This window comes from Streptomyces durhamensis, assembly GCF_000725475.1.
Taxonomy (GTDB): domain Bacteria; phylum Actinomycetota; class Actinomycetes; order Streptomycetales; family Streptomycetaceae; genus Streptomyces; species Streptomyces filipinensis.
In genome coordinates, this window is sequence record NZ_JNXR01000006.1 from 111,465 (window position 1) to 168,738 (window position 57,274).

47 protein-coding genes (2 of these 47 only partly in view) are annotated in these 57,274 nt (G+C 72.7%); 17 read left to right on the forward strand and 30 right to left on the reverse strand.

What is annotated here, in order from left to right; all coding sequences use genetic code 11:
- On the forward strand, window positions 1–824 hold the 3' portion of the coding sequence (locus IO33_RS0109995) for an alpha/beta hydrolase (RefSeq protein ID WP_031162691.1). Its footprint begins 787 nt before the window's first position; only the last 824 of its 1,611 coding nucleotides appear in the window; the start codon falls outside the window, past its left edge; its stop codon occupies window positions 822–824.
- Between the two features lie 130 nt (window positions 825–954).
- The gene (locus IO33_RS0110000) at window positions 955–1,479 is read left to right on the forward strand and encodes a DUF4232 domain-containing protein (protein WP_031162693.1); all 525 of its coding nucleotides are present in this window, start codon (window positions 955–957) and stop codon (window positions 1,477–1,479) included.
- Here IO33_RS0110000 and asnB read toward each other — a convergent pair.
- Window positions 1,472–3,313 (reverse strand): asparagine synthase (glutamine-hydrolyzing), encoded by a 1,842-nt coding sequence (asnB, locus tag IO33_RS0110005; protein WP_031162696.1) that lies wholly within the window; start codon window positions 3,311–3,313, stop codon window positions 1,472–1,474. The two genes, IO33_RS0110000 and asnB, sit on opposite strands and share 8 nt — an antisense overlap.
- Window positions 3,314–3,594: 281 nt before the next feature.
- Window positions 3,595–4,374, reverse strand: coding sequence for an alpha/beta fold hydrolase (locus tag IO33_RS0110010; RefSeq protein ID WP_031162698.1), 780 nt, complete (start codon window positions 4,372–4,374; stop codon window positions 3,595–3,597).
- A 158-nt stretch (window positions 4,375–4,532) separates the two neighbouring features.
- On the opposite strand from IO33_RS0110010, the gene IO33_RS0110015 reads away from it, so the two are divergent.
- Entirely contained in the window at window positions 4,533–5,627 is a 1,095-nt protein-coding gene (locus IO33_RS0110015) for a baeRF3 domain-containing protein (RefSeq protein WP_031162700.1), read from the forward strand.
- 100 nt (window positions 5,628–5,727) lie between these two features.
- A complete protein-coding gene (locus IO33_RS0110020; protein WP_031162702.1) occupies window positions 5,728–6,753 on the forward strand; it encodes a Gfo/Idh/MocA family protein in 1,026 nt (341 codons plus the stop codon).
- Here the strand turns inward: IO33_RS0110020 and IO33_RS0110025 are convergent.
- Both IO33_RS0110025 and IO33_RS0110030 read right to left on the reverse strand, forming a co-directional pair.
- On the reverse strand, window positions 6,743–8,806 hold the full coding sequence (locus IO33_RS0110025) for a phosphocholine-specific phospholipase C (RefSeq protein ID WP_031162704.1): 2,064 nt from the start codon (window positions 8,804–8,806) through the stop codon (window positions 6,743–6,745). The genes IO33_RS0110020 and IO33_RS0110025 overlap by 11 nt on opposite strands.
- A 164-nt stretch (window positions 8,807–8,970) precedes the next feature.
- On the reverse strand, window positions 8,971–9,387 hold the full coding sequence (locus IO33_RS0110030; RefSeq protein WP_031162706.1) for an SsgA family sporulation/cell division regulator: 417 nt from the start codon (window positions 9,385–9,387) through the stop codon (window positions 8,971–8,973).
- A 347-nt stretch (window positions 9,388–9,734) separates the two neighbouring features.
- Here IO33_RS0110030 and IO33_RS0110035 point away from each other — a divergent pair, with 347 nt between their 5' ends.
- Complete coding sequence (locus IO33_RS0110035; RefSeq protein ID WP_031162707.1) at window positions 9,735–11,165, forward strand: PP2C family protein-serine/threonine phosphatase; 1,431 nt, start codon at window positions 9,735–9,737, stop codon at window positions 11,163–11,165.
- Between the two features lie 54 nt (window positions 11,166–11,219).
- Here IO33_RS0110035 and IO33_RS0110040 read toward each other — a convergent pair whose 3' ends face one another.
- The gene (locus tag IO33_RS0110040) at window positions 11,220–12,713 is read right to left on the reverse strand and encodes a DNA-binding protein NsdB (protein WP_031162710.1); all 1,494 of its coding nucleotides are present in this window, start codon (window positions 12,711–12,713) and stop codon (window positions 11,220–11,222) included.
- 335 nt (window positions 12,714–13,048) lie between these two features.
- On the opposite strand from IO33_RS0110040, the gene IO33_RS0110045 reads away from it, so the two are divergent.
- Window positions 13,049–14,194, forward strand: a complete 1,146-nt coding sequence (locus IO33_RS0110045; RefSeq protein WP_031162712.1) for an aminoglycoside phosphotransferase family protein — start codon at window positions 13,049–13,051, stop codon at window positions 14,192–14,194.
- 298 nt (window positions 14,195–14,492) lie between these two features.
- Window positions 14,493–16,460: an N-acetylmuramoyl-L-alanine amidase gene (locus IO33_RS0110050; protein ID WP_031162715.1), complete on the forward strand. Its 1,968-nt coding sequence runs from the start codon at window positions 14,493–14,495 to the stop codon at window positions 16,458–16,460.
- A gap of 16 nt (window positions 16,461–16,476) precedes the next feature.
- Here the strand turns inward: IO33_RS0110050 and IO33_RS0110055 are convergent, their stop codons facing one another.
- The 9 genes from IO33_RS0110055 to IO33_RS0110095 form a co-directional block, all read right to left on the reverse strand.
- On the reverse strand, window positions 16,477–16,974 hold the full coding sequence (locus tag IO33_RS0110055; protein WP_030339601.1) for a glycosyltransferase family protein: 498 nt from the start codon (window positions 16,972–16,974) through the stop codon (window positions 16,477–16,479).
- A 158-nt stretch (window positions 16,975–17,132) separates the two neighbouring features.
- The gene (locus IO33_RS0110060; protein WP_031162719.1) at window positions 17,133–18,560 is read right to left on the reverse strand and encodes a 3-hydroxybutyrate oligomer hydrolase family protein; all 1,428 of its coding nucleotides are present in this window, start codon (window positions 18,558–18,560) and stop codon (window positions 17,133–17,135) included.
- Window positions 18,561–18,694: 134 nt separating this feature from the next.
- Window positions 18,695–19,927 carry an extracellular catalytic domain type 1 short-chain-length polyhydroxyalkanoate depolymerase gene (locus tag IO33_RS0110065; RefSeq protein WP_031162721.1) on the reverse strand — a complete coding sequence of 411 codons (1,233 nt, stop codon included), beginning with the start codon at window positions 19,925–19,927 and terminating at the stop codon, window positions 18,695–18,697.
- 212 nt (window positions 19,928–20,139) lie between these two features.
- The gene (locus tag IO33_RS0110070) at window positions 20,140–21,042 is read right to left on the reverse strand and encodes a universal stress protein (RefSeq protein WP_031162724.1); all 903 of its coding nucleotides are present in this window, start codon (window positions 21,040–21,042) and stop codon (window positions 20,140–20,142) included.
- 139 nt (window positions 21,043–21,181) lie between these two features.
- Window positions 21,182–21,424: a DUF397 domain-containing protein gene (locus IO33_RS0110075; protein WP_031162726.1), complete on the reverse strand. Its 243-nt coding sequence runs from the start codon at window positions 21,422–21,424 to the stop codon at window positions 21,182–21,184.
- Between the two features lie 82 nt (window positions 21,425–21,506).
- On the reverse strand, window positions 21,507–22,673 hold the full coding sequence (locus IO33_RS0110080) for a thiolase domain-containing protein (RefSeq protein ID WP_031162729.1): 1,167 nt from the start codon (window positions 22,671–22,673) through the stop codon (window positions 21,507–21,509).
- A complete protein-coding gene (locus IO33_RS0110085) occupies window positions 22,670–23,719 on the reverse strand; it encodes a thiolase domain-containing protein (protein WP_031162731.1) in 1,050 nt (349 codons plus the stop codon). The genes IO33_RS0110080 and IO33_RS0110085 overlap by 4 nt, the downstream gene beginning before the upstream one ends.
- Window positions 23,716–24,657: a Zn-ribbon domain-containing OB-fold protein gene (locus IO33_RS0110090; protein ID WP_031162734.1), complete on the reverse strand. Its 942-nt coding sequence runs from the start codon at window positions 24,655–24,657 to the stop codon at window positions 23,716–23,718. The genes IO33_RS0110085 and IO33_RS0110090 overlap by 4 nt, the downstream gene beginning before the upstream one ends.
- Before the next feature lie 121 nt (window positions 24,658–24,778).
- On the reverse strand, window positions 24,779–25,579 hold the full coding sequence (locus IO33_RS0110095; RefSeq protein WP_031162736.1) for a crotonase/enoyl-CoA hydratase family protein: 801 nt from the start codon (window positions 25,577–25,579) through the stop codon (window positions 24,779–24,781).
- 199 nt (window positions 25,580–25,778) lie between these two features.
- Here IO33_RS0110095 and IO33_RS0110100 point away from each other — a divergent pair, with 199 nt between their 5' ends.
- Window positions 25,779–27,395: an acyl-CoA synthetase gene (locus IO33_RS0110100; RefSeq protein WP_031162739.1), complete on the forward strand. Its 1,617-nt coding sequence runs from the start codon at window positions 25,779–25,781 to the stop codon at window positions 27,393–27,395.
- A 154-nt stretch (window positions 27,396–27,549) separates the two neighbouring features.
- The gene (locus IO33_RS0110105) at window positions 27,550–29,250 is read left to right on the forward strand and encodes an alkaline phosphatase family protein (protein ID WP_342448265.1); all 1,701 of its coding nucleotides are present in this window, start codon (window positions 27,550–27,552) and stop codon (window positions 29,248–29,250) included.
- A gap of 17 nt (window positions 29,251–29,267) precedes the next feature.
- Here IO33_RS0110105 and IO33_RS53770 read toward each other — a convergent pair whose 3' ends face one another.
- The 3 genes from IO33_RS53770 to IO33_RS0110120 form a co-directional block, all read right to left on the reverse strand.
- Entirely contained in the window at window positions 29,268–29,606 is a 339-nt protein-coding gene (locus IO33_RS53770; RefSeq protein WP_342448266.1) for an alpha/beta fold hydrolase, read from the reverse strand.
- A gap of 402 nt (window positions 29,607–30,008) precedes the next feature.
- Window positions 30,009–30,875 (reverse strand): alpha/beta fold hydrolase, encoded by an 867-nt coding sequence (locus IO33_RS0110115; RefSeq protein WP_031162744.1) that lies wholly within the window; start codon window positions 30,873–30,875, stop codon window positions 30,009–30,011.
- 81 nt (window positions 30,876–30,956) lie between these two features.
- A complete protein-coding gene (locus IO33_RS0110120) occupies window positions 30,957–31,406 on the reverse strand; it encodes a hypothetical protein (protein ID WP_031162747.1) in 450 nt (149 codons plus the stop codon).
- Between the two features lie 142 nt (window positions 31,407–31,548).
- On the opposite strand from IO33_RS0110120, the gene paaK reads away from it, so the two are divergent.
- The 3 genes from paaK (at window position 31,549) to IO33_RS0110135 (ending at window position 34,304) form a co-directional block, all read left to right on the forward strand.
- On the forward strand, window positions 31,549–32,853 hold the full coding sequence (gene paaK, locus IO33_RS0110125; RefSeq protein ID WP_031162749.1) for a phenylacetate--CoA ligase PaaK: 1,305 nt from the start codon (window positions 31,549–31,551) through the stop codon (window positions 32,851–32,853).
- A 139-nt stretch (window positions 32,854–32,992) separates the two neighbouring features.
- Entirely contained in the window at window positions 32,993–33,325 is a 333-nt protein-coding gene (locus IO33_RS0110130; protein ID WP_031162751.1) for an ArsR/SmtB family transcription factor, read from the forward strand.
- 97 nt (window positions 33,326–33,422) lie between these two features.
- Window positions 33,423–34,304, forward strand: coding sequence for a TIGR03620 family F420-dependent LLM class oxidoreductase (locus tag IO33_RS0110135; protein WP_031162754.1), 882 nt, complete (start codon window positions 33,423–33,425; stop codon window positions 34,302–34,304).
- On the opposite strand, the gene IO33_RS0110140 is transcribed toward IO33_RS0110135, so the two are convergent.
- Window positions 34,294–35,790, reverse strand: coding sequence for an acyl-CoA synthetase (locus IO33_RS0110140; RefSeq protein ID WP_031162757.1), 1,497 nt, complete (start codon window positions 35,788–35,790; stop codon window positions 34,294–34,296). The genes IO33_RS0110135 and IO33_RS0110140 overlap by 11 nt on opposite strands.
- Before the next feature lie 209 nt (window positions 35,791–35,999).
- Here IO33_RS0110140 and IO33_RS0110145 point away from each other — a divergent pair, with 209 nt between their 5' ends.
- From IO33_RS0110145 to IO33_RS0110155, 3 genes are all read left to right on the forward strand, one after another.
- The gene (locus tag IO33_RS0110145) at window positions 36,000–37,463 is read left to right on the forward strand and encodes a cytochrome P450 (RefSeq protein WP_078963466.1); all 1,464 of its coding nucleotides are present in this window, start codon (window positions 36,000–36,002) and stop codon (window positions 37,461–37,463) included.
- Between the two features lie 28 nt (window positions 37,464–37,491).
- A complete protein-coding gene (locus tag IO33_RS0110150) occupies window positions 37,492–38,454 on the forward strand; it encodes a (-)-alpha-amorphene synthase (protein ID WP_051926581.1) in 963 nt (320 codons plus the stop codon).
- A 186-nt stretch (window positions 38,455–38,640) separates the two neighbouring features.
- Window positions 38,641–41,550 carry an ATP-binding protein gene (locus tag IO33_RS0110155; protein ID WP_037685179.1) on the forward strand — a complete coding sequence of 970 codons (2,910 nt, stop codon included), beginning with the start codon at window positions 38,641–38,643 and terminating at the stop codon, window positions 41,548–41,550.
- Window positions 41,551–41,583: 33 nt separating this feature from the next.
- Here the strand turns inward: IO33_RS0110155 and IO33_RS0110160 are convergent, their stop codons facing one another.
- From IO33_RS0110160 to IO33_RS0110190, 7 genes are all read right to left on the reverse strand, one after another.
- Window positions 41,584–43,134 (reverse strand): acyl-CoA synthetase, encoded by a 1,551-nt coding sequence (locus IO33_RS0110160; RefSeq protein WP_031162765.1) that lies wholly within the window; start codon window positions 43,132–43,134, stop codon window positions 41,584–41,586.
- Window positions 43,131–44,243 carry an NAD(P)H-dependent flavin oxidoreductase gene (locus IO33_RS0110165; RefSeq protein WP_031162767.1) on the reverse strand — a complete coding sequence of 371 codons (1,113 nt, stop codon included), beginning with the start codon at window positions 44,241–44,243 and terminating at the stop codon, window positions 43,131–43,133. Before IO33_RS0110165 ends, IO33_RS0110160 begins: the two co-directional genes overlap by 4 nt.
- Window positions 44,244–44,337: 94 nt before the next feature.
- Window positions 44,338–45,903: a phytoene desaturase family protein gene (locus IO33_RS0110170; protein ID WP_031162769.1), complete on the reverse strand. Its 1,566-nt coding sequence runs from the start codon at window positions 45,901–45,903 to the stop codon at window positions 44,338–44,340.
- Between the two features lie 239 nt (window positions 45,904–46,142).
- Window positions 46,143–48,395, reverse strand: coding sequence for a serine/threonine-protein kinase (locus IO33_RS53500; RefSeq protein WP_031162771.1), 2,253 nt, complete (start codon window positions 48,393–48,395; stop codon window positions 46,143–46,145).
- A gap of 116 nt (window positions 48,396–48,511) precedes the next feature.
- Window positions 48,512–49,354, reverse strand: a complete 843-nt coding sequence (locus IO33_RS0110180; protein WP_031162774.1) for an oxygenase MpaB family protein — start codon at window positions 49,352–49,354, stop codon at window positions 48,512–48,514.
- Window positions 49,355–49,363: 9 nt separating this feature from the next.
- Window positions 49,364–50,542: an acyl-CoA dehydrogenase family protein gene (locus IO33_RS0110185; protein WP_031162776.1), complete on the reverse strand. Its 1,179-nt coding sequence runs from the start codon at window positions 50,540–50,542 to the stop codon at window positions 49,364–49,366.
- A 125-nt stretch (window positions 50,543–50,667) separates the two neighbouring features.
- Window positions 50,668–51,039 (reverse strand): four-helix bundle copper-binding protein, encoded by a 372-nt coding sequence (locus IO33_RS0110190; protein ID WP_031162778.1) that lies wholly within the window; start codon window positions 51,037–51,039, stop codon window positions 50,668–50,670.
- 176 nt (window positions 51,040–51,215) lie between these two features.
- Here IO33_RS0110190 and IO33_RS0110195 point away from each other — a divergent pair, with 176 nt between their 5' ends.
- Window positions 51,216–51,581, forward strand: coding sequence for a DUF6479 family protein (locus IO33_RS0110195; protein ID WP_031162780.1), 366 nt, complete (start codon window positions 51,216–51,218; stop codon window positions 51,579–51,581).
- A 49-nt stretch (window positions 51,582–51,630) separates the two neighbouring features.
- On the opposite strand, the gene IO33_RS0110200 is transcribed toward IO33_RS0110195, so the two are convergent.
- The 5 genes from IO33_RS0110200 to IO33_RS0110220 form a co-directional block, all read right to left on the reverse strand.
- A complete protein-coding gene (locus IO33_RS0110200; protein WP_031162782.1) occupies window positions 51,631–52,086 on the reverse strand; it encodes an RpiB/LacA/LacB family sugar-phosphate isomerase in 456 nt (151 codons plus the stop codon).
- 554 nt (window positions 52,087–52,640) lie between these two features.
- Entirely contained in the window at window positions 52,641–54,188 is a 1,548-nt protein-coding gene (locus IO33_RS44015; protein WP_245235744.1) for an ANTAR domain-containing protein, read from the reverse strand.
- A 123-nt stretch (window positions 54,189–54,311) separates the two neighbouring features.
- The gene (locus tag IO33_RS0110210) at window positions 54,312–54,776 is read right to left on the reverse strand and encodes an STAS domain-containing protein (RefSeq protein WP_051926583.1); all 465 of its coding nucleotides are present in this window, start codon (window positions 54,774–54,776) and stop codon (window positions 54,312–54,314) included.
- A gap of 343 nt (window positions 54,777–55,119) precedes the next feature.
- Window positions 55,120–56,115, reverse strand: a complete 996-nt coding sequence (locus tag IO33_RS0110215) for a glycosyltransferase family 2 protein (protein WP_031162788.1) — start codon at window positions 56,113–56,115, stop codon at window positions 55,120–55,122.
- A complete protein-coding gene (locus IO33_RS0110220; RefSeq protein ID WP_031162790.1) occupies window positions 56,112–56,723 on the reverse strand; it encodes a carbamoyltransferase C-terminal domain-containing protein in 612 nt (203 codons plus the stop codon). Before IO33_RS0110220 ends, IO33_RS0110215 begins: the two co-directional genes overlap by 4 nt.
- A 479-nt stretch (window positions 56,724–57,202) precedes the next feature.
- Between IO33_RS0110220 and IO33_RS0110225 the strand changes: the two genes are divergently transcribed.
- Window positions 57,203–57,274, forward strand: the start of a protein-coding gene (locus IO33_RS0110225) for a hemerythrin domain-containing protein (protein ID WP_031162792.1). 492 nt of this gene lie beyond the right edge of the window; the window shows 72 of its 564 coding nt (coding positions 1–72); the start codon lies at window positions 57,203–57,205; its stop codon lies beyond the right edge, outside the window.

Below are 57,274 nucleotides of genomic sequence, written 5' to 3' on the forward strand. Positions count from 1 at the left end.
AGCAGACCGCCCTGGACGATTTCCTGGACTGGTGTACGACGGACGTCGCGTGTCCGTTCGGCCAGGACCGGCGGGCGGCCGAGGACCAGGTGGTCCGGCTGGTGCACTCGCTCGACAAGAACCCGGTACCGATGGACTTCGGCGGCACGTTCTCCGGGCAGGACCTGGTGGGCGCGATCGGCCAGGCGCTCTACAGCAAGCAGCTGTGGCCCGCCCTGGAGCGCGCCCTGGCCTCCCTGACGGAGGACGGTGACACGCGGGGCGTGCTGAACTTCGCCGACGGCGGCGCCGCGCCGCCCCATGGGGGACGTCCGCAGGACGGCGGTCTGGTCGATCCGCAGAACGTCCCGTCGGACAACCTGGCGTCCGCGCTGATGGCGATCAACTGCGCGGACGACCCCGACCGGCCCGACGCGGCCCAGATCACCAAGGACCTCAGGAGCCTTCGGTCCGCGTATGACGAGGCCTCGCCGGTCTTCGGCCGCTACCGGCTCACCCAGCTGCTCATGTGCTACGGCTGGCCCCAGGGCACCGACTTCATCCGCGACCGGGTGAAGGACGTCCACTCGGCGAAGATGCTGCTGGTGGGGACCCGCGGCGACCCGGCGACGCCGTACCGGTGGACCGTGGAGACGGCGGCACGGCTCGGCCCGTCGGCCGTGGTCCTCGACAACAAGGGCGACGGCCACACCGGGTACGGCTCGTCCAAGTGCGTCCACCGCAAGGTCGACGACTTCCTCCTCTACGGCACCCTGCCCCCGAGCGGCAGCTCCTGCCCGGCGGACGGTGGGCAATGGAGCAGCACCACGAACACCACCAACTGATGACAGTGGCGGCGCAACCGGGTCACAGGTGCGAATCCGGCACAACCTCCGGCGCATCCCGGCCGTCACACTGGGCAGGCGCGCTGAGGCCGCCGCATCCCGTACGTGACCACGACTGGGGGAGACCACCATGCGTATCCGCGCCGCCATCGCCGCGCCCGCCGCCTCGGCCGCCACGGCGGTCCTGCTGGTGACCGCACCGCAGAGCCAGGCCGCCACGGGCCACGCCCAGCCCGTCCGCTGTGCCGAGAAGTCGCTGACGGTCCGGGCCAGGGACGCGGCCGGCGACCCGACCGTGGTGCGCGTGAGCGTCACCCACCACGGGCTGCGCGCGTGCGTGGTGGACCGGGTGCCCACGGTGACCTTCGGGGAGCTGGACGGCGCCGCCCTGCCGACGCCGCGGGGCGGCACCGGTCGCTACCGGCTCGCGGCGGGCGGGACCGCCTACGCCGACGTCCGGACCCTCGGCGACCCGGCGGACCCCGAGGCCCGCCGGACGGACGGCATCACCGTGGCCGCCTCGGCCGCGCACCGGGGCCGCTCCTTCACCGCCGCACGGCTCGGCACCGGGAAGCAGGTCCTGGTGTGGGAGCCGGTGACGACGTGGTGGCAGCCCACGGCGGCGGCTGCGGACCGGGCCATCGGGCTCAGCTGAGCGTCACCTCGGGCGTGTAGACCTCCAGCCACCGGGCGAGGTCCAGGGCGCGCTCCAGGCCTCGCCGGGCCGCCTGGGTGCTGACCGGCGCCTCGCGTTCGGCGGCCTGGCGGAGCCGGTCGCGGTCGACCAGGTCGAAGACCCGGTGGGAGGGCCGGGAGAGCAGTTCCTTGGCCTGTTCCTGCAGGGCGCGGGCGTACCGCGGGTCCTGCGTGGACGGGTACGGGCTCTTGACCCGCTCGTACACCGAGCGCGGCAGGACGTCCGCGGCCGCCTCCCGGAGCAGGCTCTTCTCCCGGCCGTCGAAGGACTTCAGCGCCCAGGGGGCGTTGTAGACGTACTCGACCAGCCGGTGGTCGCAGAACGGGACCCGGACCTCCAGGCCGACGGCCATGCTCATCCGGTCCTTGCGGTCGAGCAGGGCCCGGACGAACCGGGTCAGGTGCAGATGGCTCATCCGCCGCATCCGGTACTCGAAGTCGCTCTCGCCGTCCAGCCGGTCGATGGCGGCGACGGCGGTGTGGTAGCCGTCGGCGACGTAACCGTCCAGGTCCAGGGCCTTGACGAGATCGGCGCGCAGCACGTCGGCGTCCTCGCCGAAGTGCCGGCCGAAGCTGGCCAGCCAGGGGAAGGTGTCGGCGTGGCGCGCCTCCTCGTCGAAGAACTGCAGGTAGCCGCCGAAGACCTCGTCGGCGGACTCACCGGACAGGGCCACCGTGGACTTCTCGCGGATGGCGCGGAAGAGCAGGAGCAGCGAGGCGTCCATGTCGCCGAACCCGGCCGGCAGGTCGCGGGCGCGGAGCACCTGTTCGCGCACGGCGGGGTCGGCGAGGGACTGCGCGTCGAGCACGATGTCCTGGTGGTCGGTGCCGGCGAGTTCGGCCACGTCGTGGACGAAGGGTGTGTCGGGGGTGCCGCGCAGTTCGTCGGCGACGAAGTTGTCGGTCTGGCCGACGAAGTCGACGGCGAAGCTGCGTACCTTCTCACCCTGTTCGCCGAGCTGCCGGGCGGCGATCGCGGTCATGGCCGAGGAGTCGAGGCCGCCGGAGAGCAGGGTGCAGCGCGGGACGTCGGCGACCAGCTGGCGGCGCACGATGTCGTCGAGCAGCGAGCGCACGGTGGCGATGGTGGTGTCGCGGTCGTCGGTGTGCGGACGCGTCTCCAGCCGCCAGTAGACACGGGTGGACAGGCCGGAGCGGTCGACGGTGACGACGGTGCCGGGTTCCACCTCGCGCATGCCGTCCCAGATCGCGTGTCCGGGCGTCTTGACCAGGACGAACAGTTCCCGCAGCCCGTTCAGCGCGACCCGTGGGCGGACCAGCGGGTTGGCGAGGATCGCCTTCGGCTCGGAGCCGAACAGGACGCCGTCGGGGGTCGGGTAGCAGTAGAACGGCTTGATGCCCATGCGGTCGCGGATCATCACGAGCTTGCCGTGACGGCCGTCCCAGACGGCGAACGCGTACATGCCGTTGAGCCGTTCGGCCACCGCGTCACCCCATTCGAGGTAACCGTGCAGGACGACCTCGGTGTCGGAGTCGGTGGTGAACCGGTGGCCGCGGGCCTGAAGTTCCCGGCGCAGTTCCGTGTAGTTGTACGCCTCCCCGGAGTACACCATGGCGACGGGCCCTTCGGGGGTGTCGACGGCCATCGGCTGCCGGCCGCCGGGGAGATCGATGATCGCGAGCCGGCGGTGCCCCAGGGCGGCCGGGCCCTGCACCCAGGTGCCGCGGTCGTCCGGGCCGCGGCAGGCCATCGTCTCGGTCATCGCATGCAAAGTGGTGGCCTCGGTGGTCAGATCGCGGTCGAAGGAGACCCATCCGGTGATGCCGCACATGCGCTACCTCCTGCCTCCGGCGCGAGACCGGCTCCCCCTCACCTCAGCCTTCCCAGGTGAACCAGGGACCGGCCCGCAAAACCAGATGTATCTAGCACCTATATGGTTCAGCCTCCGCCAGTTGCCCGAGGCAGTCAATGCGGCCGTAACACCGACAGCCACCCCCTCCCCCACGATTTCGGCCGTATTTTGCTCGCGTGAAATCCCGTGGAGCCCGTGCCACCGGGCCGGTGCCGCCAGGAACCGGCCACAGGCAAAAACTTCCCCAAACGCCGCGGGGGTCAGGCCTTTTCGGTCACGAATCCATCCAGTACGGCGGTCAGCTCGGCCGGCTTCTCCAGGGGCAGCTCATGGCCCGCGTCCAGGATGCGCACGACCGCGTCCGGGTAGGCCTTGGCCATCCGGAGCATCTGCCGCACCGGCAGCTGCACGTCGTGGTAGCCGTGCACCATCAGGGTGGGCGTCCGGATCTCGCCGGCCCGGTCGAGGACGTCGAAGGCGCGCATCGCGCCGTACAGGGTCATCACGACCTCGCGCGGGGTCGCGGCGGAGGCGCGGATGTGCGCGCGGATCTCCTCGCGCGGGTAGCCGGGCGCGAAGGCGCGCTGGATGTTGGCGGCGACGAACAGCCGGTACGGCACGAGCGTGGAGGCGGCCATGAGCAGACCCCGGCCGCGGCTGTACGTCATCCGGCCGATGGAGCCCACCAGCACCATCCGCCGCACCCGCTCGGGGTGGGCCAGGGCGATGGTCTGCGCGATCATGCCGCCCATCGAGTGGCCGACCAGCACGAACCGTTCGACCTCCAGGTGATCGAGCAGGGCGAGGACGTCCCGCGCCAGCTCCGCGATGGTGCGCACGCCGGATCCGGTGCTCTCGCCGTGCCCGCGCAGGTCCAGCCGGATCACCCGGCGTCCGGGCGAGAAGTGCGCGACCTGGTGGTCCCAGCGGTGCCGGTCGGCCGTCCAGCCGTGGACGAACACCAGCGGCACCTCCGGTGCGTCACGGGGACCCTCGTCGTCGTACGTCAGGGCCGCTCCGTCGAGTTCGAGCTGCGGCATGTCAGGCCTCCAGGGTGAGCCACGATCCGGTTACTGGCCGGTACGGTAACGGTCCGCGGGCCGCCGCGTCACCGTGGTCCGGCAGAGAGACCCGACGGTGACCTTCGGTCCGGATTACCCCGAATGCCGTACATGTGAATCGGACCTATCGTGCTGTCATGGAGCACGCACTGAGTCCCGCGACCCTCGCCGAACTCCGGCGCCCGCGCCCGTATCCGGCGGTGTCGGTACTGACCCCGACGCACCGCCGCGAACCCGAGAACGGCCAGGATCCCGTCCGGCTGCGCAATGTGGTCACCGAGGCCCGCAGGCGCCTGGAGTCCGACCCCTCCGTCACCCGTGAGCGGCGCAACGACGTCGTCGCGCAGCTCGACCGGGCGCTGGCGGAAGTGGACCTGACACATGCCGAGGACGGCCTGGTGATCTTCGCCGCTCCGGGCGAGCACCAGGTGTGGTCCCTGGCCCGCACCGTCCCCGAGCGGGTGGTGCTCTCGGACACCTTCCTCACCCGCAACCTGGTCGCCGCGCAGGCCGCCGAACGCCCCTTCTGGGTACTGTCGGTCTCCGCGGACCACGTCACCCTGTGGAGCGGCGGCGAAGACCGCGTGGTGCAGGACCACACGGGCGGCTTCCCGCTGGAGCGCAGACAGGAGAACTTCGACCCCGAGCGCCAGATGCGCACGGGCGGCCTGCCGAGCACGTTCAGCGACGAAGGCACCCGCCAGTTCCTGCGCGAGGCCGACACCGCCATGAGCACGGTCCTGCGCGACCAGCCCCGGCCCGTGTACGTCACCGGCGAGCAGGCGGCGCTGTCCCTGCTGGACGAGGTCGGCAGTGTCGCCAAGGCCGCCGTCCACGTCCCGCACGGCGGCCTCGCGCACGCCGGTCCCGAGGCCGTGTGGCAGGCGCTGCGGCCGGTACTGGAGGCGGAGGCCCGCAAGGACACCACGGGCATCGTCCGGGAACTGACCTCGGCCCGCGGTCACCGCACCTTCGCGGCCGGTCTCGACGAGCTGTGGCAGAGCGCCCGCGAGGGCCGGGTCCGGCTGCTCGCCGTGGAGGAGAACTTCCGGGCGGCCGTCAGCGACCTCGGCGCGCATCTGGTGCCGGCCGAAGCCGGCGACCTGGACGCCCGCGAGGACATCGTGGACGAGATCGTCGAGCAGTGTCTGGAGACCGGCGCCGACGTCCGCTTCGTGCCCGACGGCACGCTGGGCGACGCGAACGGGATCGCCGGAGTGCTGCGGTACTGACACTCCCCCACCGGGTGCGTTCCCCGGCAACGGCACCCCCGGCGGCGCTCCCTGCCCAGCGTACGCTACGGCGTGATCGTCGGCGTAAGGGAGCGCACGCATGGGTGACCTGCTGGGAGTGGCGGTACTGGGTGCCGGGCACATGGGCGCCGACCACATACGACGTCTTGACCGCGTGGTGAGCGGAGCCAGGGTCGCGGCCGTAGCCGACCCCGCGGCCGAGCGGGCCGAGGAAGCGGTGGCCGCCCTCGACGGAGTCACCGTGCACACCGACCCGGTGGCCGCGCTCGACGCACCCGGTGTCGACGCCGTCCTGATCGCTTCCCCCGGCCCCGCGCACGAGGAGGCCCTGCTCGCCGCCTTCGCCCGCGGCCTGCCGGTGCTGTGCGAGAAGCCCATGGTGCCCGACTCCACCGGCGCGCTGCGGGTCGTGGAGGCCGAGGCACGGCTGGGACGCCGGCTGGCCCAGGTCGGCTTCATGCGCCGCTACGACTCCGAGTACCGCCGGCTGAAGGCCCTGCTGGACGGCGGCGGCCTGGGCCGGCCCCTGATGCTGCACTGCACCCACCGCAATGTCTCGTCCCCCGGCCACTTCAGCAGCGCCATGCTGATCAACAGTTCCGTCTCACACGAGATCGACGCGGCGCGCTGGCTGCTCGGCCAGGAGCTGACGGCGGTGACCGTGCTGCGCCCCGGGCCCTCCGCGCACGCCCCCGAGGGCCTGCTCGACCCGCAGTTCGTGCTGTTCGAGACCGACGGGGGCGCGCTGGTCGACGTCGAGGTCTTCGTGAACTGCGGCTTCGGGTACCAGGTGCGCTGCGAGGCGGTGTGCGAGCAGGGCAGCGCGCGGATCGGTGACGAGCACACCATGGTGGTCACCACCGCGGGCGGCGCCCGGGAGGACGTGGCGCAGGACTACCTCGTCCGCTTCGCCGGCGCCTACGACCGCGAGGTGCAGGCCTGGGTCGACGCCACCCGGCGCGGCGAGGTCACCGGTCCGAGCGTCTGGGACGGGTACGCGGCGTCCGTCGTCGCCGAGGCGGGGGTCCGGGCGCTCGAGACCGGCGGCCGGGTGGCCGTCGGCCTCGCCCCGCGCCCGGACCTGTACGCCGGGGTCAGCCGCTGACGCTGGGCGCGCCCGTCTCCAGGTGCCCGGTGAACCGGCGCGACCAGGTCGCGTCGGAGTCGACCGTCACGGTGAAGTCGTACCAGCCGTTCTGGTACGCCACCGCATTGAAGAAGTCCTCCGTCGAGGCGCCCGGGGCGACGGTGTAGGTCCAGGGGCCGTCGCTGCGGTAGTGGTGGGAGGTGATGGTGAACCTCACGGACGCCGTGCCCGAGTTGGCCATCTTGAAATAGACGGCGAGCTTGCCCGTGCCCGGCTCGACCGCGTACCGGGTGCTCACCTCCGCCGACTTGCCGGCCTTGGTCGCGTCGCCCTGGAAGCGCCGCTGGAAGCGGTTGGGCCCGACCATCGTGAGGTCGTACGCGCCGTTGCCGTAGCCCGTTCCGATGCTGAACGAGTCGGTGGCGGTGCCGCCCGCGTCGACCGTGTACTGCCAGGGCGTGGTGTCGCGGTAGGCGTTGGGATGGATGGAGAAGTGGGCGGCGCGGGCGGCCGGGCCGCCCTGGTTGGTCATGGTGAACCAGGCCAGGATCTTGCCGGCGGCGCCGAACTCCAGGTGGTCCAGGTAGCCGTTCGGCTGGTAGGGCAGCGCGCGGGCCGGGCGCGTGCCGGGCTCCTGGGCGGGCAGGGCGTTGTCCGTCGGCACCGGGTTGGGCAGCGGGCCGCAGGTGCCCATGCCGATGACGCTGGTCGCGGGCAGGGAGACCGGGCCGTAGACCGGGTGGGCGAAGTCGAAGACGCCGGTGAGGTCGCCGCTGACCTTGCGCCGCCAGTCGCTGATGTTCGGGCACTTGGCGGGCTTGCCCAGGGCGGCGGTCCAGGTCTCCAGGAAACGCAGCACCGAGGTGTGCTCGAAGACCTCCGAGGAGACCCAGCCGCCGCGCGTCCAGGGCGAGACGACGATCATCGGGACCCGGAAGCCGAAGCCGTACGGCACCCCGGCCAGGAACTCGCCCGCCGTTCCGGCGGGGGGTACCGGCGGGGGCACGTGGTCGAAGTAGCCGTCGTTCTCGTCGTAGTTGAGGAAGAGGACGGTGGAGTCGAAGACGTCCTGGTCGGCGGCGAGGGCCTGGTAGACGAGGCTGATGAAGTGGGCGCCGTCGCCGGGCGGGGCGTAGGGGTGCTCGGAGAAGGCCTGGTTGGGGACGACCCAGGAGACCTGCGGGAGGGTGCCCGCGACGACGTCGGCCTTGATGGCCGCGGCGATGTCGTCGGGGGTCGAGCCGGTCGCCTTCGGTACCGAGGACATGCCGCGGTCGTACAGCGGGTCGCCCGCCTTGGCGTTCGCGAAGTTCTTGAAGTAGGCGCAGCCGTTGTCACCGTAGTTGTCGGCCGCGTTCTGGTAGACCTTCCAGCTCACCCCGGCGGCCTGCAGTGCCTCGGCGTAGTTCTGCCAGGTCAGACCGGACTCGTCGCCGCCGTCGTAGGAGGAGGAGTCGACCTTGCCGCTCCACAGGTAGGTGCGGTTGGGGCCGGTCGCGCTGAGCGCGGAGCAGAAGTAGGCGTCGCAGATGGTGTAGTTGTCGGCGAGCGCGTAGTGGAAGGGGATGTCGGAGCGGTCCAGGTAGCCGAGCGAGCGGACGTTACCGACACCCGCGACCCAGTTGTCCATGCGGCCCTTGTTCCAGGCGGAGTGCTGCGAGGACCAGGAGTGGGGCAGGTCGCCGTTGCACTGGGCCAGGGTCTCGCCGTCCTTGCCGCCGGCGGAGGGTGTCGCGCTGAGCTTCCACGGGTACTGGCGGCCCGTCCCGCTCGGCTGGGCGAAGACCGGGGAGCCACCGCTGAGGGTGATGCCGCTGCGGTCGTCGAAGCCGCGCACGCCCTTCAGACGGCCGAAGTAGTGGTCGAAACTGCGGTTCTCCTGCATGAGGATCACCACGTGCCGCACATCTTTGATCGTGCCGGTCGCCGTGGTCGCGGCGGCCGCCGTGATGGGGGTACCTCCCAGAGCGAGCGCATTCGAGCTCTGGGGGAGTGTGCCGGCGCCCAGCGCCACACCCGCCGTCACGGACGCGCCGAGCCCCACGAAGCCTCTTCGGCTGATCGGTGTCATTGGCCCCGTCCTCGTCACCGGAGTGCCCCTGCGGCACACCGCGCGCCAGGGTGCCCGTGGTGAGGGACAGGGTCCATACCGGTGCGATGAGGCGGAGGTGAACAGAAGTCGAAGTGGTGCGGGAATCCCCTCGCATCCCGCCGGAGCGCGGACCCCGCCGGTCCCTACACCCCGCCGAACAGGGCGCTCAGCCCCCGCTCCACCACTCCGGCCACGTCCTCCTGCCCGGCCGCCACCGCCGTGTAGGTGCGCAGCAGGAAGCGGCGCAGGGCGGACGCGGGGAACTGCAGGAGCGCCAGGCCGTGGGGCGAGTGGAACTCCAGAACGGTACGGGTGTGGCCGTACGGCCATATCTGCACGTCCCCATGGCCGGCCGGGGCCCGCAGTCCCTGGTCGAGCAGGGAGCGCGCGAAGATCCAGGTGACCTCCTCGCCCTCCAGGGCGGCTTCTGCGGGGAAGTCCACGCGGACGGCCAACGGGTCGTCCGCGGTGTAGCGCAGCGTGGCCGACACGGGGATCTCCACGTCGTCGGCGGTGATGAGCTGGGCCTGGGCAGGCTGTTCGACTGTGATGACGTCCATGCCTGTATGGAGTCCTCGAAGGTGCCTCGCATGCCGCCAAATCCGGTCAGAGTTCGACGGGTACAAGACGAAGGCGACCCCTGGGAACACAGGAGCGACGAACACACGAGTGAGCGTCCACGGAAAACCGTCCACACGGGAACAAGTCCCGTACATCTCCTACGACTTGAACCGCCGAGCGCGTACGTCATCTGTGCGCGGGGATCACTCCGGGAAGACTCTGGCATATGCCGGAAGCACCACCGTATCGTGTGGTGCCAAATCCCTTACGGGCCGTCGCGGGCTGTGCGAGAGTCGTAACGGTCCCCCTGTCCTCCCCGGCCGTCTCGTCCCCATCGGAGTGCGTCATGCCGTCCCCAGTCTCCGCGGACCACCCAGCCGCCCAGCCACCCGGACGCGGCTCGGTCGAGGCGTTGATCACGCAGACGCGGCGGCTCAAGGGCGATGTGGACGCGGTACGGCGGGACGCCCGGAGCGACGGTGCGGACCCGGAGGAACGCTGGCAGCGCGCCCTGTACGACCTCGCCCTGCACCAACTGGACGACCTGGACGCCCACTTGGCCCAGCTGCGGGACGGCCCCGAGATCGCGCCGGCCGGACCCGCCGAGGCTCCCGTGGTCCGGCCCGTGCCGACCGGCGGTCCGAGCGGCTCGCTGCTCAGCCGGGTGGGCAGCGCCGAGTGGAACCTGCTGACCGACGAGGCGACCTGGTCCGGGGAGCTGTACCAGATCCTCGGCCTCGACCCGGCCGCCCCCGCCCTCACGCTGGACGAACTGCCCTCGCTGGTCCTGGAGGACGACCGGCCGAAGCTGACCGCGATGGTCACGGACTGCCTGGTCGACGGCAAGCCGATCGACGGCGAGTTCCGCATCGTACGGCCCGACCGCGGTGTGCGGGCGGTGCACATGATGGGCGAACCCGTGCTCGGTGCCGACGGCGGCACCGCCTCGATGTGGGCCGTGCTCCGGGACGTCAGCGAACTGCGCCGCTGCCGCGGGACGCTGCGCGAGACCCGTGACTCGCTGCAGCGTCAACGCCGGCAGGAGCAGACCGAGCACCGGATGGCGGCCGAGTTGCAGGAAGCGGTGCTGCCGCCCTGGCGCGGCTCCCTGCGGCTCCCGCACCAGGGCCCCCGCACCCTCGACCTCGCGGCCCGCCGGCTGACCGCGACGACGGCCACGCCGCTCGGCGGCGACTGGTACGACGCGCTGGAGCTCTCCGACGGCGAGACCCTTCTCAGCGTCGGCGACCTCACCGGGCACGGGGTGGCCGTCGCCACCGGCATGGCGACACTGCTCGGCGCCGTACGCGGTATGGCCCTGGCCGGTTCCCGGCCCGGTGAACTGCTCGGCATGCTCAACCAGTTACTGGACGCGACCGTGCAGCCCGCCCTCGGCAGCGCCGTCTGCTGCCGCTACCGGCCCGACACCCGCACCCTGGTCTGGGCACAGGCAGGACACCCCGCCCCACTGCTGTACCGCGACGGGACGGGTCGCCTGCTGCACGCGCCGGACGGCGTTCTGCTCGGCGCCACCTCGGGCGCCGTCTACGGGCAGGCCGAGATGACCCTGGAACCCGGCGATCTCCTTCTGCTGCACACCGACGGAGTGGTGCCGGGGCAGAGCTCGGCCGACGCCGTGGACCGCCTGCTCGCCCTCGCCCCGCGGTTCGACGCGGCGCGCACCGCGCAGGACTGCGTACGCACGGTGGTCGAGGAGTTCGGCGGAACGGGACGTGAGGACGACGCCTGCGTACTCGTCGCCAGGGTCACCACATGAGCTGAACGGTGCGTGGGTGGGATGGTCCGGCGCACAGGCCCTGTGCCTGTGCGTTCACGCCTGTGCGCTGGTGTTGCCCTTGGCCCTCGGCTTGGGCAGGACGAGCCGGATCTCCTCCCGCAGTTCGTGGATCTTCGGATAGCCGGCGTACTCGGCGGTCAGCCGGTACATCTGGCGCAGCCGGTCCCAGGTGCGACGGGAGGAGTTCGAGCCCATCGACATCAGGGCCAGCCGTGCGTAGCGATCGGCCTGTTCGGGGTCGTCGGCGATGAAGCAGGCCGACGCCATGGACAGATGGTCGAAGATCTTCGAGCGTTCCCGCCCGTCGACGCGCAGGGCCAGCGCCTTCTCCGCGTAGTGCTGGGCGTGCACGGCCGCGTCCGGGTCGAACTCGGCCAGCGTGCGGTAGGCGAGGGCCTGCATGCCGTACAGGTCCTCGTCCTTGAAGGTCTGCATCCAGTCCGGTGTCCGCGCCTCCTGCCGGTCGGAGACGAAGAGGTCCTCCGCCTGGCCGAGGGTGCGGCGCATCGCCTGGCCCTTGCCCATCGACGCCTGCGCCCAGGCCTCGATGGTGTGGAACATCGCCTTCGTGCGCGGCTGCAGACCGTGGCCCGCGCCGGACTGGGCGAGCTTCATCAGGTCCAGTGCGTCGTCGGGCCGGCCGAGGTGCACCATCTGCCGGGCCGCCCGGGACAGGGCCTCGCCGGCGCGTGGTCGGTCTCCGCCCTCTCTGGCGGCATGGGCGGCGATGACGAAGTACTTCTGTGCCGTGGGTTCCAGGCCGACGTCGTGCGACATCCAGCCCGCGAGGACGGCCAGGTTGGCGGCGACGCCCCACAGGCGCCGCTGGAGATGGGGTGGATGATGGTAGGCGAGCATGCCGCCCACCTCGTTGAGCTGGCCCACGACCGCCTTGCGCTGAAGCCCGCCGCCGCGGGCCGCGTCCCAGGCGCGGAACACCTCGACCGAGCGCTCCAGTTCCTCGATCTCCTGCGACCCGATGGGGGCGGCCTCATAGCGGTCGAACCCAGCGGGGTCGGCGTGCAGGGGGTCGTCGAGAACGGGGGCGTCGGCCTTCAGGGCCGGGTCGGTGTGCAGCCAGTCGTACATGGCGCTGCTGAGTGCGGATCCCGCGGCGAGCGCGGCACCCGCGCCCACCAAGCCGCGTCGGTTGAGCATGAGGTCCATTCCCGTGAATTCGGTGAGGACCGCGGCGGTCCGTTCGGGCGCCCACGGCACGCCGTCGGGATGTTCCTCGATCCCGTCGCCCTGCCGTTTTCCCGTACGCCCGTGCCGCACCAGACCGAGGTCCTCGATGGTCACGACACGGCCGAGACGCTCGGTGAACAGAGCCGCCAGCACCCGCGGTACCGGATCGCGCGGGATCTCTCCCATGTCGATCCACCGACGGACCCGGGAGGTGTCGGTCGACAGCTGGGGGTGGCCCATGGCCGCCGCCTGCTTGTTGACCAGCCTCGCGAGTTCGCCCTTGGACCAGCCGGCCAGGCCGAACAGGTCCGCCAGACGGGTGTTGGGTTGTCCGCTCACGTCAAGCCCCCAGGTTCTCGGCTGAGTTGACAGTAGCCCGGTGGAGGTTGCCGGGCGACTATTCGCCAGGGTTCGCCAGGGTCCGCCAGATGGTGTGCCACTGGGCATCGGGTGTCGAGTAGGAACGCGCCACCCCGACCCGGTCGCAGCTCGGCCTCGTCGAGCTGTCGGGTGCATTCCCCAGGGTGCACCCCTACGGCCGGGCCGGGCAGGCGCACGCTCGCAGTGCATGCGATCGGAGTACGGGCTCCTCGAACGCCCGGGCCCCGCGCATGTGCGCCGAGCACGGAACCACAGGCAGGCACCGCAGGCACACGAAGGGATCTGTATCTCCCATGTACGCAGCATCGTCCTCCGTGTCCGCCCCGCCCCGGCCGCTGCGCTCCCGCCCGGCGGGCGGCGGACCGTATCTGGACCCGGTGGCGCGACCGGGCGGACCCGTGCCGGTCGCGGGCCGGCCCCGGCGGGTCCCCGGCCAGCCCGGCACCCAACCGCTCAGCGGGAGACTGGACTTGTCCGGCCCCCAGGGTGCGCAGCTGCGCACCGCGATCGCCTCGGTGCACCGGATCTGCCCGGAGTTCGCTCCGGTACAGGTACTGCGGCGCAGCGGACGGTCCGTCCTCCTCGTCGGGACGACAGGGCGCAGCACGGCCGTGGCCAAGTGTCTGCTGGACCACTCGCCCGCCTGGGCCGAGCGGTTCCGCCACGAGATAGCCGCATACCGCTCGTTCGTCCGGCACCGGCCCCCGGTCCGTGTGCCCCGGCTGATCGCGGCGGACCCGGACAACTGCACACTGGTGATCGAGCGTTCGCCGGGCCGGGTGGCGGCGCTCCAGCGGCATCCGGCGGAGGCGCCGCCCCGCGCGGACATCCGGGCCGCGCTCGGCGCGATCTGCCGGGTGAACGCCTGGCGGCCCCCGGCGGGCACGTTCGACATGCCGCTGGACTACGGCACCCGGATCTCCCGGTACCACGAGCTGGGCCTGCTCACCGACCGGGACCTCGGCGACCTGCGGAAGCTGCTGCACGGCATCGCCCACGAGGTGGGCCGCCACGGCATGCTGCAGTTCTGCCACGGCGACGCCCTGCTGTCGAACATCCTGCTGTCCCCGGCCGGTCCAGTGCTGGTGGACTGGGAGCACGCGGGCTGGTACCTGCCGGGGTACGACCTGGCGACGCTGTGGCTGGTGCTCGGGGACGCGCCGGCGGCCCGGCGCCAGATCAGCCAGATCGCCCAATCGGCGGGGCCGGCCTCACGGGACGCCTTCCTGGTGAACCTGATGCTGCTGCTGACCCGGGAGATCCGTACTTACGAGACGGCCCTGCAGCGTTCGATGCACGACGTGGCCCCGGCGGCACCGGGCCTGGCCCACCCGGGTGCCGTGCCGTCCGGCGAGGAACAGCGGCTGCTGCTCAGGCGGCTGCACGACGACTGCCAGATGGCCCGCAGGGCCGTCCGTGCGGCGGTCGGCACTCGCTGACGGGACCGAAGGTCCGCGGTGCGCCAGAGCGGCGGTGCACCGCGGGCCTTCGTATGTCCGGGCCGGGTACCGGGCCGGCGCCGCGGCCTTCGTACGCGCGTCCGGCCGTGGCCACTGGTGTACGCCAGTGACGCCCCGCAGGCCCGCGCGCCGCCGCCGCGAAACTCGCCGAAACCCCTCCGTGACAAGGTAAATCCCGGTCCTGACGGCATCATTGACGGATCGTCGGCAAGCCGGTACCACTGACCCAGCTCGGCGCCGCACGCCCCGCCACGCCCGTCCGTCCCAGGAGGCCGCATTGCGAGGTTCCGCCACCGACCCCACGTCCGCACCCGGCCACAGACACCTGCGGCGGGCCGTCGGCCCCCTGGCCTCGGCGGCCCTGCTGCTGCCGCTGCTCGGCGCGGCTCCCGCGCAGAGCGCCGCGGACTCCACCGACCATCTGCAGGAGGCGTTCGCCACCGCGGCGGCGGACTACCACGTGCCGCAGAGCGTCCTGCTGGCGGTCTCCTACCTGCAGTCCCGCTGGGACTGGCACGCGGGGGCACCGAGTGTGACCGGCGGCTACGGTCCGATGCACCTCACGGACGCCCGGACCGCGCTCGCCGTCACGGAGCACCTCGCCGAGGGCCCGGGGGACGCCCGCGGCGACACCGCCCGCGCCGCCGTACACCCCGACGTCCAGGTGCCGGCCGAGTCCGCGCTCCCGGCCCGCCTGAAGACGCTCCGGAAGGCGGCGCAGCTGACCGGCCTGCCGGCCGAGCGGCTGCGCACCGACCCCGCGGCGAACGTGGCCGGCGGCGCCGCCCTGCTCGCCGCCGCGCAGAAGGAGCTGGGCGAACCGCTGAGCGCCGACCCGGCCGACTGGTACGGCGCGGTGGCCCGCTTCTCCGGCGCCGACGACACGGCGACCGCGGCGGCGTACGCGAACGACGTGTACGACGTCCTGCGCACCGGCGAGGAGCGCACCACGGACGACGGCCAGCTGGTCGCGCTGGCGGCCCAGCCGCTGCTGACCGCGGACACCGCCCCGCTGCTGCGGGCCGGCCTGCGCACGCTTCCCCGGGACGGTGTCGAGTGCCCCAGCTCGGTGTCCTGCGAATCGGTCTGGGCGCCGTACGCGGAGTTCGGTGACGGCGACTACGGCAACCACGACCTCGGCGACCGTCCGGTGTCCCAGCGCATCAAGTACATCGTCATCCATGACACGGAAGGCACCTGGGACGGGGTCCTGAACCTGGTCCAGGACCCCACCTACGTGTCGTGGAACTACACCGTGCGTTCGACGGACGGTCTGATCGCCCAGCACGTCAAGGCGCAGGACGTGGCCTGGCACGCGGGCAACTGGGACGTCAACGCCCGGTCCGTCGGCATCGAGCACGAGGGTTTCCTCGCCGATCCGGACGCCTGGTACACGGAGGCGATGTACCGGTCCTCGGCCCGGCTGGTGAAGTACCTGAGCCAGAGGTACGGCATCCCGCTGGACCGGCAGCACATCCTGGGCCACGACAACGTGCCCGGTCCGACCGCGTCCGCCGTCCCCGGCATGCACACGGACCCGGGTCCGTACTGGGACTGGCGGCACTACTTCCAGCTGCTGGGCCACCCGTTCAGGCGCGGCCCGGGCAAGTCGTCCGGGCTGGTGACGATCCTGCCGGACTACGCGGCGAACCAGCCGACGTACACGGGCTGCGCCACGAGCGGTGTCGCGTGCGCGGCGCACGGCTCCAGCGAGGTGCGGCTGTACACGGACCACGACGTGAACGCGCCGCTGGTCAGGGACGTCGGTCTGAAGAAGGACCCGACCGTCGACGTGAACGACCTGTCCTCACGGGTGTCCACGGGCCAGCAGTACGCGGTGGCGGACCGCTGGGGCGACTGGACCGCGATCTGGTACCTGGGTCAGAAGGCCTGGTTCCAGAATCCGCGCAAGGCGGCGACGGCGGTGCCCGCCCAGGGGCTGGTGATCACGCCGAGGGACGGTCTGGCGAGCGTCCCGGTGTACGGCCGCGCGTACCCGGAGAAGGAGGCCTACCCGGCGGACGTCCCCGCCCAGGCGGTCGTCCCGCTGCCGTACACGATCCCGGCCGGACAGAAGTACGTGGTCGGTGACGTGGTGCCCGGCGAGTACTACTACGCGGTCACCTTCACCGCCGATTCGCACCGGGTCGTGGTGGGCAAGGACCTGTACTACGAGATCCAGTACGGCCATCGGGTCGGCTTCGTCCGCGCCACGGACGTGACCGTCGAGGGCTCGGCGGGCTAGCCGCGCGCCGCCTGCGTCAGCCCTGCTGGAAAAGCTCCGCCGGGAGCGGCTTCAGCAGGGCGTACAGGTCGTCGGTGATGGGGCGGTCCCACGCGGCGATGGTGACGAGGACGCCGTCGCTGCGGTCGAACTGGACGCAGGAGATCCGTGACTCGGACAGCTTCAGCCGTCGCACGATGAGGAGGTTGTCGCCCTGGAGGACCGGGGTGTCCTCGACACCGACGACGGTGACCTCCTCGTCGTTCTCCAGCGCCAGCAGCAGCTGGCCCACCTCGAAGGGGATCTCCCCCTCGGCGACCTCGCGGGCCGGGGAGCCCTCCGGCAGGTTGCCGATGATCATGGCGGGACCGCGGCCGCCGAAGAGGTCGTAGCGCAGGAAGACACCCTGGCAGGTGCCGTCCGGGGCGGGCAGCAGGCCCGCGCCGAGGTTGCCCGGCCAGTCGCCCGGGTCCATGGCCAGCACGTCGAAGTCGGGTCCGGCGGGAGTGGCGCTGCGGCGGCGGAGGAACGACATGCGGCCATGGTACGTGCCCGGGCACTGGTGGGTGACCTGGGCTCCGCCGGAAGCACCGTGACAGGCCGTCGATCAACGGCGGCCCGTCGTGGCCGGTCGGGCCCGCTCGGCGCGGCCGCCCGCCGAGCGCGGTCCCGCCCCCTCCCGTGCGGGTCCGCTCAGCTCAGGGGGCAGCTGGTGAGGAGCGTGGCGGGGGCCGCGTCGGGCGGGCGGGGGACCGTGCGGTCCGCGGGCGGGAGGGCGTTTGCGGTGATCCAGCGTTCCAGGGCCTCGAAGGCCGAGCGGTGGCAGGGCACCATCGGGCGCAGCCGGTCGGGGAAGGCGTCGACGAGCGCGTCGGTATGGGTGCCGTCCTCGATGCGGTAGTAGCGCAGCAGGGAGCCCCGTCCGGCCGAGTGGACCATGCGGGCGTAGACGTCGGAGTCCTGGCTGATCGGCAGCAGCACGTCGAGGGTGCCCTGAAGGGTGATCAGTGGCTTGCCGATGCGTCCGGTGAGGGCGATCCGGCCGACCGCGCGGCGGACGGCGTCGGGGCGGGCCGCGTAGTCGTAGTCGGCGTCGCAGGCGGGGGTGCCGGAGGCGCAGAACGGGGTGCCGGCCTCGGTGGCACCGTCGTAGCCGGGGTCGAGTTCCTCCCGGTAGATGCGCTGGGTCAGGTCCCAGTAGACCTGGTGGTGGTACGGCCACAGGAACTCGGAGCCCGCCGGGAAGCCCGCCTTGTGCAGGGCGTCCCGGGCGTCGGCCGCCGCGGGGCCGCCGGCGGCGTAGACGGGGTAGTGGCGCAGTGCGGGCGGCAGGAAGGTGAGCGGGTTGGGTCCGGCCGTGCGCCAGAGGGTGCCTTCCCAGTCGACTCCGCCGTCGTACAGCTCGGGGTGGTTCTCCAGTTGCCAGCGTACGAGGTAGCCGCCGTTGGACAGGCCGGTCGCGATCGTGCGGGCCGGGGGGCGGTGGTAGCGCTGGGTGACCACGGCGCGGGTGGCGCGGGTGAGCTGGGTGAGGCGGGTGTTCCACTCGGCGATGGCGTCGCCGGGGCTGTGGCCGTCCCGGTAGAAGGCCGTGCCGGTGTTGCCCTTGTCGGTGGCGGCGTAGGCGTAGCCGCGGGCGAGCACCCAGTCGGCGACGGCCTTGTCGTTGGCGTACTGCTCGCGGTTTCCGGGGGTGCCAGCGACGACCAGGCCGCCGTTCCAGTGGTCGGGCAGGCGGATGACGAACTGGGAGTCGTGGTGCCATCCGTGGTCGGTGTTGGTGGTGGAGGTGTCCGGGAAGTAGCCGTCGATCTGGATGCCGGGGACGCCGGAGGGTGTGGGCAGGTCCTTGGGGGTGAGGCCGGCGTAGTCGGCGGGGTCGGTGTGGCCGGAGGCCACGGTTCCGGCGGTGGTCAGTTCGTCCAGGCAGTCGGCCTGTTGGCGGGCGGCCCCGGGGACCCGGAGGTGGGTGCGGCCGGCGCAGTGGTCGTCCGGAAGGCCGGTGGGGGCCGCCGTGGCCGGCGTGGTCAGGAACAGGCAGGCCACGGCGAGGGAGAGGGAGAAGGAGAGGGTGTGGACGGCGGTTCGGTGTGCGGGCTGTCCGGGCGGTGTGATCGGCATACGGGTTCCTCCGGCTGTGGGTGGACGGCTGGAGGCTAGGGGCGGGGTGGGCGCGCCGGACATGTGTGGGGCCGCCATGAAGGTGGCCCCCGCAGCGTCGTCGGCCACCATGGCCGAGCCTGACTGTCCGTCGGTCAGGGGCAACCGTTGTCGGCGATGGTGTAGTAACCCGTGGGTTGTTCCTTCAGCGTGTGGGTGACGAAGGTGTTGTACAGGCCCATGTTCTGCTGGGATCCCTTGGCGTACGTGTATCCGCCGCTGGCTATGGCCCGGCCGGCCTGCACCTGGGCGTAGTTGCTCGCCGTGTGGCAGGAGGCGTCGCCGTCACCGCCGCCGCCCGGGCCGGAGGTGTCGAGGCCGAAGAACCGGGCGATCCAGTAGCCGGAGCAGATCGAGGCCGGGAAGTAGGGGGCCCCGGTGCTGCCGCACTGGTCGGTGCCGGTGCCGGGGTCGACCGGGGTGCCGTGGCCGATGCCGGGGACCCGGTCGACCTCCACGGCGACCGTGCCGTCGGCGGCCAGGTACTGGTCCTGCTGTGTGGCGTCGGGGCCGATGGCCGTGGTGCGGCTCGGGGTCGGGGGGAGGCCGTGCAGGGCCGTCCACTGGTCGCGCAGCTCCGTGGCGTTGCGCGGGACGACCGTGGTGTCCTGGTCGCCGTACCAGATGGCGGTGCGCGGCCAGGGCCCGGTGTACGACGGATCGGCGTCCCGCACGCGCTGGGCCCACTGCTCCGGGCTGAGGTCGACACCCGGGTTCATGCACGTGTAGGGGCTGTTGTCCCGGGTGCAGTCGTAGGGCAGGCCCGCGACGACCGCGCCGGCGGAGAAGACGTCGGGGTAGGTCGCGAGCAGGACGGCGGTCATGGCGCCGCCCGCGGACAGACCGGTGACGTAGACCCGCTGGGGGTCGGCACCGTAGGCGGTCACGGCCTGGGCGGCCATCTGCCGCACGGAGAGGGCCTCGCCCTGCCCGCGCCGGTTGTCCGTGGTCTGGAACCAGTTGAAGCACCGGCTCGCGTTGTTGGCGGTGCTGGTCTCGGCGAGGACCAGCAGGAAGCCGTCGCGGTCGGCGATCCTGGGCAGGCCGGAGTTGTCGGCGTAGACCTGTGCGTTCTGGGTGCAGCCGTGCAGGGCCACGACGACCGGGGGGTGCGCGGGCAGGGACGCGGGGCGGTAGACGTACATGGTGAGGGCGCCCGGGTCGGATCCGAAGTCGCTCACCCGGGTGAGCGCCACGGAGGCCCGGGCGGCGGGTACGGGCCCGGTGAGCGCGGTGCCGAGGACCAGGGCGACGACGGCGAGGAGGCGGGCCGGGAAGCGGGCACGGGGCGGCGCTCCGGGCGGCTTTCGCAACGGTGGCAGCGGCATGAGCAGCTCCTTCGTCAGGACACGCGTCCCGGCCGCTCGTGCGTGGGCGGCACACACGGCGCCGGACGTGGCGGAACCGTATGTACACGGGTGGGCCGCCACCATGGCGCGGGACACCACAGCCGGATCCGCGCCGGTCGGCGTCGCGGGGATTGCGGGATGCCGTGCGCTCTGCTACGCCCACGGCGCCGCGGCCCGCCGGGCTGCCAGGCTCACGCCTGCGGCGGTCCCGGCGGCACGACCGCGATCGGGCTCGCGGCGTGCAGCAGGACGGCCTGGGTGACCGAGCCCATCATGCGGGCCGGCGCGAGCAGCCGCCGCCGGTGCCGGCCGACGACGACCAGTTCGGCGTCCTTGGACGCGGCGACGAGGTGCCCGGCCGCGTCGCCGGGCAGGGCCTCGGCGTCGGCGCGGACGTCGGGGTGCCGCGTGCGGTGCGGGGCGAGGAAGCCCTCGGCGAGGGCGCGGGTCTCGTTCTCGACGGCCTCCCGGTCGGGCTGGGGCGGCACCATCTGGCCGGGCGCGGACCAGGTCTGCGCCGGCCACGGGTAGGCGGCGATCACCTGGACGCGGGCCCGCCGCAGGGCGGCCTCGGCGAAGGCGAAGGCGAGGGTGGCCTCGTCGGGGCTGTCGGCGTGCAGGCCGACGACCACGCGCGGCCCGGGCTCGGCCGGCCCCTCCCCGTGCACCTGACGGCCGGGCCGGGGTACGACGACCACCGGGCACTCGGCGTCCCGGGCGGCGGCCAGGCCGTTGGAGCCGAGCAGGAGGCTGGCGAAGCCGCCGCGACCCCGGGAGCCGAGGACCAACAGTTCGGCGTCGGAGCCGAGTTCCGGCAGCACGGCGCCCGGTACGCCCTCCAGGGCGACGTACTCGACGGCGGGCTCCGCGCCGCGGTCCGCGAGCCGGGTGCGCACGTCGTCGAGGACGGGATCGCCGCCCGCCTCGGGCGGGCCGGCGACCAGCACGTCGGCCTGGCCCCAGGCGGCGTACTGGCGTACGTGCACCACCCGCAGCGGTGCGGCGCGGCGGCGGGCGGCGTCGAAGGCCCACTCCAGCGCACGCAGGCTGTCGTCCGATCCGTCGACCGCGGCGATGACCGGCGCAGTGCTCATCGTCCCTCACCTTTCGGAACACGACGTTCCCCCGTGCTGGGGCCAGCCTGGCGCAGGCGATGGTCCCAGCGGGGTCCTGTGGGTCGCGTGTCCGGAAATCGGCTCGGAACACCCCCGGTTCAGGTCAGGTGGGTCCGGTTCAGGTGAGGTCGAACTCCCCTTCCCGGGCTCCGGAGACGAAGGCACCCCATTCCGCCGGCGTGAAGATGAGGGACGGGCTCTCCGGACGCTCGCTGTTGCGCATCGCGATGAAGCCCTCGACAAAGGCGATCTGGACATCGCCCAGCCCTCGGCTGCTGGACTGCCACTCGGCCTTGCTGAGGTCCAGCTCCGGCTTGTCCCAGGCCGCGAGCGGCTGCTGCTGGATGGTGGTCTCGGCCACGTCCGTGCTCCTCCCGGTTCGTCGTCCGCGGCTCAGCCTAGCGACCGCCCACGATGCCCGACAGGCCACGTGGGGAGGACTTTCAGGACTGCGGTGGCCGCGCTCCCACGAGCCACATGGAGAAGAACTGGGAGCCGCCGCCGTAGGCGTGCCCGAGCACCCGGCGGGCGCCGTCCACCTGGTGTTCCCCGGCCTGGCCGCGCACCTGGAGGGCGGCCTCGGCGAAGCGGATCATGCCGGATGCGCCGATGGGGTTGGTGGACAGCACACCGCCCGACATGTTGACGGGCAGGTCGCCGTCGAGTTCGGTCACCCCGGCCTCGGTGAGTTTCCAGCCGCCGCCCTCCTCGGCGAAGCCCAGGTTCTCCAGCCACATGGGTTCGTACCACGAGAACGGCACGTACATCTCGACGGCGTCGATGTCCCGGCGCGGGTCGGCGATGCCGGCCTGCCGGTAGACGTCGGCGGCGCAGTCCTTGCCGGCCTGCGGGGAGACGAAGTCCTTGCCGGCGAACAGGGTGGGTTCGCTGCGCATGGCGCCGCCGAGCAGCCAGGCGGGCGGCCGGGGGGCGCGCCCGGCTCCGGCGCGGTCGGTGAGGACCATGGCGCAGGCGCCGTCGGAGGACGGGCAGGTCTCGGAGTAGCGGATGGGGTCCCACAACATGGGTGAGGACTGCACCTTCTCCAGGGTGATGTCGTGCTCGTGGAGGTGGGCGTAGGGGTTCTTCAGGGCGTTGCGCCGGTCCTTGTAGGCGACGAGGGAGCCGATGGTGTCGGGGGCGCCGCTGCGCCGCATGTAGGCGCGCACATGGGGGGCGAAAAAGCCGCCTGCGCCGGCGAGGAGGGGCTGCTGGAAGGGGATCGGCAGGGACAGGCCCCACATGGCGTTCGACTCGGACTGCTTCTCGAAGGCGAGGGTGAGGACGGTGCCGTGGACGCGGGCGGCGACCAGGTTGGCGGCGACGAGGGCGGTGGATCCGCCGACCGAACCGGCGGTGTGCACCCGCAGCATGGGTTTGCCGACCGCGCCGAGGGCGTCGGCGAGATAGAGCTCGGGCATCATCACGCCCTCGAAGAAGTCGGGCGCCTTGCCGATGACCACGGCGTCGATGTCGGCCCAGGTCAGTTCGGCGTCGTCCAGTGCCCTTCGTGCGGCCTCGCGGACCAGTCCGGCGATCGACACGTCCCGGCGGGCGGCCACGTGCTTGGTCTGGCCGACGCCCACGACGGCGACGGGCTCCTTGCTCATCGTGGATCCCCTTCGAGTACGGCGACCAGGTTCTGCTGCAGGCAGGGGCCGGAGGTGGCGTGGGCGAGGGCGCGGTCGGACTCGCCGCGGTGGACGCGGACGGCGGCCTCGCCGATGCGGATGAGTCCGGCGGCCATGACGGGGTTGGCGGCCAGCGCCCCGCCGGAGGGGTTGACGCGGACGTCGTCGCCGAGGCGGAGCGCCCTGCGCAGGATCACCTCCTGGGAGGTGAACGGCGCGTGCAACTCGGCGGTGTCCACGGGCCGTTCGAAGGCTCCGGCCCGCTCGGCGGCGAGCCGGGCGGAGGGCGAGTCGGTGAGGTCGCGCACGCCCAGGCCGTGGGCCTCGATGCGGTGGTCGACGCCCCGGATCCAGGCGGGCCGCTCGCACAACTGCCGGGCCCGCTCCCCCGCCGCGAGGATCACGGCGGCGGCGCCGTCGGAGACGGGTGGGCAGTCGCCGGTGCGCAGGGGCCGTACGACGTAGTCGCCGTGCGGCTGCGGGCCCTTGAGCTGGGCGTGCGGGTTGGCGGTGGCGTCGGCCCGGCTGCGGGCGCCGACGGCGGCCAGGGCCGGCTCGTCCGTGTGGCCGGCGTCCAAGAGGGCCTGCGCCTGGAGAGCGGCGAGGGCTATGGAGTCGGGCCACAGGGGTGCGAGGTAGTACGGGTCGAGCTGGCGGGTGAGCACGTCCCGCACCGAACCGGGCGAGCACTTGCCGTAGGAGTACACGAGCGCGGTGTCGGCGTCGCCGGTGAGCAGCTTGGTCCAGGCCTCGTACAGCGCCCAGGCGCCGTCCATCTCGACGTGCGACTCGGAGACGGGCGGCCAGGCGCCGACGCCGTCGAGGGCGAGGGTGAAGGAGAAGGCGCGGCCGGCGAGGTAGTCGCTGGAACCGGAGCAGGTGAAGCCGATGTCCGCGGCCCTGAGTCCGGTCTGCGCGAGGACGTCGTGCAGCACCGGCATGAGCATCTCGACCTCGGAGGACTCCTCGGTGGAGCGCCGGTGGTCGGTCTGGGCGAAGGCGACGACCGCGATCTCCCGGGTCACAGCAGCTCCTTGTAGGTGTCGTAGTCGGCGTCGGGTTCGCCGGTGGGCCGGTAGTGGTCGGGGTAGCGGGCGCCCTCGGTCCACACGGGCTCGACGCGCAGGCCCATGCGCACCTGGTCGTAGGGGATGCCGCCGATCCGGGCGTGCAGCGCGAGGTCGGCGCCGTCCAGGGCGATGTGGGCGTAGACGTAGGGCACCTCGATGTCGAGGTTCCTGGCCTTGATGTTGACGATGCAGAAGGTGGTGACGGTGCCGCGGGGACCTACCTCGACCTGTTCCGCTGTGGCCACGCCACATGTGGGGCACGCACCCCTCGGCGGGACGTACACCTTGCGGCAGGAGGGGCAGCGTTCGCCGACGGTCCGCTGTTCGGAGAGGGCATGGATGTAGGCGGACTGGGCGCGGCCGGGTGAGTAGGTGTAGTCGAGGCGGGCGGGGGCGACGATGCCGGTGAGGGGCTCGGTGAACTCGCCGGTGTGGTTCCCCGGTTGCTCGGGCTCTCCGTCGTACGGCTCGAAGCAGGCGATGTCGGTGATGGCGCCGGTGCGCTCCCCGGCCCAGCGGACGCGGACCCGCATGCCGGTGTGCACGGCGTCGGGGCCGGGGGCGGCGAGGGCGTGCAGCAGGGCGGTGTCGGCACCGTCGAGCCGGACCAGGACCCAGGCGAAGGGGGTGTCGAGGGGCTGGCCGCGACGCGGCTCGTGGTTCCAGGCCCATGTGGTGACCGTGCCCGTGGGGGCGACCTCCACCAGGTCGTGGATCTCGTCGGCGGTGAGGGGGTCGTACTCGACGGGCGGGACGAGGGTGCGTCCGTCGGTGGTCCGCACGCCGAGGACGACGCGTTCGCGCAGACCGGTGAGGAAGGCGCTCTGGACGGGGCCGAGGGAGCGGGTGAAGGGGAATTCGACGACGAGGGGGGCCTTGAGCACTTCGGGCATCGGGAACCTGCCTCCTTCGAGCGAGGTCGGTGAGGTCGCGCCCCGTGAGGGCGCGGGGCTGTGTCGCTCCGCGGCTTCGCCGCACGGCCCGCGGTGTCCGCACCGCACCTGCGGCGGAGCGTTACGCGCGCTTGTAGACGGGGGGCCGCTTCTCCGCGAAGGCGCGGGCGCCTTCCTTGGCGTCGGCGGTGTCGAAGACCGGCCACCCGCGGGCGAGTTCGGATGCGAGCCCGTCGGTCTCCGTCAGCTCGGCGGTCTCGTACACGGACGCCTTGACGGCCTCGACGGCGAGCGGGCCGCAGGCGTTGATCTGCTCGGCGATGCGAAGGGCCTGGTCGAGGGCGGTGCCGTCGGGGACGACGTGGCCGATCAGGCCGATCGCGGCGGCCTCCCGGGCGCTGTAGGGCCGTCCGGTGAGCAGCATCTCCAGGGCGTGGGTGCGCGGGATCTGGCGCTGCAGCCGGACGGTGGAGCCGCCGATCGGGAAGAGGCCGCGCCTGACCTCGAACAGGCCGAAGGTCGCGGACTCGCCCGCGACCCGGATGTCGGTGCCCTGGAGGATCTCGGTGCCGCCCGCGACGCAGTACCCTTCGACCGCCGCGATGACCGGTTTGCGCGGGCGATGGTGGCGCAGCATCGCCTTCCAGTGCAGGTCCGGGTCGGCCTTGAGCCGGTCGCGGTGGTGTTCCCCTTCCATGCCGTTCCCGGCGAGCGCCTTGAGGTCCATTCCGGCGCAGAAGGAGCCGCCGGATCCGGTGAGGACGATCGAGCGGATCCCGTCGTCCGCGTCGGCCTCCAGCCAGCCGTCGTGGAGGCCGACGAGCATCGGGAGCGAGAGCGCGTTCCTGGCGTCGGGCCTGTTGAGCGTGAGCACCAGTGTGGCGCCCTCGCGCCGCACGGTGAGGTGTTCCGTCCCGCCCATGGGCTTTCTCCCCTCGGTGAGAACGAGAACAGGTTGCAGGAGGCGGGGAGGCACTTCAAGGGAGCTTCCAAGGTTTTCTGACAGTCAGTCAGATTTCTTTGACGCGGGCCCTTCCCACTTGCCGCACGCTTTGCTCTGATGACCGGCGAACCGACCGATGCGCCTGTGTCCGCCAGGACTGCCGGGGTCAGGAGGAGTGGTGGAGTACAACCTTGCCGACCTGTTCGAGTCGGTCGTCGACGTGGTCCCCGACCGCGAGGCGCTCGTGTACGTCGACCATCCGGGCACCGGCGCCGAGCGGCGCCTGTCGTACGCGGAGCTGGACGCGGCCGCCAACCGCATCGCCCACCACCTCGCCGACACCGGGATACGCCCCGGGGAACACCTGGGCCTGCACCTGTACAACGGCGTCGAGTACCTGCAGACCGTGCTGGCCTGCCTGAAGGCGCGGATCGTCCCAGTCAACGTCAACTACCGCTATGTCGAAGAGGAGTTGGTGTACCTCTACCGGGACGCCGATCTGGCGGCGCTGGTCTTCGACGCGGAGTTCTCGGACCGGGTGGCGGGTGCGCTGCCGCGGGCGCCGAGGCTGCGGCATCTGCTGCGCGTCGGTCCGGAGGCGGCCGGGGTGCCGGGCGCGGTGGCGTTCGCCTACGCGGAGGCCGCCGGCTCGGCCGGGCGGGGCTTTCCGGCCCGCTCGGGCGACGACCAGTTCGTCATCTACACCGGCGGCACGACCGGCATGCCGAAGGGTGTGATGTGGCGGCAGGAGGACCTGTTCTTCGCCGGGCTGGGCGGTGGCGCGCCGACCGGTGAGCCGGTGAAGACGCCTCAGGAGCTGGCCGAGCGGGTCGCCGCCGGCGGCTCCGGGATCACCTTCTTCCCCACTCCCCCGCTGATGCACGGCACCTCCACGCTGACGGCGTTCATCGGCTTCAACTTCGGCCAACGCGTCGTCCTGCACCGCAAGTTCGTGCCCGAGGAGGTGCTGCGCACCGTCGAGAGGGAGAAGGTCACCAGCATCTCGCTGGTCGGCGACGCGATGCTCCGCCCGCTGATCGACGCGCTGTGCGGGCCGATGAAGGGCACGGACTGCTCCGCCCTGTTCAGCGTGTCCTCGTCGGGCGCGATCATGTCGGAGACGGTGCGCCGGCAGTTCCGGGAGCTGGTCCCGAACGCCATGCTGCTCAACAACTTCGGCTCCTCCGAGTCGGGTTTCAACGGCACGGCGACGGAGGACTCCGGTCCCGAGCGCGGCTTCCGCATCCGCGTCAACTCCCGTACGCGCGTGGTGGACCCGGCGACGCACGAGCCGGTCGCCGCGGGCGAGGTCGGCCGCGTAGCCCAGTGCGGTCATGTCCCGCTGGGCTACTACAACGACCCGCGCAAGACGGCGGAGACCTTCTTCGAGAAGGACGGACGGCGCTGGGTCCTGCTCGGCGACATGGCGACGGTCGACGAGGAGGGCGTGGTGACCGTCCTCGGCCGCGGCTCGCAGTGCATCAACACCGGGGGCGAGAAGGTCTACCCGGAGGAGGTCGAGCAGGCGCTCAAGGCGCACCCCGACGTGTACGACGTCCTGGTCGCCGGAGTGCCCGACGCCACCTGGGGCAGTCATGTGGCGGCCGTGGTGCAGCTGCGCCCGGGGGCGGCGCATCCGTCGCTGGCCGACATCCAGAGCCACTGCCGGACCCGGCTGGCCGGCTACAAGATCCCCCGCCAGCTGGTCATCACGGAGTGCGTCCAGCGGTCCCCGAGCGGCAAGGCCGACTACCGGTGGGCCCGGGAGGTGGCGGTCGCGGCCGACCGGCGGTAGCACCCCGGGGTGTCCGACCCCTTCACCGACCCGGTATGACTACTCTGTGCACATGATCGGCGCCTTTCGATCACTTCTGGTGACCGCCGGTCGGACAGTGCCACCGGCCCCGGCCTCCCGCACCGGCACCGGGCCCCGCACGGAAGGACCTCGGGTGTCCCACCGCACACCGGATCATCCGCCGGAGACCACGGACGAGACGGGCTCCGGGCCGGCGCGGGGCGGCAAGCGGGCCGGACTCGCGGGCGGGGCGGCTGGGAGCATGACAGTCCTCGCCGGCGCCCTTCTGCTGGGCTCGCTGCTGTTGCCGGACCAGCCCGACCGGCTGACCCCGGCCGCGTTCGCGCGGCTGCCGGGTGAGGGCGTCCTGCTCACCGTCGTCCTGCTCGTGCTGCCGCCCCGGGCGAGGCGGCCCGGGGCGGTGGGCATCGGTGTCCTGGTCGGGCTGGTGACCCTCCTCAAGTGCCTGGACATCGGCTTCTACACGGTGCTGTTCCGCCCCTTCGACCTGGTGCTGGACTGGGGCCTGCTGGGCAGCGCGGCGGACTGTCTGCGGCAGACCTCGGGCCGCGCCGGCGAGCTGGCCGCCCTCGCCGGTGTCCTGCTCCTCGTGGTCGCCGCCCCCGCCCTGACCGCCGCCGCGACGGTGCGGCTGAGCACCGTCATGGCCCGCCACCGCGCCCGGTCCGTACGCGTCGTCCTGGTGCTGGGCACCGCCTGGACCACCTGTGTCGTGCTCGGCCTGCGGACGGACGGCGCGCCCGTCGCCGCGGCGCTCGACGCCGGCCTCCTCGGCGACCGCGCCCGGCAGGTCCGCGTCTCCCTCGCGGACGCGCGGCTCTTCGGGCGCCGGACCGCCGTCGACGCCTTCGCCCGCACACCGGCCGACCGGCTGCTGACCGGCCTGCGCGGCAAAGACGTGTTGTTCACCTTCGTCGAGAGCTACGGCCGTGCGGCGATCGAGGACCCGGCGATGGGACCGCGGGTCGGCGCGGTCCTCAAGGAGGGCACCGCCGCCCTCGCAGCCGCCGGATTCGGGGCGCGCAGCGGCTGGCTCCGCTCGCCGGTGACCGGTGGCGGCAGCTGGCTGGCCCACTCGACGTTCCTGTCCGGCCTGTGGGTCAGCAACCAGCAGCGGTTCCGCACCCTCACCTCCAGCGACCGCACCACCCTCACCGGCGCCTTCCGCAGGACCGGTGCCTGGCGCACGGTCGGGATCGTGCCGGGCGTCCTGGTGGCGTGGCCGGAAGGCCGGTTCTTCGGCCTGGACCACGTCTACGACGGCCGCCACCTCGACTATCACGGCCCCGGTTTCGGCTGGTCGCAGGTGCCGGACCAGTTCGCCCTGGAGACGTTCCGGCGGCGCGAGTTCGGCAAGCGGGGCCGCAGGCCGCTGATGGCGGAGATCGTCCTCACCTCCAGCCACTACCCCTGGGCACCCGTGCCCCGCGCGGTCGACTGGGCGGCGCTGGGAGACGGTTCGGTCTTCCGGCGGGTCAGGCGCGGCGGCGCGACCGAGAAGGAGGTCTGGAGGAGCCCTGAGACCGTGCGCGCCGCGTACCGCGGCTCCGTCGAGTACGCGCTGCACAGCCTCATCGGGTTCGTGCGGCGCTACGGCGACAACAACACCGTCCTGGTCTTCCTGGGTGACCACCAGCCCGTGCCGACCGTCACCGCGCACAGCCCCCGCAAGGACGTGCCGGTCACCCTCGTCGCCCACGACCCCAAGGTGCTGGCCCGGATCACCGGCTGGGGCTGGACGGAGGGCCTGAAGCCCGCGCCGAACGCCCCCGTGTGGCCGATGGACGGCTTTCGCGACCGCTTTCTGACGGCGTTCGGGCCGCGACCCGGCTGAACCGCCGGGGCATGCCGTCACCGGTCGGGGAACTCCCGGGCCACGGCGAGGAACTCCTCCGGGCGGGACTCGTGCACCAGGTGCGCAGCGTCCACGGTCACCAGCGAGGCGTCCGGGATCAGCGCTTTGAGCTGCGCGACCTGGTCCTGCGGGATGAGGCCGGCGGGGCCGCCGCCGATGACCAGCGTCGGCATGGTGATCCGGCCCATGTGGTCCCACCACACAGGATCCGGCGCGTTGCGCTGCGCGTCGGCGGCCCGCACCATCGCCCCCTCGAACGGCAGCTCTCCCTCGGGCCGTACGGCGGGCGGCCGGGGCGGGTCGAGCGGCACGGGGGCGCAGACGTCCTCCGGCACCAGGCGTCGTACGGCACCGGGAGGCGCTGCGCCGGCAGGTAGGCGACGATGCCGCCCGGTGAATGGCCCTCGACGTCGGCGCTGCCGAGGCCGGGGGCGGACAGCAGGGCAAGCACGTCGTCGCTCATCGTCTCGGCCCGGCAATCCCCCGGCCAGTCGCTGTGCCGGTGGCCGCGCAGGTCGGGGGCGTACACCCGGCGGGGCGCGGGGTGCCGCGAGCCGCTCGGCGAGGTGCGTCCAGTCCCCGCCGTCCGCGCCCCGGCAGTGCAACAGCACGAGGGGCGGGGCCTCCGCCGGACCCCAGGCCCGGCAGGCCAGGGTGATGCCGTTCGCTTCGACGGTGCGCAGCGCCTCGGTGTCCATGCCGGATCCGCCGACCGGGCCCGTCCGCCGTCCGGCCGCCTACTCCGCCGGGGGCGGAACGGCGTCCGCAGGGCCGTCCAGGAAGGTGAGGGTGCGCTTGAGGAACCATTCCGGGTCGTCCAGCCAGGGGTAGTGCCCGGCGCCGGGCTGTACGGCGACCTCGGCACGCGCGAAGGTCCCGGCTGCGCGGCGCGCGAGGCCCGGACGCGGTCCGCCGTCGAGTTCCCCGGCGTGGACGAGGACCGGCGCGGTCAGCGCGGCGAGGGCGGTCCGGGTCGCGTCCGGGGTGAAGGCGCCGTCGCCGAAGTAGTGCTCCGCCGCCTCGTCGTTGGTCTGCTCCGGCTCGGCGGCCGCGTGCGCCCGGGCGGTGTCGTCCCAGCGGCCGTGGAAGAACGGCACGAACACGTCGTCGAAGCCCGCGTCGCCCGCCAGCCAGGCCCGGAAGACGGGGAACGCCCGCGCGAACCACGGCTCGTCCGCGCGCAGCCGGGCCGCGGCCAGCCGGTCCTCCGCCGTCGCCCGCAGCCCGAGGGCGGACGGGTTGGGTGTGATCAGCAGCAGCCGCCGTATCCGCTGCGGGTGGCGGGCCGCGTAGAGCATGGCCAGGGCCGCGCCCGCCGAGTGCGCGAGCAGGTCCATGTGCTCCAGACCCATGTGCGCGCGCCACGCCTCCACGTCCGCGACCATCCGGTCGCAGCGGTACGTCGCCGGATCCGCAGGGATGGTGGAGTCCCCGGTGCCCCGCAGATCCAGCAGGGCGAGGCGCCGGTGCGCGGACAGGCCGCCGAGGTCACCGAGATAGGCGGAGGCACGCATGGGGCCGCCGGGGAGGACGGCGAGGGGCTCGCCGTCGCCCCTGAGGTGGTAGGCGAGCCGGGTTCCGTCAAGGGCGGTGAAGGTCGGCATGAGCATGATCATGTCGGGTCCACCCGGAGCGGCGCAACACTTCACCCGAGCACGGCCCGGGACGAGAGCGGGGGTACCGCCTCACAAGGCGATGGGCCGGTACGCGAGGAGTTCGTCCACGATGCACGCGGGCGTGGCCTCCTGCTCGGCCACCGTGAAGGAGTCGGGATGCGCGACGTTCACCTCCAGCACGAGCCGGTAGTGGTCCGCGTCGGGATCACCGTCCGCGTATGCGGCCCGCATCCTGCGGACGATCTCGGTCAGTTCGTCCCGGGTGATGTCCGGCACGCGTGGCCACGCCGGCCGGGCGGCCTCCAGCGCGAACTCCCGCAGATCACGCGCCGCCCACCGGTCCAGGAAGGCGCCCGGCCCGTAGGAATGCCCGGTGGCCTCGTTGAAGGCGCCGACCGCCCTGCGCCCGGCCTCCTCGTCCTCGCGCAGCAAAGTGTCGATCCGTTCGATCTCCCCGGCCAACTCGGCCAGTCGCTCGGCGGGCACGGACGGGGGAAGCAGTTCGCGTCGCAGTTCCACATGACCATGGTGCGGGGCGGCCGGCGCAGAAAGTCGCCGCAGCCCCCTTGTCTGGAGCCCCAGGGCCTGAATAACTGACCCCGAACGGATCGACCGAATGATCGGTCGCCCGAAATGTGAGGACGGCGAGGGAGACGACTCCATGACGGACGCGACGGACCTGCTCGACGCGGGCGAACGGCTCCGGCCCGATGAGCTGCGGGAACTGCAGTTGGAGCGGCTGAGCACCACGCTGCGGCACGCCTACGACAACGTGCCGTTCTACCGGGAGTCCTTCGACAAGGCCGGTGTTCGCCCGGAGGACTGCCGCTCCCTCGCCGATCTGGCCCGCTTCCCCTTCACGACCAAGGCCGACCTCAGGGACAACTACCCGTACGGCATGTTCGCCGTACCGCGCGAGCGGATCCGCCGGCTGCACGCCTCCAGCGGCACCACAGGACGCCCCACGGTGGTCGGCTACACGGACAGCGACCTTTCCATGTGGGCCGACATGGTGGCGCGGTCGATCCGGGCGGCGGGCGGGCGACCTGGTGACATCGTGCATGTCGCCTACGGCTATGGGCTGTTCACCGGAGGTCTGGGCGCCCACTACGGCGCCGAGCGCCTGGGCTGTACGGTCGTCCCGGCCTCCGGCGGAATGACGGCCCGGCAGGTGCAGCTGATCCAGGATCTGCAACCGTCCGTGATCATGGTGACGCCTTCTTACATGCTCACCCTGCTGGACGAGTTCGAGCGCCAGGGCGTGGACCCGCGCGCCACCTCGCTGCGCGTGGGCGTCTTCGGGGCCGAGCCCTGGACCGAGCGGATGCGGCGCGAGATCGAGGAGCGGTTCGCGATCGACGCGGTGGACATCTACGGACTGTCCGAGGTGATCGGCCCGGGTGTGGCCCAGGAGTGCGTTGAGACGAAGGACGGGCTGACCGTGTGGGAGGACCACTTCTATCCGGAGGTGGTCGATCCGATCACGGGCGAGGTGCTGCCGGAGGGCGAGCGGGGTGAGCTGGTGTTCACCTCGCTGACCAAGGAGGCCATGCCGGTCATCCGGTACCGCACCCGGGACCTCACCCGGCTGCTGCCCGGCACGGCGCGTGCGTTCCGGCGGATGGAGAAGATCACCGGGCGCAGCGACGACATGGTGATCCTGCGCGGGGTCAACCTGTTCCCGACCCAGATCGAGGAGATCGTGCTCCGCACGCCCGGCGTGGCGCCCCACTTCCAGCTCCGGCTGACCCGGGAGGGCCGGCTCGACCGGCTGACCATCCGCGCCGAGGCCCGTCCGGACGCGGGCGCGGCGGCGCGCGAGGCGGCGGTCAGGTCCATCGTCGCGGCGGTGAAGGACGGCATCGGGGTGTCCGTCGACGTGGAGATCGTGGAGCCGGAGTCGCTGGAGCGGTCGGTCGGCAAGATCCGCCGGATCCTCGACCTGCGCCCCAAGACCGCGGGGTAGACCCGTGCGCACGGTGACCCGGCCGGGCGCAGGCCGAGACAGCCGGGGCTCCCCTTGACGCCGCCCGGGCGCAACCGAGGCCGCCCTGGGTCGTATCGACGTACCTCGAAACGTCGCCGGCGACCTATACTCCCGAGCCATGACGGACAGCGCCCCCCTCCCGGACCCGGATCTCGTCAACGCCCTGCGGGCGCTGTCCAACCCGATGCGCCTGCAGATGCTGCGCTGGCTGCGCGAGCCCGGGCGGCACTTCCCGATGGAGGCCGCCATAGCCGATCCCGCCGAGGTCGGTGTGTGCGTCAGCCACATCCGGGCCAAGGCGGGCCTGGCCCAGTCGACCGTGTCCGCCTACATGGCCGAACTGCAGCGCGCCGGCCTGGTCCGGGCCACCCGGGTGGGCAAGTGGACCCACTACAAGCGGGACGAGCAGCGCATCGCCGACCTGGTCGCGGAGCTGGGGCAGACACTCTGACAGCGCCTCTCCCGGACACCGGCGCCCCCTTGCCAAACATATCGAGAATCTGCGATATTCCGATTCATCGATACCTACTCCGCGAGGGAGCACACGGATGGACCTCGGCACCTTCGGTATCTACACCTTCGACTTCGAGCACCAGCCGGCCGCACGGATCCGCGACTCGGTCCAGGAGCTGGAGGGCCTGGGCTGGCGGACGCTGTGGGTGCCCGAACTGCTCGGGCGGGACGCGTTCACCCACGCCGGCCTCCTGCTCGCGGCCACCGGGCGGCTGAGCGTCGTCAACGGCATCGCCCGGATCTGGTCCCGGGAGGCCCGCTGGACACACGGCGCCGCCCTGCTGCTCGCGGACGCCTACCCGGGCCGGCATGTGCTGGGCCTGGGCTTCGGCGGGCAGCCACGACCCGGCGTCAAGCCCCTCGCCGCCATGGCCGCGTACCTCGACGAGCTGGACGCCATGGAGACCCCCAACCCTCGCCCGGCGCACCCGGTGCGGCGGCTGCTGGCCGCGTACGGCCCAAAGATGCTGGAACTGGCCCGTGACCGCGCCGACGGAGCCCAGACCTATCACGTGAACACCGACCACACGGCGCAGGCGCGGGAGATCCTCGGACCGGACGCCTTCCTGGCCGTCGAGCACGCGGTGCTGTTCGAGGCCGACCCGGTGCGGGCCCGCGCCCTCGCGCGCGAGCACCTGCACGGCTACCTCACCACCCCCTACAACCTCGCGAAGTTCCGCCGGCTCGGATACACCGACGACGACCTCTGCGGCGGCGGCAGCGACCGCTTCGTGGACGACCTGGTGTTCTGGGGCGATCCGGACACGGTCGTGCGGAAGCTGCGCGGGCATGGGGAGGCGGGCGCCGATCACGTCGCCGTGCAGGTGATCGGCGTCGAGCCCGGCACATCGGCGCTGCCCGCCTGGCGCCTGCTGGCGGACGCCCTGCTGCCCGGGAAGACTCCGGCTAACCGCTGAAGCGGTTCCGCAGCGCGCGCTTGAGGATCTTCCCGCTGGCGTTGCGCGGCAACTCGTTGACGAACAGCACCCGTTTGGGCGCCTTGAACGGCGCGAGCTTCTCCTTCACATGGGCGATGAGCCGCTCCTCCGTCACCTCGCCGCGCGGGACGACGACCGCCGTGACGGCCTCGATCCACCGCTCGTCGGGCAGGCCGATCACGGCGGCCTCGGCGACGGCCTCGTGGGTGTAGAGGGCGTCCTCGACCTGGCGCGAAGCCACCAGGACGCCACCGGAGTTGATGACGTCCTTCACCCGGTCCACGATCGTGAAGTAGCCCTCGGCGTCGCGCACCGCGAGGTCGCCGGAGTGGAACCAGCCGTCCCGGAAGGCCTCCGCGGTCTCCTCGGGCTTGTCCCAGTAGCCCTCGCACAACTGCGGTGAGCGGTAGACGATCTCGCCGGGCGTGCCGTCGGGCACGTCCTCGCCCTGGTCGTCGACGACCCGCGCGTCCACGAACAGCACGGTACGGCCGCAGGAGTCCAGCCGGCCCTCGTGTTCGTCGGGGCCGAGCACCGTCGCCAGCGGGCCGATCTCGCTCTGTCCGAAGCAGTTGTAGAAGGCGAGCCCCGGCAGGCGCTCGCGCAGCCGCTGCAGGACCGGGACGGGCATGATCGACGCGCCGTAGTAGGCCTTGCGCAGGCCGTCGAGGTCACGTGTGGCGAAGTCGGGCCGGTTGGCGAGGCCGATCCACACGGTGGGCGGCGCGAACAGGCTGTCCGCGCGGCCCGCCTCGATCAGGTCGAACAGCCGGTCCCCGTCGGGCGCGTCCAGGATGATGTTGCTCGCGCCGACGGCGAGGTAGGGCAGCAGGAACACGTGGGTCTGCGCCGAGTGGTACAGCGGCAGCGCGTGCACCGGCCGGTCCCCGGCGCTCAGGTCGAGGGCGGTGATGGCGCTCAGGTACTCGTGCACCAGGGCCCGGTGGGTCATCATCGCGCCCTTGGGCAGAGCGGTCGTACCCGAGGTGTACAGCAGCTGCACCAGGTCCTCGGTGCGGGGTTCGGGCCCGTCGTACGGCGCGCTGTCCGCCAGCCGGGCGAGGAGCGAGTCCTCGGCGTCCCGGAGCGGCAGCACGCGTACGCCGTCAGGGAGCCGCCCGGCGAGGCCGGGGTCGGCGAGGACGAGGGTGCTGCCGGACTGGCCGACGAGGTACGCCAGGTCGTCCCCGGTGAGGTTCTGGTTGACCGGCACGTGCACCAGGCCCGCGCGGGCGCAGGCGAGGAAGGCGATGAGGTAGGCGTCGGAGTTGTGGCCGTAGGCGCCGACCCGGTCGCCGGGCGTGAGGTTCTGCGCGCGCAGTACCGAGGCCGCCCGGGAGACGGCGTCGTCGAGTTCCTCGTACGTCCAGCGGCGCTCGCCGTACTCCACCGCGAGGCGGGCCGGGGTGCGTCGGGCGCTGCGCCGCAGCACCCCGTCGACCGTGCTGCCGTGTCCCTGCGTCATGACTCATGATCCTCGGTCCGGCACGGAGGCAGGTCAAGCAGCAACGGCTGTTCACCGAATGCAACTTTTGCTTCTGCGTGCTCCTGTGCGCCCCTTTGGAGAAAGGTTTCCGGAAACCAAGCACCGTTGAACTTGGGCAGGACATCCCTCAGGCCAAGTCCGTAGCAGATTCACACATTTCACAAGTCTTCGTCGGGCAGGAGATACCCATGAGCTGTGCTGTGCCTGAACAGAAACGAACGTGGCGAACAGGTACTGCTCCCGGCATATTCCCACTCCTCGGCCACGGTATCGCCTTCTACCGCCGACCGCTGGCGTTTCTGAATTCTTTGCCCGCACAGGGGGATCTGGTCGAGATACGGCTGGGCCCCCAGCGTGCCTGGGTGGTGTGCCATCCGGAGCTGACCCATCAGGTGCTCATGGATCCGCACACCTTCGACAAGGGGGGCCCGCTGTACGACAGGCTCGGCAAGCTGATGGGCGACGGTCTCGTCACCTGCCGCCAGCCGGCGCACCGGGACAAGCGCCGGCTGCTGCAGCCCGCCTTCCGTCCCTCCCACCTCACCGCCTACACGGACCTCGTCACCGAGGAGTCCGCCTCGGTGTGCGAGACGTGGCAGGCGGGCCGGACGGTGCCCGTCACCGAGGCGATGACGACCCTCACCACCCGCGTGATCAGCCGGGTCCTCCTCTCCGACTCGCTGGACGACACGACCACCGCCGAGGTGCGGGGCTGTCTCGCCGATGTCGTCCGTGGCCTCTTCGTCCGCACGGTCGTACCGATCGACGCCCTGTTCCGCCTGCCCACGCCCGCCAACCGCCGCTACCGCCACGCGCTCGCCCGGCTGCACGCGATCATCGACTCGGCGATCGCGGAGCGCCGCCGGGGTACCGACCACGACGACGTGCTCGGCACCCTGCTGACGGCCGCGCGCGGCGCCGGCGAGGGGCCTGCGATCACCGACCAGGAGGTCCACGACCACCTGATCACGCTGCTGCTCACGGGTGTCGAGACCCAGGCGCTGTGCCTGGCCGCCGCCTTCAGCCTGCTGGCCCGCCATCCGGAGGCGGAGCGCCGGCTGCACGACGAGCTCGACACCGTCCTCGCCGACGGCCGTCGACCCGGTCCCGGCGATCTGCCGCACCTCGTCCACACCCGGTGCGTCGTCACCGAGACGCTGCGCCACTCGTCACCCGGCTGGCTCTTCACCCGCGTCACCACCCGGGAGACGGAACTCGCGGGGTGCCGTCTGCCCCAGGGGGCCACCGTCGTGTACAGCCCCTACCTCCTGCACCACGATCCCTCGTCGTTCCCCGACCCCGAGCGTTTCGACCCCGGCCGCTGGCTGCCGGGGCGGCCCACCGCCGAGCAGCGCCGCGCGCTGATGCCGTTCTCCGCGGGCAACCGCAAATGCCTCGGTGACGAGTTCGCCATGGTGGAGGCCACCCTGGCGCTCGCGACCATCGCCGGCCGCCGCCGCCTGCGCCATCTGCCGGGGCAGGCCGAGCAGAAACCGCGCCCCGGAATCACCATGGGACCGCGTTCCCTGGTCATGGTCTGCGAACAGCGGCCCCACGGGCCCGCCGCCACCTCCCTCGCGCCCGGAACAACGGTCGCCCCACGCACCTCGGACAGCCGAACGGCAGGTGACCACGTTGTCGACAACACATGAGGAAGTCACGCTCGGAGCCCCAGACGGAATGCCGGCCTCCACCCTCCGGGACCTGATCGACTCCCACCTCCACATGCCCTTCCCGTTCGCGTGCAACCCCCATGAACGCGAAGCCGCGGCCGGCGTCGACGCATGGCTGAAGGTGTGGGGGCTGACCGACGCACCCGATGTGGCCGTGATGATCGCCCGCACCCGCCCCGCCCAGCTCGCGTCCTACAACAGCCCCACCATGGACGCCGGCCTCCTCCAGATCATGGCCAACCAGATCGCCTATCAGTTCGTCTTCGACGACCGTGCCGAGGACGTCGGGCGGCGCTCTCCCGGCAGGCTGCTGCCGATGCTGGGCGAGAGTGTCGCGATCCTGCGGGACGGCCGGCCGCCCAGCACCCGTCTCGGAGCTGCCCTGGCCGATCTCCACCGCCAGGTCCGGGAACGCTGCACACCCGCGCAGGCCGCGCGATGGGCCTCGAAGAGCCGTGAGTATGTGCACGGCCTGTTGTACGAAGCGGTGGCGCAGGCCCAGCCCTACCTCCTGCGGACCGGGGACTGCACGTCCATACGGTCACTGACCGCGGGCATCGAACCGTTCTACCCGCTGTCCGAGGCCGCCCAGCCACGCGAGCTGACCCCTGCCGAGCTCCACCATCCCGTCGTACAGCGGCTGGGCCGCCTGTCGGCCGACGCGGCGGTGTGGATACCCGACCTGTTCTCCGCGGTGAAGGAACAGCGCGCCGGCGGCATGATCAACCTGGCCCTGGCCCACCAGCGCGAACACCGCTGCACCCTGCAGGCCGCCGTGCTGCTGGCCATCCGGCAGATCAACGGCGCGATCGAGGAGTTCCAGCAGCTCTACGCGCAGGTCAAACCGGAGTTGAGCCCCGCGGGCATCGGCTACGTGGAGGGCATGATCGGCTGGATCCGCGGGTGCTACCACTGGTCCCGCACCGTGCCGCGCTACGCGGACGTCGCGTCGGTGCCCGCCGTGTCGTAGGGCACCTGACACGCTCCCGCGACAGCGCCGCCGAGAGGTGGCCATTCACGCCTTCTACCCGATCGGCGGACATTATCCCACCTGCGATTCATGATTCACCCCATGGTGCCCAAACCGGCCTGTCGTACCTCCCCCAGGCGTACGCTCGGCTTCCCCCGGGCCGAACGAAAGAAGGCGGTACGGCACATGGCGACGGAGCCGCGGCAATCGCTCACGGAGCAACGGAGCTTGATCGAGCGCCGGCAGGAACTTCAGGCCCTCGACGCCGCCTTCCAGGAACTGCGCCGTACCACGGACGGGGTGCCCCGGGCGAGCCGCGGAGGACTGCTCGCCTTCACCGGTCCGGCCGGGCTGGGCAAGACGGCACTCATCACGCAAGCACGTGTCCGCGCCGCGGCGCACGGATTCACCGTGCTGTCGGGAAGGGGCGGGGAGAAGGAACAGGGGTCGGCGTTCCGCGTGGTGCGCCAGCTGCTGCAGCCCTCGCTGGCGCGGATGGACGGGGCGGAACTCCGCACCTTCCTGGGAAGTTGGTACGACATCGTGGCCGCGGTCCTCGGCCTCGAAGCGAGCGGTCCCGCCCCCGCGCCCGACCCGACCGGGGTCCGCGAAGGTCTCGACTGGGTCATGACACGGCTCACCGTGAAGAAGGCGCCCGTCGTCCTGCTCCTGGACGACCTGCACTGGGCGGACCTGGAGTCCCTGCGCTGGCTCTCCTCCTTCGCGGCACGAGTCGACGACCTCCCCCTGCTGATCGTGGTCGCCTACCGGCCCGACGAACTGCCCTGCGCGGCGGACGAACTCCGCGCGCTGGTCGGACACCACGGCGACCGCCCCCACGACCTGGCGCACCTCACCGCCGACGGTGCGGCGCAGATCATCAGGAACGAAGTCGGTGAGGCAGCCGAGGACGTGTTCTGCAAGGAATGCTGGTCGGCCACCGGCGGGAGCCCGTTCGAAACGGTGGAGCTCGCCATCGGACTCGCCGAGCGGGAACTGAGCGGCACCGAGGACGACCTGCCCGCGATGCGTGAGCTCGCCGCCGCGATCAAGGGCCCGGGACTGATCGAGCGTCTGGAACGACTCGACACGGCGACCGTTCGCTTCGCCCACACCGCGGCCGTACTGGGTTCGCCCTTCTCACCGCAGCTCGCCGCGACCATCGCGGTGCTCGGCGACGAGGCCGCCACCGAGGCCACCGAGAAGCTGCGCGCGGCCCGGATCCTCGCCGACGGCCATGGCCCCGAGGGTGAGCTAGAGTTCCTCCACCCGCTGATCGCCACGACGATCTACCGGTCCATTCGCACCGGCTTCCGCGCCGGTTTGCACAACGCCGCCGCGCAGGCCGTCGTGGCCGCGGGACACGGCCCCACCGCCGCCGCCCGGCATCTGCTGGAGGTCCCCTGCGAGGGCCGCCCCGAGGCTGTCGCGTGTCTGCGCGAGGCCGCTCGGGAGTACCTCCACGCCGGAGCGACCGAGGCCGCCCAGCGCCTGCTGAACCGTGCGCTGCAGGAACCGCCCCTGCCCGAGGACCGCGCCGCGCTCCTTCACGAACTCGCGTGCGCCACGTTCCTGATCGAGCCCATGGCCACGGTGCGGTATCTCCGCCAGGCACTGGCGGAGCCCGCCGTCGACCCGGATCTGCGCGCCTCCATCGTCTTTCGGCTGACACAGGCCCTGGCTCACACCGATCAGCTGGCCCAGGCCGTGAGCGTGGCCGCGGAGGAGGCGAGGCAGGCCGCCAGTCCGCGCGTCAAACTGCGTATGCAGGCGGACCATTTCGTCTGGAGCATGATCCGCACCGACGACCCCGACTCGCCGGCCCGCTCCCGGACCCTGGCGCGTCTGGCCGAGCAGTTGCCCGGTCGCAGCCTGGAGGAACGCTACATCCTGGGCCTGCGGGCCTGGGATGCCGTCCTGCGGGGCGAACCGCGGCAGATCGCCCTCACCTATGCCGAGAAGGCCCTGCGTGGCGGCATGAGCTGGACCGACGAGAACCGCGGTTTCGAGGTACCCGCCTCGGTCGCCCTCGTGTTCATGTACGGCGACCAACCGCGAAGGGCCGAGGGGCTGTTCAACAAGGGGATCGCCGAATGCGTGGCCATGGGCTGGCGCGGCTCCCACCTGGCGCTCGGTCAGGCCCTGGCCGGCTATATCCGCTACCAGCGCGGCTGCCTGGCCGAGGCCGAGGACCTCGTCCGGGAAGGTCTGCGGATCGCCAAGAAGGTGGAGGGGGCCGTGCCCGCCCAGTGGTACGGCGTCAGCGTCCTGATCCAGACCCTGCTGGCCCGGGGGCGCATCACCGAGGCTCGCGCACTCGCCGACGACCACCACTTCGGGGAGATGACCCCGAACGCCGTCATCTATCCCGACCCGCGCACCGTGTACGCGGAACTGCTCCTGGCGGAGGGGCGGCACGCGGAAGCGGCGGCGGTGCTGTCCGAGGTCGGGAACTGGCTGGACACACGTGCCTGGCGCAATCCGGCCTGGTGCCCGTGGCAGCTGCGGCTCGCGAGCGCCCTCGCCCCCACCGCCCGGGACGCTGCGCTCGCCCATGCCCAGGACGCCGTCCGCCGCGCCCGGGACTTCGGCGCCGCCTCCATCGTCGGCCAGGCCCTGCACACCCTCGCCGAGGTGACCGGCGGAACGGCGGCACTCGAGCTGTACGCGCAGGCCGTCGACCACCTGGAGCAGTCGCCCGCCGCCTACGAACTCGCCCGCGCCCAGATCGGCCACGGCGCCGCGCTGTCCCGCAACGGGCGGCTGCAGGAGGCCGCCGACCGGCTCTACCAGGGCCTGGAAGGAGCCGTCCACTGCGGAGCCGAGGGACTCGCCGCCCGGGCCAGGACGGAACTCTCGGCGGCCGGGCTGCGCCCGCTGCCGTTGCGCTACGTCCAGCCGGACACCCTGACCGCCCAGGAGCGCCGTACCGCCGAACTGACCGTCCAGGGACACCCGGTGGCGGTGATCGCCAAGGAACTGCGCCTGACCGAGCAGGGCGTGCGGCAGCTGCTGTCCAGTGTCTACCGCAAGGTCGGCACCGACGCCGCCGGTCTCGCCGGGTTCCTGGAGGGCGGTCCTCGCCACCGCCCTTGAGGACGGACGTGCCGGCATCGCGCCGGACCGTGGTCACACCGGCCGGCTGCGCCCCTGCCAGTACGGGTCGCGCAGCCGCCGCTTGTACAGCTTGCCGTTGGGGTCGCGGGGCATCTCGGCGATGAAGTCGACGCTCTTGGGCCGCTTGTAGCCGGCGAGCCGCTGCGCGCAGTGGTCGAGGAGGGACGCGGCCAGGTCCGGGCCGGGTTCATGCCCGGGAGCGGGTTCGACGACGGCCTTGACCTCCTCCCCCCAGTCGTCGTGCGGGATGCCGAAGGCAGCGGCGTCGGCGACGGCGGGGTGGGAGAGCAGCACGGACTCGATCTCGGCCGGGTAGATGTTGACCCCACCGGAGATGATCATGTCGATCTTGCGGTCGCGCAGGAAGAGGTAGCCGTCCTCGTCCAGGTAGCCGAGGTCGCCGACCGTGAAGAAGTCGCCGATGCGGTTCTTGCGGGTCTTGGCCTCGTCCTTGTGGTAGGAGAAGGCGCCGGTGCTCATCTTCATGTAGACGGTGCCGAGCCCGCCGGGCGGGAGCCGGTCGCCGTCGTCGTCGAACACCGCGAGTTCACTGATGGGCCAGGCCCTGCCGACGGTGCCGGGCTTCTTCAGCCAGTCCTCGGCGGTGGCGAAGGCGCCGCCGCCCTCGCTGGCCGCGTAGTACTCCTCCACACAGTGCCCCCACCAGTCGATCATGGCGCGCTTGACATGGTCGGGGCAGGGGGCGGCGCCATGGATCGCGTGCCGCATGGACGAGACGTCGTAGCGGGCCCTCACCTCGTCCGGGAGGGCCAGCAGGCGGTGGAACTGGGTGGGGACCATATGGGTGTGGGTGCAGGTGTGGGTGTCGATGAGGCGCAGCATCTCCTCGGGGGTCCACTTGTCCATCAGGACCAGACGGTGGCCGATGTGCAGGGACGCGCCCGCGAACTGCAGCACGGCGGTGTGGTAGAGCGGCGAGCAGACCAGGTGGACGTTGTCGTCGAACGGCTTGATGCCGAAGATCCCGAGGAAGCCGCCCAGATAGGCCTCCTCGGGCGGCTTGCCGGGGAGCGGGCGGCGGATGCCGCGCGGGCGTCCCGTCGTACCGGACGTGTAGTTCATGACCCAGCCGAGTTCGCGGCCGGAGGGGGCCGATTCCGGCTGACCGTCGAGGAGTTCGGCGTACGGCCGGAAGCCGTGGACCGCGCCGACCCCGTACCGGTGCGTGGCCGGGAGCCCGGCCTCGTCGGCGGCCCGGCGCGCCGCGTCGGCGAACCGCTCGTGGGCGATGAGCACCTTGGCGCCGGAGTCGGCGACGATCCAGGCGATCTCGGGGCCGACGAGGTGGTGGTTGACCGGTACCAGATAGAGGCCGGCCTGGGTGGCGGCCAGGTAGGCGGTGAGGAACTCGGTGCCGTTGGGCAGGACGACGGCGAAGGCGTCGCCGCGCCGCAGGCCGGCCGCCCGCAGCCCGTGGACGAGCCGGTTGGCGGCATGGTGCAGACGGCCGGCGGTCCATTCCTCGCCGTCGGGAGCGACGAGGACGGTACGGTCGGGCTGCTGGGCGGCCTGGGCCCAGAATCCGGCAGGGGGTGTGCTCACGACTGGCCGCTCCTTCCGGCGATGCGGTTGATGCGGTCCACGGCCTTCTCGAAGCCGCGGGTGAGGTCGTCGACGACGGCCTGGACACTGCGTTCGCTGGTCATCCGGCCGACGATCTGGCCGACGGGCGTGCCGAGCAGCGGATCGACCTCGTACTTCTGGATACGGGAGACCGCCTCGGCCACCAGCAGGCCCTGCAGCGGCATGGGCAGGGTGCCGGGGCCGGCCGGATCGTCCCAGGCGTCGGTCCACTCGGTACGGAGCTGGCGTGCGGGCTTGCCCGTCAGGGCACGGGAGCGGACCGTGTCGCCCGACCCGGCGGCAAGGAGCTTGCGGGTGAGGGCGGGCGCGTGCAGATCTGCTTCTGTGGTGGTCAGCCACAGAGAGCCCAGCCACACACCCTGAGCGCCCAAGGTGAGGGCGGCGGCTACCTGCTGTCCGCTGCCGATGCCTCCGGCGGCCAGCACGGGCAGGGGGGCGACGGCTTCCACGACCTCCGGGGTGAGCACCATGGTGGCGATCTCACCGGTGTGGCCGCCGGCCTCGTAGCCCTGGGCGACGACGATGTCGATGCCCGCCTCCTGGTGCTTGCGGGCGTGCCGGGCACTGCCGGCGAGGGCGGCCACCAGGACGTCCCGGTCGTGGGCGCGGGCGACGACGTCGGCGGGCGGGGAGCCGAGGGCGTTGGCGAGCAGCCGGATCGGGTAGTCGAAGGCGACGTCGAGCTGGGTGCGGGCGACCTGTTCCATCCAGCCGGTGATGCGCCAGCCGGACGCCTCGCCCTCGGCCAGCTCGGGGACGCCGTACTTGGCGAGGGTCTCGCGCACGAACCGCCGGTGCCCCTCGGGGATCATGGCCTCGACGTCCGCCTCCGTCACGCCTTCGACCTTCTTGGCGGGCATGACGACGTCCAGCCCGTAGGGCCGGCCGCCGGTGTGCGCGTCCAGCCAGTCGAGGTCGCGTTTGAGGTCGTCGGGGGCGGTGTAGCGGACCGCGCCGAGCACGCCGAAGCCGCCGGCCCGGCTGATGGCCGCGGCGACGGCGGGGAACGGCGTGAAGCCGAAGACGGCGTGCTCGACTCCCAGTTTCCTGCTCAGCTCCGTCTGCATGGGCGCAGGATGCCGCAGCCGGCCGGACGACGGAAGAGCTTTTCTGACGTCCCGTCAGATTCTTTGCGGACCGCTGTGTCCCTCTGTGCCCGTGTTACGCGGGGGCCTCCAGCACCGCCATCGCCGCGTTGTGCCCCGGTACGCCGCTCACCCCTCCCCCGCGCACCGCGCCCGCGCCGCACAGCAAGACGTTCCGGTGCCGGGTCTCCACGCCCCAACGGCCCGTGTCCTGCTGTGCGTAGGGCCAGGAAAGGGCGCGGTGGAAGATGTTGCCGCCGGGCAGCCGCAGGTCCCGTTCGAGGTCGAGGGGGGTCTTCGCCTCGATGCAGGGGCGGCCCTCGGCGTCGGTGGCCAGGCAGTCGGTGAGGGGTTCGGCGAGGTGGGTGTCGAGCTGGGCGAGGGTGGCCTTGAGCAGTTCCTCTCGTACGGCGTCGTTGTCCCGGTCGAAGAGCCGGGCCGGGGTGTGCAGGCCGAACAGGGTGAGCGTCTGGTAGCCGCGCTCGGCGAGCTCGGGGCCGAGGATGGTGGGGTCGGTCAGGGAGTGGCAGTAGATCTCCGAGGGCGGGGCGGCGGGGAGTTCGCCGGCGGAGGCCTGGGCGTGGGCGGTGGCGAGCTGCGTGTAGCCCTCGGCGATGTGGAAGGTGCCGGCGAAGGCCTCGCGCGGGTCGACGGCCGGGTCGCGCAGCCTGGGCAGCCGGGTCAGCAGCATGTTGACCTTGAGCTGGGCACCCTCGGCCGGTTCGGGTGCCGCGTCGCCGGTGAGCGCGGCCAGTTCCTGCGGGGAGGCGTTCACCAGGACGTACCGGGCGGCGGCGACGCCTTCCCCGTCTGCCGTGCGATAGGTGACCTCGGCGGTTTCCCCGTCGGTGGCGATCCGGACCGCCTCGTGCCCGGTCGTGACGACCGCGCCCGCCGAACGGGCCGCCTCGGCCAGGGCGTCGGTGAGGGCACCCATGCCGCCGACGGGCACGTCCCAGGCGCCGGTGCCGCCGCCGATGACGTGGTAGAGGAAACAGCGGTTCTGGACGAGGGAGGGGTCGTGTGCGTCGGCGAAGGTGCCGATGAGGGAGTCGGTGAGGACCACGCCCCGGACGAGGTCGTCCTGGAAGTTCTCCTCGACGGCGACGCCGATGGGCTCCTCGAACAGGGTCCGCCATGCGGTCTCGTCGTCGATGCGGCGGCGCAGTTCCTCGTGGGTGGGCAGGGGCTCGGTGAGGGTCGGGAAGACGCGCTCGGCGACGCGCGTGGTCATGCCGTAGAAGCGCTGCCAGGCCTCGTACTCGCGCTCGCCGCCGGTCAGTTGGGCGAAGGCCTGCCTGGTGCGCTGCTCGCCGCCGCCGACGAGGAGTCCGGTGGGCCGGCCGTCCCGCTCCGTGGGGGTGTAGGAGGAGATGGTGCGGGAGCGGACGCGAAAGTCCAGTGCGAGATCGCGCACGATCTTCTGCGGCAGCAGGCTGACCAGGTAGGAGTAGCGGGACAGCCGGGCGTCGACACCGGCGAACGGGCGGGTGGAGACGGCGGCGCCGCCGGTGTGGCCGAGTCGCTCCAGCACCAGCACCGAACGGCCGGCGCGGGCCAGGTAGGCGGCGGCGACCAGGCCGTTGTGGCCGCCGCCGACGATGACGGCGTCGTACGCGCGGGTTCCCTCGTTGGCAGACATGGTTCTTGGTAACACGGGATGATCCCGGTCGGCGAGAGCTCGTGTCCGTGGTCCTCGTCGCCGCCCGGCAGCCGGCCGCCCCGCACCGGGGTCCGCTCCGGCCGAGGCCGGGCCCCGGCGCGCCGGTCATCGATCGTGGTCACCCGGCCGGGGTCCCGACGGCGGCGGCCCGCAGGGCTGACCACGAGCACGCGCCGGTCCTGCGGCATCGCGTACAGGAGCGGCCCGTGGCTCCGCTTTCACCGCCCGCCAGAGGCCCGCTGCCGGCTCAGTACGGCGACCCTCCGGTACAGCTCCACCGCTTCGGCACGGCGGCCGAGGCGTTCCAGGCAGTGCGCCTCGTCGTTGCGGCCGGCGAGGGTGTCGGGGTGGTCCGGGCCGAGGATCTGCTCGCGGGTCGCGGTGATCCGCCGGTACTCCGTGAGGGCCTGCTCCCAGCGGCCCAGCCAGCCCAGGGCGACCGCGACCTCGCGGCGGCTGACGAGCGTGTCGGGGTGCGCGGGCCCCAGGGTCTGCTCGCGGACCAGACACACGTCCCGGGCCTCGGTCAGGGCGTCCTCCCAGCACCCGAGCCGGCCGAGGTTGACCCCGAGGCCGTGCCGGGCGCGCAGGGTCTCGGGGTGGGTCGGGCCCTGCACGCGGGTGCGGTCCCCGATCAGCTCGCGGTACACGCGCAGGGCGTCCGCGCTGCGACCGAGGCGGCCGAGGCTGAGGGCGGTCTCGTAGCGTGCGGCGAGGGTGTCGGGGTGATCTGCACCCAGTACCCGCGCTCTGGCCTCGGCGACCTCCGCGTAGATGCGCAGCGCCTCCTCCCAGCGGCCCGACTGGCCCTGGGCGTAGGCGACTTCGCAGCGCGAGACCAGGGTGTCGGGATGGTCCGCACCGAGCACCCTGGCCCGGGCGGCGGCCACGTCGAGGGCCGTACGGCAGGCGTCGTCCAGACGGCCGAGCCGGCCGAGGGTGCAGGCGAGGTTGTGGCGGCAGCGCAGGGTGTCGGGGTGTTCGGGGCCCATGACGCGCACCCGGGCGGCCAGCACCTCCGCGTACACCTGGTGGGCCTCGAAGTAGTGGCCCAGCCGTCCCAGCGCATAGGCCGTCTCCTGACGGGCGGCGAGGGTGTCGGGATGGTCGGGGCCGAGCACGCGGGCTCTGGTCTCCGCGAGATCCGCGTAGGCGGTCAGCGCCTCGGCGACCCGACCGGCGCGCAGGAGGGCGAAGGCGGCCTCGTGGCGGCCGGCCAGGGTCTCGGGGTGGTCGGGGCCGAGGAGCGCGGCCCGCTCGGCGGCCACGGCCGCGTGCGCCTCGCCCGCCTCGGCCCACCGGCCGAGCGCGGCCAGCCGGACGGCCGCGCGGTGCCGCACGGCGCTCTCCGCGGGAAGTGCGGCGCTCTCCGCGGGGGGTGCCGGTTCGGGGCGGCGAGCCTCCGCGGGTCCGATGTGGCCCGTCGCGCCGGTCCCCGCGCCCTTGCGGGGCGCGACCGCCCACCGGGCCGACAGGGCTGCCCCCGGATCCGGGGGCAGCGCGCACAGTCCCGCGCCGAGCGCCTTGTGTCCGGTGGTCATCCCCCCGGTCCAGGACGGCAGGCGAAGCTCGCGTGAGACTTCCCGGCTCGCCGGGCCTCCGGCCGTGCCGGCGACGGCCGTTGCGCGCCCGTCGCGGATCCTGCGTACCAACTCCCGGGCGTCGCACGGCCGTTCCTCGGGTCGTTTGGCCAGCAGGTCGAGGATGATCCGCTCCAGGTGGCCGGGCAGCTCGGGGCGTCGTTCGCGCGGGGGCCGGGGCGGGGTGTCGCGGTGGCCGACGAGGATCGCCCAGGCGTCCTCCAGGTCGAACGGCGGTGCGCCGGTGGCGATCTCGTACAGCACGCAGCCCAGCGAGTACAGGTCGCTGCGCTGGTCGACCTCGCCGCCGCCGATCTGCTCCGGGGACATGTAGTGCGGGGTGCCCAGGGCGACGCCGGTGCCGGTGAGCCGGGCGGTGAGTCCGATGTCGTGGCCGAGGCGGGCTATGCCGAAGTCGCAGATCTTCACGGTGCCGTCGGTCAGCCGCACGATGTTGGCCGGCTTCAGGTCCCGGTGCACCACGCTCTGACGGTGGGTGTAGGCGAGCGCGGCGGCGACCTGGGCGGCGATGTCCGCCACGTCGTCCACGGGCAGCGGATGCCCCTTGTTGTCCTCCAGCAGCCGGCTCAGGTCGCGGCCCTCCAGCAGCTCCATCACCAGGTACGGGGTCCCGTCGGACTCGCCGAAGTCGTGGACGACGGTCACCCCGCGGTGCGAGAGGGCGGCGGCCACCCGGGCCTCGCGTCGGAACCGCTCCCGCAGGGCGCGGGTGAGGGACGGATCGTGGCAGGGACCGAGCGGTTTGAGGCACTTCACCGCGACCTGCCGGCCGAGGGACTCGTCCCGGGCCCGCCACACCTCGCCCATCCCGCCCCGCCCGATCAGGTCGAGCAGCCGGTACCGACCCTGGACCAGCCTGTTCTCCCCCATAGCGATCCGCCGCCCCCGTCGCCGTCCGCCCCGCTGCCGGGGGCCGCCGCCGCGCCACGTCAGGCCGTCCCACCGGCCCGATCCGCGCCACACCCCTGCTCGCCCAGTATGGCGGCCTATCGTCCGACTTTGTACGGTGCCGGACGGGCCCCCGGTCCGAGCCTCGCCATGGCCCGCAGGATGTGTTTGGGCGGCAGCTGCCAGCGCACACGTGCCGGAACGCGGCGCAGCAGCGCTCCTGTGGCCCGCAGCCGGCGGGTGACGACGGCGGGTGCGGGGGCCGGTCTGCCGTACAGCTCGTGGGCGTACGGCGGCAGAGCGGCGTACGCCAGCTGCGCCACGCGCCGCCACAGCACCTCGCGCGCCGGGACGAGAAGGAGATGCGTCGGCGGGCGGAGCAGGAAGTCGTCCACGGTGCGCGCTTCGGGTCCCGCCGCCAGCTCCGGCCGCACCGCGCCGAAGTACGCGGCGAGTTCGGCCCGGCTCGCGGGTACGGTCGCCGGGTCCAGGCCCACCAGGCGCGCGCTGACCCGGTGTTCGGCCACGTACCGGTCGGCCTGCGCGTCGGTGAGCGGGAACCCGGAGCGGCGCAGCACGTGCAGATAGGAGTCGATCTCCGCGCAGTGCACCCACAACAGCAGCTCGGGTTCGTCGATGCCGTACCGCTCGCCGCTGTCCGGATCCGTGGCCGACAGCATGCGGTGGATCTTCCGCACCCGCGCACCGGCCCGCTCGGCGGCCTGTGTGGTGCCGTACGTCGTCGTGCCGACGAAGTCGGCGGTGCGCATGAGCCGGCCCCAGGCGTCGCGCCGGAAGTCGGAGTTCTGCATGACGCCCCGGACCGCGCGCGGGTGCAGGGCCTGGAGGTACAGCGCGCGGACGCCGGCGACCCACATCATGGGGTCGCCGTGCATCTGCCAGGTCACGGAGTTCGGCGTGAACAGCCCGGGGTCGCCCATGCCCGCAGGCTAACGCCGCACCCTCGGCATCCCCAGGCCGATCCACGAGATGATCTCGCGCTGGATCTCGTTGTTGCCGCCGCCGAAGGTGAAGATGACCGCCGAGCGGTAGCCGCGCTCCAGCTCACCGTGCAGGACGGCACCCGCCGAGCCCTCCTTCAGGGATCCGGCGGCGCCGACGATCTCCATGAGGGAGGCGTAGGCGTCGCGGCGGGCCTCGGAGCCGTAGACCTTGACGGCGGAGGCGTCCTGCGGGGTGAGCGTGCCGTCCTGGACGGCCGTGACCATCTGCCAGTTCAGGAGCTTCAGCGCGTCGAGCCGGGTGTGGGTGCGGGCGAGCAGCCGGCGCACCCAGCCCAGGTCGGCCACGCGGCGGCCGTCGCAGAGCTTGGTCTCCGTCGCCCAGCGCTGGACGTCGTGCAGGGCGCGGATGGCCATGGTGCCGTGCGCGGCGAGCGTGACGCGCTCGTGGTTGAGCTGGTTGGTGATCAGCCGCCAGCCCTGGTTCTCCTCGCCGACCCGCCGGGAGACCGGGACGCGGATGTCCTCGTAGTAGCTGGCGGTGGTGTCGTGGGAGGCGAGCGTGGTGATGAGTGTGCAGGAGTAGCCCGGGTCGGTGGTCGGCACCAGCAGCATGGTGATGCCCTTGTGCGGCGGGGCGGCGGGGTCGGTGCGCACGGCGAGCCACACCCAGTCCGCGGTGTCGCCGTTCGTCGTCCAGATCTTCTGTCCGTTGACGACATACGCGTCACCGTCCCGTACGGCCCTGGTCTTCAGGGCGGCGAGATCGGTGCCGGCGTCCGGTTCGCTGTAGCCGATGGCGAAGTCGATCTCGCCCGACAGGATGCGCGGCAGGAAGTAGGCCTTCTGTTCCTCGGTGCCGAAGCGCATGAGTGTCGGGCCGACCGTGTTCAGCGCCATCAGCGGCAGCGGTACGCCGGCCTGCGCGGCCTCGTCGAAGAAGATGAACTGTTCCATCGCCGTCATGCCGCGCCCGCCGTACTCCTTGGGCCAGCCGACGCCGAGCCAGCCGTCGGTGCCGAGCCGGCGGATGGTGTCCCGGTAGAACCGCTTCTGCGCGGCCGGGTCGGTGTACCGGGCGTAGGCGCCCGCCGGGACCAGTTCGGCGAAGTAGGCGCGCAGTTCGGCGCGCAGTCGCTGCTGCTCGGGCGTGTGGTCGAGATGCACGGCGCCTCCAGGCTCCCCAAGGGCGGTCCTGACGGCGCACACCGTAGAACGTGTTTCAGAAATAGGGAATGAGGTGTCCCAGGGGAATTCCGCGCCCCCGCCGGCCCGGGGGCCGTACGAGAGGGTCACATGAGGCTCTGCAAGAACTCCGAGCAGGCGTCAGCGCAGGTCCTGCAGGTGGCCGCGGCCGACTCGGCGCCGGGTTGGCCGTCGAAGGCATGGGCGCACTCCAGGCACGTGGAGCGGCACCACTCCAGCCGGATGCGGATCTCGTCCTCGTCCTGCCGGGCCTCCTCGCACAGGACACGGCAGGTGGAATCGCACACCTCGGCGCACATGATGCCCAGCCTGCGCACCCGCTCCTGGCGGTCGGTGCCGTCAGGGTCGACCAGACTCGCGCGCACCGCGCAGGCCCGGGCGCACTCCGTACAGGCCTGCGCACACGCGAAGCGGTCCTCCAGGAACCGGTAGAGCTGCTGCGAAGTCGGCGTGGTCACATGGTGCGGGTAGCCGGGGTGCAGGACGGCAAACACCGTGCGCGCCGGAGGATACGCCGGTCGGGCGCCACGCGCCGGGCTTCCGGCGAGCGCGGGCCGCCCGGGTCGCGGTACGTCTGCCCACCGTCACGCAAGATGTCCGGTTCGTCCGGTTCTGGGCGGGGTATTCCTGAGCTATGAGTACCGCATCGATGCAGCTGGCCGCAGCGAGCGGCCTGATGAGCCTCGTCCTGTTCATCGTGGCCGTGGGCGTACTGGCCCTGCTCGCCGGTGGCTTCTGGATGAACTCCCGCGTCAAGTACCGCGAGTCCCCCCGGCCGCGGCCCGAGGAACAGCCCAAGCTGCCACCGGACGGCCCGGTGCGCGAAGTCCGGCAGAACAGGGAATCCCAGGAGGTTCCGCAGACCCCCGAGGGGGGCCGTCCCCTCACCCCCTACGAGCTGAGCAACATGGACTCCAGGCCGAGCGAGTCGAAGGACCGGCCGCGCTGGAGCCGGGGATCCAGCGGCTCGTTCGGTGGCGGCGGACTGGGCGCCCACTGAGTGCCCGTCCGGCACACCGGCCCGGCCCGCGCCGGACCGCCGTACGCCCCTAGGAATCCCTCCGGGCGGCGTCCAGGCGGCCGACGCGGGCCACGTTCTGCCGGTCCTCGGGGTCCTGGCTGGGTTCCGCCGCGAACCAGGCGTCGAGGATCTCCTTCAGCAGCGGTTCCGAGGTCAGGCGCAGGCTCAGCGCGAGAACGTTGGCGTCGTTCCAGCGGCGGGCGCCGTCGGCGGTGACGGCGTCCGCGCACAGCGCCGCGCGTACGCCGGGCACCTTGTTGGCCGCGATGGACGCGCCCGTGCCGGTCCAGCAGCAGACCACCGCCTGGTCGGCGGCGCCCTCGGCCACGTCCCGGGCCGCCGCCTCCGAGCAGGCCGCCCACTGCGCGTCGGCGCCCGGCCGCAGCGCGCCGTGCGCGCGCACCGCGTGACCACGGCGCTGCAACTCGGCGAGGAGCAGACGGGCCACGGGTTCGTCCATGTCGGAGGAGACGGAGATCCGCATACCGGCGAGCGTAGCGCGTGGGCCCGGACCGGGCGGGGGCCCGGCGCCCTCCGCCGTGACCACGGCGGGCGGCGGACGGCCCGCAGGGACTACAGGCGGGGGCCACGAGGGGCTCACTGCTCGCGGCGAGCCGCCGGGTGTCCGGCCGGTGGCCGGGCCGCGGGGAGCTGCGCGCACGGGTGTGCGTGGCGCAGGCCGGGGTGGCTGCGGGGGTCAGGGGAGGCGGGAAGGTGTGCCACGCCGGCCAAGTGCCGGGATCGCGCGCATACCGGCGCACGGCCGCACACCGGGCGTACCCGCCGGAGGGGCGGCGCTACCTGAGGGGCGGCGCTGCCTGCGGGCGAAGCGACGCTTCGAGCCGCATCGGAACCGGGCTCGCAGTCCCGCGTCTGCCTGCCGGCTGCCGTGACGCTTTCACCGCCGCAGGGCCGGGTTCGTCACTCGCTCACCTCAGCCCCGCAACCGCGTCGCCGACGCCGCCGGTCGTCAGGGCTCGCCCCGGCGGGCGGTGGGGCGTCGGGGCCGGATTGCTGGGGCGGTGGGGCGGTGGGCGGTCAGGGATGGTCGGGCCGCTGGGCCGGGGGCACGCCGCCGCCCTTTTCGCCCTGGTCCGAGCCGTGCGGGCGGGCGCCCGCGTTCCGCTCGGCCGTCCGGCGGCCCTCCAGCTCGCCGCTGTCCTGCGAAGTGGCGCCTTCCTTGTCACTGCGCCGCAGTTCGGGCTGCTGCGGGTTGGACATGCGCCGGACTCCCTCCGGTTGGTGCGTGGTGCGTGCATGCTCCGGGTTCCCGGGGCGGCGCGGGTCACCCGCACCGTCCTCCGCGGATGCGGCGGAAGCGGTGGAAGCGGCAGGCGAGAGGGCGGAACCGCTCGCCACCCGGTGGAGGTGTTCGAGGGCGTCGAGGAGGACCGAGCGGTTGTACCAGCTCAGCCAGGCCGCCGTGTCCGCGGCCAGCAGGCCGAGGGCCTCGGTCTGGGTGGCGCTCGGCCGGTGACCGGCGTCGGCCCAGTGCAGGGTGAGCACGCCGGTGCAGGAGCCGGACGAGGACAGCACCGGGACGCTGTACAGCGCGCCGGTGCCCGTGGTCAGCAGGACGCGCCGGAACTCCTCGGAGAGCAGCGCGTCGGCGGCCACGTCGGGCACGCTCACCCGGCGTCCGCGCAGCCGCGCCACCGCGTCGGCCGTGCCCGCGTCCCAACCGCGCACGAGGTGGTCGACGAGCGCGTCCACACAGCCGTAGTGGGTCTCCACCATCAGCGTGTTCGCCGCCGGGTCGACGAAGCGCACGTACCCGGCCGGCGCCCGCCCGATGGCCAGTGCCTCGTGCAGCACGGCGTCGATCATCTGTCTGCGGCAGCGGGGGTCCCGGCCGTCGCGGGCCAGGATCCGCAGCTGTGGCACGGGCAGGGAGCACCGGCCGGGGAACCACGCCTCGCCGTCCGGCGGCCGGGCCACCACCACGGCGGAGACGAGGACGCGCAACGGCACGTTGAACCGCTGCGAGGCCTCGCGCAGCACCCGGAAGGCGCTGCCGGAGTCGGGCAGGCCGTAGCGGACCATGAGCACGCCCTGCGCCATGCCGATGACCGGGGCGGTACGGACCCGGGCGCGCAGCGCGCGGACCTCCTTGCGCAGATCCTCGTAACTGGGCCGCAGCGGATCCGCCATCTGCGACCGCCAGGCGGGCAGGTCCTCCACGCGGGAGGCGGCTCGGGCCAGCTCCCGCAACGCCTCGTCGAGGGTGGCGTAGAGCCGCACGCCGTTCAGGCGGGCCAGGTGCACCGCCTCGCGCACTCCGGGCCGGGCGCGGACGATGATCAGGTCCGGTCGTCCGGTGCGCGAGCGGGTCGTCTCACTGAGCGTGTGCAGTACGGCGGCGCCGCCGAGCTGCACATGAGCCATGTCCAGGACGGGCCGCAGGCCCGCGCGGTCCGCCTCTTCGAGGTGCCCGCGCAGCTCCGCCGACCAGGCCTCGGCTCCCGCCGCGTCGAGGCTGCCCGACATCCGCAGCAGAAGCGCTCCTTCGGCGGGCAGTCCCTCGACGACGGACGACTCGATGACGAGCGGGGCCGGGGCGGCGGGCGGGTCGGAAGAGGGTTTCATGGCATCACCCAGATCAGGACGTCACACAGAAGTCGAGCGGCCTCTTCCTGACCACTGTGCACGGTAGGTGTCCGACCCGCGATCGCGCCATCCACCGCGCCGCGGGTGTAACGGCCCGTGTGTTCACCGCACGGTGCCGCCGGGCGGCGTATCGGCGCGTCTCGCGGTCGCCACGGAGTCCCGCAGGGAGGTCAGGGCGGCCGTCATCGTGGCGTGGGCCCGCACGCCCGGCAGCCCCGCGGCGCGCAGTGCCTCCCGTACGTGCGGCCGGGGCTGTACGACGGGCAGGGCGCGGCCGGAGAAGGCAAGGACGCCGGTGGCCCGGTCGACGGCCCGTACCGCGGCCGCGCAGGCGAGATACAGCTCGGTCATGTCCAGCACCGGGTGTTCGCCTGCCTTGTCGGCCTGGGTGATGTGCTCGGCGAGCGCTTCGGAGAACTCGCCGGCGTTGGAGGCGTCAACCGTGCCACGGGCCCTCAGGAGGCTGACCGCGCCGGCCTCGGGCCGGTGTTCGTGCACGGTCTGCAGGAGCAGCGGGGCCGGGCCGTAGGGGCGGATCCGGGCACGGGGGCGCTGACCGTCGTCCATGGGGATCGCCGCTTCCTGGGTGGGGAAGGATCAGGATCAGCCAGCCGCGTCTTGACCGGGGAGTTCACTGTGCCTGCGCCCCGCGCCGGGCGCAACGACTCGGTCCGGGCGTGTCGCGTCTCGGACGGTTCGGCCGGCATACCGCCGTGCGGGTGAACCGCGGACGGCCCGCTGCGGCACCGCGAGGCGGCGTTCGTTCCAGGTCCGGCGGTACGCGGTCGCGCCGGCGCAGCACCCGGGGCGGTCCGGCGGGGGCAGCCGGAGGTTTTCGGGCCGGCGGTGCAGGGCAGCACGTCCGCCACGAGAGTGCCGTCGAGGTGGAACAGGACGGCACAGAGCGGGTTCACCCGGTGTCTCCCGGCGGTTGTGCGTGCCGGTGGCGGACGACTCCGCGCAGCCAGTGCCGTACCGCGAGGGGCGGTATGAGCACGCTGGTGCCGAGCACCCCGGCGATCTCACGGGCGGAGCGGGGGCCGGGCAGGATGCGGGCGAGGGCGGACTCGGCCGTGCCGAGCGTCCACAGGGCGGCGCAGGCGATGGCGGCCCTGCGGCGGCCGGCCAGCGCGCAGACGGCCGTGCCGAGGGCGGCACCGGTCACGGCCAGGTGGCGGGACAGCCGGCCGCGGGGCGCCCGGGCGCGGTCCCACCAGTCGCGCCCGTGCAGCCGGTTCGTCAGCGCGTCGTCGGCGATGGCGCGCTGCGCGGGCAGTGAGGCCCACCCGTGCGCCGGGCGGACCGGGTGGCGGGTGATCCGTCTGCCCCAGACCAGCGACCAGCCGGCCCGCCGGACGCGCAGGGCGAGGTCGGCGTCCTCGCGGAAGGCGCGCGGGAAGCGTTCGTCGAAGCCGCCGACCCTAGTGAGCGCGGCGGTGCGGTAGGCCATGTCGGCCGTGGCCCAGGCGGCGTTTTCCAGGCACCTGGTGTTGCGTTCCGACTCCGTGAGCGGGCGGTCGGGGGGCAGGGGGACGTGCAGCCGCCCCTGGATGCCGCCGACGTCCTCGCCGGCCTCCCGCAGGTCCTCGGCGAGCAGCCGGGACCAGTCCGCGCGCACCTGGACGTCGTCGTCGAGGAAGACCGTCCAGGGGGTCTCGACGGTACGCCAGCCGGCGTTGCGGGCCGCGGCCGGGCCCTTGCCGCCGGTGCGCAGTATCCGCACCCGGTCGAGCAGCGGACCGGCCGCGCGCAGCGGCAGCTCGCCGTCGGGCGCGGGCCGGTCGTCCACGAGGATCACCTCGTGCGGCGGGTGTCCCGGGGCCGCGGCGAGCGCGCCCAGGCACTCGGCGAGGCAGGGCCGGCCGATCGTCGGGACGACGACGGTGTAGGCGGGCACGTCGGTCATCCGAACGCCTTCCCGCGGCGGATCGCGGACGTGCCGGGCACGAACAGGTCCACGGGGGCGGAGCCGAAGCACCTGAGCGCGTCGCGCGGACGGCCGGCCATGAGCCGCCGGACGGTGCTCGGACCGGTATCGACGACCACCGGCAGTGCGGTGCGCCGTTCGAAGCCGTCGATCGTCCGCACGACCGGGAGTCTCCGGGCACGGTCGACGATCGGGATGCGGGCCGTGCCGTCGACGTGGACCACTGCCGGGGCCCGGGCCTTCCCATCGGCGACCATGTGCGGGCCGGGCAGCGGTCCGTCGAGGATCCCGGCCGCCCGTTCCGCGGGGACCATGGGCGCGACCGGCCGGGACTCCCGCCGTCCCTCGGCCGCGTGGAGCCGTTCCAGGTCGTCCGCCCTGCCGGGGTGCGCGAGCGGCGAGCGGTGCCCGAGGGCGTGCGGCCCGTAGGCGCCGCGGCCCTGGAGCCGGGCCGCGATCCGGTCGGCGGCCGGCGCCTCGGCGGCGACGCCCGCGGCCGGCAGGTTCTCGCACGGATGGGGGCCGGGGAAGCCGGCGCCGCCGGTCACGAGGGCACGCTGCCGGGGCGACGGTGTGTCACCAGTCATGGGGGCCATTCCTTCGTCCACGTCGTCGCGCTCCCCCGGAACGCTCCTTCCCGGGCGTTCGGCGCGTACCGCGTCGACGGGCCGACATCGCCGGCCCGCTTGAGGGAAGCACCGGGGGAAGGGGGCAGGGTTCGGGTCCCGTTGGTCAGAAGGACCGGTCCCTGTTCGGCCGCCGCTGGCTGGACGGCACCGGCAGCCGGATGCGCCTGCCGGTGGGTTTCACCCGGTGGACTTCCCATTGTCCGGGCCCCCGCGTACTCGCGCGACTCCGACGGGCTACGGCACGGGGGAGCTTGGAGGGGGGCGGCCGTGGACGACGACCCCGCGCGCGGCGCCGGTCGACGCGGCGGCGCTGGACGAGGAGTCGTCGAAGCGATGACCCGTACGTGCGCGCCGTGTAGCGCGCCGCGCGTGGGGCACTCGACGCGGCGACGGCAGGCCGTCATGGGCCGCCGCGATGTCTCGCAGGAGGTAACGACATGGGTCACGGCGGAAACGTCATCCAGGAGCTGACGACCGACCACCGCGAGGTCGAGGAGATCTTCGGCCGC

Excerpts from the sequence above, each read along its gene's own strand:
- IO33_RS0110150 (WP_051926581.1), top strand. The coding sequence starts at position 37,492 with ATGCCGGCCTCCACCCTCCGGGACCTGATCGACTCCCACCTCCACATG.
- IO33_RS0110030 (WP_031162706.1), bottom strand. The coding sequence starts at position 9,387 with ATGGACGTCATCACAGTCGAACAGCCTGCCCAGGCCCAGCTCATCACC.
- IO33_RS0110055 (WP_030339601.1), bottom strand. The coding sequence starts at position 16,974 with ATGTCGTTCCTCCGCCGCCGCAGCGCCACTCCCGCCGGACCCGACTTC.
- IO33_RS0110080 (WP_031162729.1), bottom strand. The coding sequence starts at position 22,673 with ATGAGCAAGGAGCCCGTCGCCGTCGTGGGCGTCGGCCAGACCAAGCAC.
- IO33_RS0110115 (WP_031162744.1), bottom strand. The coding sequence starts at position 30,875 with ATGCCGACCTTCACCGCCCTTGACGGAACCCGGCTCGCCTACCACCTC.
- IO33_RS0110090 (WP_031162734.1), bottom strand. The coding sequence starts at position 24,657 with ATGCCCGAAGTGCTCAAGGCCCCCCTCGTCGTCGAATTCCCCTTCACC.
- IO33_RS0110210 (WP_051926583.1), bottom strand. The coding sequence starts at position 54,776 with ATGGACGACGGTCAGCGCCCCCGTGCCCGGATCCGCCCCTACGGCCCG.
- IO33_RS0110170 (WP_031162769.1), bottom strand. The coding sequence starts at position 45,903 with ATGTCTGCCAACGAGGGAACCCGCGCGTACGACGCCGTCATCGTCGGC.
- IO33_RS0110195 (WP_031162780.1), top strand. The coding sequence starts at position 51,216 with ATGAGTACCGCATCGATGCAGCTGGCCGCAGCGAGCGGCCTGATGAGC.
- IO33_RS0110165 (WP_031162767.1), bottom strand. The coding sequence starts at position 44,243 with ATGCAGACGGAGCTGAGCAGGAAACTGGGAGTCGAGCACGCCGTCTTC.
- IO33_RS0110215 (WP_031162788.1), bottom strand. The coding sequence starts at position 56,115 with ATGACCGACGTGCCCGCCTACACCGTCGTCGTCCCGACGATCGGCCGG.
- IO33_RS0110095 (WP_031162736.1), bottom strand. The coding sequence starts at position 25,579 with ATGGGCGGGACGGAACACCTCACCGTGCGGCGCGAGGGCGCCACACTG.
- IO33_RS0110200 (WP_031162782.1), bottom strand. The coding sequence starts at position 52,086 with ATGCGGATCTCCGTCTCCTCCGACATGGACGAACCCGTGGCCCGTCTG.
- IO33_RS0110060 (WP_031162719.1), bottom strand. The coding sequence starts at position 18,560 with ATGCCGATCACACCGCCCGGACAGCCCGCACACCGAACCGCCGTCCAC.
- IO33_RS0110015 (WP_031162700.1), top strand. The coding sequence starts at position 4,533 with ATGGAGCACGCACTGAGTCCCGCGACCCTCGCCGAACTCCGGCGCCCG.
- IO33_RS0110000 (WP_031162693.1), top strand. The coding sequence starts at position 955 with ATGCGTATCCGCGCCGCCATCGCCGCGCCCGCCGCCTCGGCCGCCACG.
- IO33_RS0110070 (WP_031162724.1), bottom strand. The coding sequence starts at position 21,042 with ATGAGCACTGCGCCGGTCATCGCCGCGGTCGACGGATCGGACGACAGC.
- IO33_RS0110155 (WP_037685179.1), top strand. The coding sequence starts at position 38,641 with ATGGCGACGGAGCCGCGGCAATCGCTCACGGAGCAACGGAGCTTGATC.
- IO33_RS0110035 (WP_031162707.1), top strand. The coding sequence starts at position 9,735 with ATGCCGTCCCCAGTCTCCGCGGACCACCCAGCCGCCCAGCCACCCGGA.
- IO33_RS0110135 (WP_031162754.1), top strand. The coding sequence starts at position 33,423 with ATGGACCTCGGCACCTTCGGTATCTACACCTTCGACTTCGAGCACCAG.
- IO33_RS0110045 (WP_031162712.1), top strand. The coding sequence starts at position 13,049 with ATGTACGCAGCATCGTCCTCCGTGTCCGCCCCGCCCCGGCCGCTGCGC.
- IO33_RS0110010 (WP_031162698.1), bottom strand. The coding sequence starts at position 4,374 with ATGCCGCAGCTCGAACTCGACGGAGCGGCCCTGACGTACGACGACGAG.
- IO33_RS0110180 (WP_031162774.1), bottom strand. The coding sequence starts at position 49,354 with ATGGGCGACCCCGGGCTGTTCACGCCGAACTCCGTGACCTGGCAGATG.
- IO33_RS0110130 (WP_031162751.1), top strand. The coding sequence starts at position 32,993 with ATGACGGACAGCGCCCCCCTCCCGGACCCGGATCTCGTCAACGCCCTG.
- asnB (WP_031162696.1), bottom strand. The coding sequence starts at position 3,313 with ATGTGCGGCATCACCGGATGGGTCTCCTTCGACCGCGATCTGACCACC.
- IO33_RS44015 (WP_245235744.1), bottom strand. The coding sequence starts at position 54,188 with ATGAAACCCTCTTCCGACCCGCCCGCCGCCCCGGCCCCGCTCGTCATC.
- IO33_RS0110140 (WP_031162757.1), bottom strand. The coding sequence starts at position 35,790 with ATGACGCAGGGACACGGCAGCACGGTCGACGGGGTGCTGCGGCGCAGC.
- IO33_RS0110065 (WP_031162721.1), bottom strand. The coding sequence starts at position 19,927 with ATGCCGCTGCCACCGTTGCGAAAGCCGCCCGGAGCGCCGCCCCGTGCC.
- IO33_RS0110025 (WP_031162704.1), bottom strand. The coding sequence starts at position 8,806 with ATGACACCGATCAGCCGAAGAGGCTTCGTGGGGCTCGGCGCGTCCGTG.
- IO33_RS0110145 (WP_078963466.1), top strand. The coding sequence starts at position 36,000 with ATGAGCTGTGCTGTGCCTGAACAGAAACGAACGTGGCGAACAGGTACT.
- IO33_RS0110220 (WP_031162790.1), bottom strand. The coding sequence starts at position 56,723 with ATGACTGGTGACACACCGTCGCCCCGGCAGCGTGCCCTCGTGACCGGC.
- IO33_RS0110020 (WP_031162702.1), top strand. The coding sequence starts at position 5,728 with ATGGGTGACCTGCTGGGAGTGGCGGTACTGGGTGCCGGGCACATGGGC.
- paaK (WP_031162749.1), top strand. The coding sequence starts at position 31,549 with ATGACGGACGCGACGGACCTGCTCGACGCGGGCGAACGGCTCCGGCCC.
- IO33_RS53500 (WP_031162771.1), bottom strand. The coding sequence starts at position 48,395 with ATGGGGGAGAACAGGCTGGTCCAGGGTCGGTACCGGCTGCTCGACCTG.